Origin of the sequence: Acinetobacter sp. YH01022, from assembly GCF_013420235.1 — a bacterium.
Classification (GTDB): Bacteria; Pseudomonadota; Gammaproteobacteria; order Pseudomonadales; family Moraxellaceae; genus Acinetobacter.
This window is the reverse complement of sequence record NZ_VOYP01000013.1, coordinates 1-57671: the sequence shown is the minus strand read 5'-3', so window position 1 is coordinate 57671 and position 57671 is coordinate 1. Positions and strand designations below refer to the sequence as shown.

Sequence of the window (57671 nt, the reverse complement as noted above, 5' to 3'; positions counted from 1 at the left end):
ACTGGTGCTGCTATCGGTGGTGGTCTAGGCGGTGTTGGTGGTTATGCCGTAGGTAAAAATGTCGGTGGTTCTACTGGTGGCTATATCGGCTCTGCAATAGGTGCAGCAGGTGGTTCGGTACTGGGTAAAAAAGTTTCAGAAGACCGTCGTGCGGATCAACGCAAATACAAGAAACATTCTAAAAGATATTATCGTAGCCATCGTTAATAGATGATGCTAGGACAGAACTAAAAAGCACCTGAAGGTGCTTTTTAGATTTTTTATCATAATGATCCGTTATTAATTATGGATAAATCTGAAAGATAAAAATACAAATGATAAACAACTCACCCATTATCATTTCTACATCTTTTATTACATTTAACTCAAGAAATAACAAAAGCTTCCAAAAGGAGTTTGCCATGAAATTTAATTCCATCATTCTTGCTGCTGTAGTGACTTCATCTGCTTTAACCATGACTACAGCCAATGCAGGCAATACAACAAATACAGCCTTAACTTCTGCTCTGGGCGGTGTTGTAGGTGCCGCCGTGGGTAAACAGATGGGTGGTACCACAGGCGCAATGATTGGTTCAGCGATTGGTGCTGGAGCCGGTGCCGGTGTTTCTTCCAACAAACGTGACCGTACTGGTGCCGTGATCGGTAGTGCTCTGGGCGGTGCTGGTGGCTATACCGTAGGTAAAAATATGGGTGGTACTAATGGCGGTTATATCGGTGCCGGATTAGGTGCTGCAGGTGGTTCGGTACTGGGTAAAAAAGTTTCAGAAGACCGTCGCTACGATGACCGTGATGAACGTCGCTATGATCGTGATGAGCGTCGTTATGATGACCGCTATGATCGCCGTTATAACAGTTATCGTTACAGTGACCGCCACGACAATGGTCGTCATTTAGGTTGGTACAAAAACGGTAAACGTTAATTCATCGCAATATCAAATTACATTAAAGCACCTTCGGGTGCTTTTTTATGCTTGCTACAAGCCAAATCACAGGCATCGCCAATATATCGAAAAAAAACGATATACAAGTTCCAGTAGGCAGCGTATGCTTTTCTTAGCCCTGATATTAGAGAAAACCAATGCGTTCTTTAAGAGATACCCAATTTTCAATTCTGGACCTAGTTCCTGTTCGTGAAAATAAAAGCATTCAATCTTCATTACATCATGCACTTGCTTTGGCTCAACATGCCGAAAAATTAGGTTATAAACGCTTATGGCTCGCTGAGCATCACAATATGTCCGGCATCGCCAGTTCAGCAACTGCTGTTCTCTTAGGCTATTTATTGGCAAATACTCGAACTTTAAAAGTCGGCTCAGGCGGCATCATGCTACCGAACCATGCCCCTTTAATAGTTGCAGAGCAATTTGGTACTTTGGCAACACTCTATCCAAACCGTATTGAACTTGGTCTTGGTCGTGCACCGGGTACGGATCAAAATACAATGCGTGCACTGCGTCGTGGCCGTCAGGAAACTGAAGATCAATTCCCACAAGATGTACTGGAAATTCTGCAATACTTTAAAGATCCACTACCACAGCAACGTATTGTGGCAACTCCAGGTCAAAGTACCCATGTTCCCGTCTGGTTACTCGGTTCAAGTTTGTTTAGCGCACAACTAGCCGCAAAGTTGGGTCTACCCTATTCATTTGCCTCCCATTTTGCACCGCGAATGCTCGATCAGGCGATCAAGCTATATAGAGAGAACTTTGAACCCTCTGAATACCTGGATCAGCCTTATGTTTCAATGGGTGTTCCAACGGTAATCGCTCAGACAGATGAAGAAGCGCAATATTTAGCAACATCACCCTATCAGCGTATTATTTCAATGTTCCGCAACCAACGCGGCAAGTTGAAACCACCAATCAAAAATATTGATGAAATCTGGTCACCTGCAGAAAAAATGTCGGTTGACAGTTTCTATGCCATGGCACAAATTGGCTCACCTGAAACGGTTAAAGCTGGTTTAGAAAAGCTGTTAGAGAAATATAATGTCGATGAATTTATCTTTACCTGTGATATCTATGACACAAATAAACGTCTTGAAAACTTTGAATTATTGATGAATATCAAAAACGCTTAATTCTTTTAAAATCGTAAATAGCACCTGGTTGAGGTGCTATTTTTTTTATCACAACTGCTCATTCAGTTGATCATCTGATCTATTTTTAGCAATAAGACTGGACAACATTTACGAACTTGTGTGTTCGAGGCATCGCTCTATAAAGAATAATCCATTTTAAGGATACAACCCGACAAGAAATCAAATTAAATTATAAATATCAAATATTTAAATAAATTATTTCAACAAATAAGCACACTAGATGATTAACAAAAATGCTCATCTCACTTTAAGTACTTAAGCAAATTACATTGTCCGGATTTTTCATATACTTGTCATTAAACCATGATTTTAGAGGTGTACATAATGGCTTCAACAGACCTAAAAAAATGGTTTCATATTCCTGCCGATGCCATGATGGCGATGACTGACAAGATTCCAGAAAAATCTTTACCCAAAGTTCCATCTTGGATATACCTATGAAGTACAAAACAAAATGCAACAAAAGTAAAAATAAAAAAGGATATAAAAATGGTCAACAAGAAAAAGAATCCGTTGGATGGGTTCTTTCAAAATGCACCCGATTTTTTCCAGAAATTCCAGGGGAAAATCGTCGCTTCTGAAGATATTAACAACTTCGATTTCACTAATTTAAATGTGGCTATTGTTGGGGGCAACCAGATGACAGTTATGCATCTGGAACACATCTGCAATACCGCAAAATTTGTACAAGTATTTCAAATTACACCACTTTTTATCTTACCTCAAACTGAAAAAGGCATTCACAAACTACTTTCGCATCCTTTGATTATCAAGAATCGTCGTTTATTTAATACCCGCATCAAATCATTACTGGCTATTCGCTATCTGGATTCCCAAGTTCAAGATACCTGGTTAAAACGCCAGCTAATGCCCAATTCGGCATCTGGAAACAAGGTTTTTCTCAAATCGGATCATTATTACACTGCACTGCAACAGGATAACTGTAAGCTGATTACCTGGCCTGTGGTAAAAATTACTGAAAATGCAGTACAAAGCATGGAAGGTGTTGAACATTTAGTAGATGTCATTATTACTACCTATTGATGTTTCAACATAAAAAGAGACATATCAGCCACTCTTATGCATTTTATTTTACTATGCCAATATATTGATAATAATGTTTAGCCTTTTGATAACGCAAATAATTAGAAGTTAATTCACCTGATGGCTTAATGACTAAAATATCGATGTTTTTAAGATTTTTGGAAACACGAATATAGTGCCGATTCATATCAAAAGGCTGGATATTTTCTGGATAATAATGACAATCATAACTGACATCAATATGGTTCAGTACTTTCGTTCCGATTTTAAATACCTCGACAGCTTGATATTTCGAATTTCTAATTTGCGCTGCCTGAATAGCATAGGTCCCTACACAACTGCTGCCAATATAGGTACTTGAAATAAAATAAGTGGGTGCTTTATTCAGCTCAGTTTGCTGAATGGATCGTATAAATCCTCCATCATTCACCGCCTGAGTAACAACTTTATTGCCCTGTTTAAATTGCACATAAGATTCGAATTCCCGCATCGTACCGCCAGCTGAAATATCAAATGTATAAAATTTCAGCTTTTGATCAGGGCTATAATGTATAGAAATCATGTTTTTGCTGGCTAGATTTTTAAAATTATAGTGGAAACTTTGTGGATGACTCTGAATAAAATCGACTACTTTTACAGCCACCTCCTGATTAACACCCTCACTCTCATAAATGTCTGCTAAACGCCTTTGATCATATTGTTTGATCATTTGGGTTTCAAAATCAGCCACAGATTGTGCAAAAACATGCGCATTTATCAGACTAAACCAAGCAAAACCAAGAGTTATTTTATTTATTTTTAATACTTTATTCATATAATTACGCTCTATATTTTCGATTATAGAAATGGAGTTAAATCTGAATTTAACTCCATTTTTAAATTAGCCAATACGACGTTTTAAACCTGTCATCTGTAAAACACGGGTTGAAATTTCCTCAATCGACATTTCAGAAACATTCAGATATTTAATGCCTTCTGAAATATAAATGCCTTCTACGGCACGCAGTTCCATTTGGCATTGATTAAAACTTGCATAACGGCTATTGGCTTTACGTTCGCTACGAATCGCTACAAGTCGTTCAGCATCAATCATTAAGCCAAATAGCTTATGCTTGTGTGCCTTTAACACCGCAGGTAAACGGTTGTCATCCAGGTCTTCTTCAGTCAGCGGATAGTTCGCCACACGAATTCCAAACTGTAATGAAAGATAAATTGAAGTCGGTGTTTTACCGGAACGGGAAACCCCAATCAGGATCAGATCAGCCTTGTCATAATGACGTGTGCGTGCGCCATCATCGTTATCTAGGGCAAAATGCACTGCATCAATACGTGCTTTATATGACTCAGAATCGGTTACAGCATGGGTTTGTCCGACTAAAGTTGTAGGTGCAGTACCTAAAACCTCAGACAATTTACCAATAAGACCTTCAAAAACATCAAGATTTACTGCGTTTGCGGTATTGATAATATCACGCACATACGGGTCTACCAAGGTATCAAACACCAAAGGTTGTTGCCCATCTTGATCGGCACGCTGGTTGATTTCAGCTACCACATTCATCGCAGCTTCTTCTGAAGAAATATAAGGAATAATATGAATGTCAAAATCTACATGAGGAAACTGTGCTAACAGTGAGTGTCCCAGGGTTTCAGCAGTAATTGCAGTCCCATCGGAGATAAAAAACACACTGCGCTTAATCTGTTTACCTTCTGACATTAAAATTCTCCTTAAATATTTGTCTAAGTGCTGTAAAATCTTTATAGTAAACCGATCTTACATGAGTGTCGCCGAGTAAATCAAAAAGCTGGGCGATTTGTTATAATTTCATGCCAAGATAGTGATTAATACTGCATAAGTGGAGTAACAACTTTGGAAGCGCGCGTAATTGGTCTAGAAAAATTAGGGAAACACGACGTTGAACTCGTTGGTGGGAAAAACTCATCACTGGGTGAAATGATCAGCCATTTGTCTAATGCTGGTGTATCAGTACCGGGTGGTTTTGCAACCACAGCTGCTGCGTATCGTGAATTTCTCGAGCAAAGTGGCCTAAACGCTAAAATCAACGCCGAGCTTGCAGCGCTTAATGTTGATGACGTAAAAGCTCTAGCAGAAACTGGCGCAAAAATCCGTCAATGGATTGTCGAAACTCCGCTTACAGCAGAACTTGAAAAGGAAATTCGCGAATCTTTTGCTGCTCTTTCAAACGGCAACCCTGACATCGCGGTTGCCGTTCGTTCATCTGCAACAGCAGAAGACTTGCCAGATGCATCATTTGCAGGACAACAAGAAACCTTCCTGAACATCCGTGGCATCGACAACGTTCTTGTAGCCATTAAGGAAGTATTTGCTTCACTTTATAACGATCGCGCAATTTCTTACCGTGTACACCAAAACTTTGCTCACGACATCGTAGCGTTGTCGGCTGGCGTGCAACGTATGGTCCGCTCTGAAACTGGTGCTGCTGGTGTAATGTTCACACTGGATACAGAATCTGGTTTCCGTGATGCAGTATTTATTACCGCTTCTTATGGCTTGGGTGAAATGGTCGTTCAAGGTGCAGTTAACCCTGACGAATTCTATATTTCTAAACCACTTCTTAAAAATGGCAAGCATTCTATCCTGCGTCGCAACCTGGGCTCTAAACACCAAAAAATGATTTATGGTGAAGAAGGTGCAGCAGGTAAATCAGTCGTTGTCGTCGACGTTGAAAAACAAGAGCGTCAACAATTTGCCTTAAATGATCATGAGCTGCAAGAACTTGCAAAACAAGCCTTGATCATTGAAGAACATTACGGTGCCCCAATGGACATCGAATGGGCCAAAGATGGTGATGACGGTCAGCTTTATATCGTTCAGGCACGTCCAGAAACCGTAAAAAGCCGTGAAAATGTCGGCACAATGGAACGCTACCTGCTTAAACAAAAAGGTACTGTGGTTTGTGAAGGCCGTTCAATTGGTCAACGTATCGGTTCTGGTAAAGTCCGCATCGTCACTTCGATTAAAGAGATGGATAAAGTACAAGACGGTGACGTACTCGTATCTGACATGACTGACCCGGATTGGGAACCAGTGATGAAACGTGCTGCTGCTATTGTCACCAACCGTGGTGGCCGTACTTGTCACGCTGCCATCATTGCACGTGAACTTGGTGTTCCAGCGATTGTAGGTTGTGGTAATGCAACTGAAGTTCTGACCGATGGTCAAGAAGTAACTGTTTCTTGTGCCGAAGGTGATACAGGCTTTATCTATGAAGGTGCTTTAGATTTCGAAGTTCAGCGTAACTCTATCGAATCTATGCCTGCGCTTCCATTTAAAGTCATGATGAACGTGGGTAACCCTGACCGTGCATTTGACTTTGCTCAAATTCCAAACGCAGGTATTGGTCTGGCACGTCTTGAATTCATCATTAACCGGATGATTGGTGTGCATCCTAAAGCATTGCTCAACATTGACAGCCTTCCACGCGAAACTCGCGCTGCTGTAATGGCACGTACTGCAGGTTACGCTTCTCCTATCGAATTCTATGTAGAAAAATTGGTTGAAGGTATTTCTACCCTTGCTGCTGCATTCGCTGACAAACCAGTGATCGTGCGTATGTCTGACTTTAAGTCAAACGAATATGCAAACTTGATCGGTGGTAAGCTATACGAACCAGAAGAAGAAAACCCAATGCTTGGTTTCCGTGGTGCAAGCCGCTACGTTTCTGACAACTTCCGTGACTGTTTCGAACTTGAATGCCGTGCGTTGAAAAAAGTTCGTGACGAAATGGGCTTAACCAATGTACAGATCATGATTCCATTCGTACGTACCGTTGCTGAAGCAAAACGTGTGATTGAATTGTTGGCATTGAACGGTCTTAAACGTGGTGAAAATGGTCTTAAAGTGATCATGATGTGCGAATTGCCAACGAATGCATTGTTGGCTGAACAATTCCTTGAACACTTCGATGGTTTCTCTATTGGTTCTAACGACTTGACTCAGTTAACTCTTGGTCTAGACCGTGACTCTGGTATTGTTTCTCACTTGTTTGATGAACGCGACCCAGCGGTTAAAGCCCTTCTTTCTATGGCTATCCATGCATGTCGTAAAGCAGGAAAATATGTAGGTATTTGTGGTCAAGGTCCTTCTGATCACCCTGACCTGGCTAAATGGTTGATGGAACAAGGTATTGAGTCTGTTTCTTTAAACCCGGACTCAGTTTTAGACACTTGGTTCTTCCTTGCAGAAGAAAAAGCTCAACAAGCCTAATAAAACATGTTAAAAAAGACCCACATTTGGGTCTTTTTTTTCATCTATAATTTAAGGGTTTGCTATACAAACCTAATTTACGTTTTGAGATTTAATATTTATGCAAATTTACTTGGCTCGTAATAATCAACAAGCTGGTCCATACACCTTAGAGCAGTTGAACCAAATGCTCGCTAGCCAACAAGTGCTGCTAACAGATTTGGCATGGCATCAAGGTATGACCGAATGGAAGGCTTTAGGTGAATTAACCCAAGGTAAACTTGTATATACACCTGAAGGCTATATCGCACCTGCAGCTTTTCCAGAACCCAGCCCTGTACAGAATTCAGCTATTCGTAAAGTTCAGGTGGAAAAAAAAGCAACTGCTCGACAGGAGTTGGCTGCAATTCCAACCCGTATTTTGGCAAAAATCATTGACTTGCTACTCTGGCTACCGGCAGCTGCAATTCCGTCATTTTTCCTAAAACCAGAGCAATTTAACCAGTTATCCGAGATTCAGCAAAAAATGCAATCGGCCGAGACTTCCACTCAAGCCATGCAATTGCAACAGGAATTATTTACCCTTATACCTTCTGAAGCCTGGCAGACCATGTTTATTTACCTCATTATTATGCTAGGTATACAGGCATTTATGTTGGCAAAATCCGGACAAAGCATCGGTAAAAAACTGACCAAAATTAAAATTGTAGATGCCGACAATGGTGAAAAAGTCAGCCTGATGCGTGCTTTCACTTTACGTAGCTTTATTTTTATCTTTTTAAATTTGCTATTTATGCCATTTATTACAATTATTGATCATGTTTTTGCACTGGGTGAAAAGCGCCAGACCTTACATGATAAGTTAGCCAAAACCAAAGTGGTTAAACAATAAGCATATAATTAGACAGGGATTGTTTTTATATCCCTGTTTTTCCGCAGAATATTGATATTAAAATAAAATTCATATAATAAAAGCTTAATTCCGAGTAAAAAAATCAGTTTTTATAACAGATATTTAAAGCCACTTTACATATAGCTTAGTTTGTCGATATCAGGCATAATGCCCTACAACGTAGCGGTGCCTCATGATTGGGAAGGCTTTACTGTGCTTGGATTTTCTAAGTGAAAAATAAACATTTCCAATCATGCGACACTTTAATCGCTATCCCATATTAAATTAGGGAATGGGACTCTTCACCGAGGTTGTAAAATGAGACAAACAATTTTAGCTGTATTGTCTTTATCTGCGATGGCTGCACTCTTGACTGGGTGTGGTGGTGATTTAGTACTTCTGAACTCCAAAGGTCCAGTTGCTGAAGGTCAATCAAACCTCATGTTGACTGCGATTTACTTAATGCTATTGGTGGTTATTCCATCAGCGATTATGGCATTATGGTTCGGATGGAAATATCGCGCGTCGAATAAAGATGCAGACTATAAACCTACATGGGCACACTCTACTGCAATTGAAATTGTAGTCTGGGGTGTTCCTGTTATTATTATTGGTATTTTAGCTTGGTTAACTTGGTGGGGTTCCCACAAGTATGACCCATACCGTCCGCTAGAATCAGATAAAGCACCTTTAAATGTTCAGGTTATTGCTGAACAGTTTAAATGGATTTTTATCTATCCAGAACAAAACATTGCGACTGTTAACGAAATTCGTTTCCCAGAAAAAACTCCGGTTAGCCTGCGTTTAACTTCTAACTTCACAATGAACTCGTTCTTCATCCCTGCATTGTCTGGTCAGATTTATGCTATGGCGGGTATGCAAACTCACCTGAACTTCTTGGCAAATGAAACCAGTCCTGCTGAAGGCTTCCGCGGTTTCTCTTCTAACTATTCAGGTTATGGTTTCTCGCAAATGCGTTTCCGTGCACACTCTGTGACTGATGCTCAGTTTGCTGAATGGGTTGCTGCAGTTAAAGCGGGTAATGGTAATACCATTAATCCTCAAGCTGTTCAAAAAACAGTTTTAGATCAAGCTGAATTTGCAACCTTACGTGACGGTAACCGCTCTAAGCACCAAATCGAAGCAATCGTTGCGAAAGCGCAAACTCCTGAAGAGAAGGCTGCTGCTGAAGCGTTGAAGCCTTATCCGACTAAGCCACATCCAGTGACTTATTATTCTTCAGTAGAACCTAAACTGTTCGAATCTGTGATTAACAAATACATGAGTAATTACCACGGTGCTGATCACTCGGCAACTGCTGGTCATGAAGCTGCTGCTTCTGAAGCTCATGCAAATGTTGAACATGCGACTGCTTCTGTAGAGGAATAAGACATGAGCTTCTTAGGTAAGTTAGGTCCGGATGCAATCCCTCACGATCCAATCGTGCTGGTGACAGTTGCCATGATGGTCCTAGGCGGTCTTGCACTGTTTGCAGGTATCACCTATTTCAAAAAATGGGGCTATTTGTGGAACGAATGGTTCACATCTGTAGACCATAAAAAAATTGGTATCATGTATATCATTGTGTCGATTGTCATGCTTCTGCGTGGTTTTGCCGATGCGATCATGATGCGTCTTCAACAGTTCCTTGCAAAAGGTGGTGGTGAAGGTTACTTGCACCCAGAACATTACGATCAGATCTTTACTGCGCATGGCGTAATCATGATCTTCTTCGTAGCGATGGGTCTTGTGGTTGGTTTGATGAACATTTCTGTACCACTTCAAATCGGTGCACGTGATGTTGCCTTCCCGCTATTAAACTCTTTAAGCTTCTGGCTATTCGCTGGCGCTGCTGGTCTGGTAATGGCTTCTCTTGCTTTAGGTGAATTCGCTGCAACAGGTTGGATGGCTTATCCTCCTCTATCAGGTATCGAATATTCTCCTGGCGTAGGTGTAGACTACTACATTTGGGCACTGCAGATTTCAGGCTTGGGTACACTTTTAACTGGTGTTAACTTCTTCGTTACCATCATTAAAATGCGCGCGCCTGGCATGACCCTTATGGATATGCCTATTTTTACCTGGACATCTTTAGTTACTGTTGTACTTATCATTGCGACATTCCCAGTATTAACTGCGACTATTGCAATGTTGTCACTTGACCGTTACTTTGACTTCCACTTCTTTACAAATGACTTGGGTGGTAGCCCAATGTTATATGTAAACTTGATCTGGACTTGGGGTCACCCGGAAGTATATATCTTGGTATTACCAGCTTTTGGTATTTACTCGGAAGTTACTGCCGTATTCTGCCGCAAAGCTTTGTTCGGTTACAAATCAATGGTGTACGCTACTGTAGCAATTGGTGTTTTATCACTTGTTGTTTGGGTTCACCACTTCTTTACCATGGGTGCAGGTGCCAACGTTAACGCGTTCTTCGGTATCATGACCATGATTATTGCGATCCCGACTGGTGTGAAAATCTTCTCTTGGTTATTCACCATGTACAAGGGCCGCATTACCTATACAACACCAATGCTTTGGACACTTGGCTTCCTTGTGACTTTCGGTATCGGTGGTTTAACAGGCGTATTGATGGCAGTTCCACCAGCGGACTTCCTAGTACACAACTCTTTATTCCTTATCGCTCACTTCCATAACGTAATTATTGGTGGTGTAGTGTTTGCGATGTTCGCAGGTATCATCTTCTACTGGCCAAAAATGTTTGGCTGGCAGTTAAATGAAGCTTGGGGTAAAGCAGCATTCTGGTTCTGGTTCATCGGTTTCTATTTTGCGTTCATGCCACTTTATATCCTTGGTTTCATGGGTATGACTCGTCGTTTGAATACATTTGACAACCCTGAATGGGATCCATATGTAAATATTGCTTTAGTTGGTGCAGTTCTTATTGCACTGGGTATTGCATGTTTCGTTATGCAAATCGTGGTGGGTTTCTTGCAACGCGAGAAAAACATGGACGTTACTGGCGATATTTGGGATGGCCGTACGCTTGAATGGTCTACTTCTTCTCCAGCGCCGTTCTATAACTTTGCCTATCTTCCAAAGATCAACGGTATTGATACTTTCTGGACTGACAAAGAAAACGGTATTGCATACACTAAACCAACCAAGTATGAAGACATTCATATGCCAACCAACCGTGCGGCTGGTTTTGTTATCGCGATGTTCATTACTGTTATGGGCTTTGCTTTAATCTGGCACATCTGGTGGTTAGTAGCGATTACATTCGTTTCTGCGATCATTAGCTTCATCGTGTCTTCTTTCACCAAGAAAGTGGATTACTATGTTCCAGCTGCTGAAGTTGAACGCATCGAAAACGAACGTTATGCACAACTTGAAAAACACTTGAAGAAGGACTAAGACTATGGCTGAAGTACTTCATCACGATAACCACGGACACGATGAACATCATCATCACGATGATACTGACATCACGGTCTTTGGTTTCTGGTCTTACTTGATGAGTGACTTGATCCTATTCGGTACACTCTTCATCGCGTTTGCTGTATTAAGCAGTCACGTTCCAGTTGGTACTCCAAGTGCACGAGATCTTTTTGGTGAATCTCTCAGTTTCGTATTAACTGAAACATTCGCCCTCTTGATTTCGTCTGTAACGTTCGGCTTTGCTGTTCTTGCTGCCTACAAAAAAGACGTATCTAAAGTTCTTACTTGGCTTGCAATTACTTGGGTATTTGGTGCTTCGTTCATCGGCATGGAATTATATGAGTTCAATCATTTAGTTCATGCAGGTCATGGCCCTAGCACAAGTGCATTCTTATCTTCGTTCTTTACGCTGGTAGGTACACACGGTATTCACGTAACTTCTGGTTTGGTATGGATGATCGTGTTAATGGTTCAAATCAAGAAATATGGTTTGACTCTTCCAAACACTCGTCGTCTTGCATGCTTAAGCTTGTTCTGGCACTTCCTTGACATCGTTTGGATCTGTGTATTCAGCGTAGTTTACTTGATGGGAGTTCTCTAATGAGTCACGATCACAATTCAGCTGGTGCAGCACACGGTAACGTTAAACAATATACAGTTGGCTTTATCCTATCTATCATCCTGACCATCATTCCTTTCGGAATGGTGATGGCTGGTGGTTTTGGCCGTGGTATCTTGATTACCGTGATTGCAATTACTGCAGTTGCTCAGATTCTTGTACAGTTAATTTATTTCCTGCACATGAACTCTTCTTCAGAGCAACGCTGGAACGTTATTGCATTCGTTTATACGATTCTGACCATTGCCATCCTTTTGGTTGGTTCTGTATGGATCATGAACTACCTTCACTACAACATGATGATCTAAACTGGTTGTCATGCTGAAAAAGTATTTATTCCTGACTAAGCCAGGAATTCTCTTTGGTAACTTCGTTACCACTTTGGGTGGCTACTTTGTAGCTGCCCAAGGTTCTGTAGATTTCCTTCTTCTTCTCATTACCCTTCTCGGTACAACTCTGGTTGTAGCATCAGGTTGTGTAGTCAATAACATCATTGACCAAGACATCGACCAAAAGATGCAACGTACGCAAAATCGTGCGATGGTTAAAAAATCAGTTTCCGTTCCTGTTGCTTTGGTTTATTCCCTGGTACTTGGATTCGCTGGTTTTAGCATTTTGTGGTTTTGGGTCAATGAGTACGCTTTTTTATTTGCTGTTATTGGTTTTGTTGTATATGTTGGTTTTTACAGCTTATGGACAAAACGGACAACCATTCACCAAACCATTGTCGGTAGTATTTCCGGTGCGGCTCCACCTGTAATTGGTTATACCGCTGTTGCAAATCAGTTTGACATGGGTGCTTTACTTATTTTTATTGGGTATGCACTTTGGCAAATGCCTCACTCTTGGGCAATTGCAGTTTACCGCTTTGAAGATTACAAAAATGCAGGGATTCCAATTTTACCTGTAGCACGTTCAATTCATCGTACCAAGATTGAGTCACTCATCTACGTTGTATTGTTCTGTATCACCATGAATGGATTATTTGTTTATGGTTATACAAATTGGATTTATGTGGTCGTACTGAACCTTTTGTGTCTGTACTGGGTGTATTTGAGTATTCAGGGCTTTAAAGCTGAAAATGATCAGTTATGGGCAAAGCAATATTTCATGTTCTCTGTCAAATTAATCACTGTCATCAGCCTGTTGTTTAGTTTCACTTCAACAGCCCCACAATTACCCATCATATTTTTTTAAAAGATAGAGTCCTGCTCTATCTTTTAATTAGATATGTCATACACTTTGCACCCTTCTCGTTATACTTTGTTTACTTTCCTTATTTTCAATAACAAACTTTTAGTAAGTAATTTCCTTTTCATCCTTATAATAAGCAAAATTTAGCTCAGCACTATTTTCAGTATTTTTGCTTTTTGCTCTCCTCAAACCTTGTATTTAGCCAGCAAAGGCTCTAAAATTCACGCTTCGCAATTTATGCGACACAACTTTAGTTGTGACTCCTTGCCTCTGCTTGTATTTGCAGAGGCTGTATAAACCGTAAGGAGCTGACAATGCGTCACTACGAAATCGTACTTTTGGTACATCCAGACCAAAGCGATCAAGTTGTGGGTATGGTAGAACGTTACCTAACTCACATCAAAGAAGCTGAAGGTCAAATTCACCGTTTAGAAGATTGGGGCCGTCGTCAATTGGCTTACCCAATTAACAAAATTCACAAAGCTCACTACATTTTAATGAACGTTGAATGTGGTCAAGCTACGCTTAATGAATTAGAAGAATTGTTCCGTTATAACGATGCAATCCTTCGTAATGTTATTATTCGTCGTGAACACGCTATCACTGAAGAGTCTTTACTTGCTAAGAGTGCTGAAGAAAAACGTGCGCGTAAAGCTCAACGTGAAGAAGCACAACAAGCTCAAGACTCTGCTGAAGCATAAGGAGAACATTACATGGCACGTTTTTACCGTCGTCGCAAGTTCTGCCGCTTTACAGCTGAGAACGTTACGTACATCGACTACAAAGATATCGATACTTTGAAACAGTACATCACTGAAAACGGCAAGATTGTTCCTAGCCGTATTACAGGTACTAAAGCTCGTTACCAACGTCAATTGGCGCTTGCTATCAAACAAGCTCGCTACTTAGCGTTGATCCCTTACACTGACAATCATAAGTGAGGTTGAGCTGTGGATATTATCTTATTACAACGCATTAAAAACCTTGGTAAACTAGGCGATAAAGTATCAGTTAAAGCTGGTTACGGCCGTAACTTCCTTATCCCTCAGGGTAAAGCAGTTGCAGCGACTGAAGCGAACACTGCTGCTTTTGAAGCTCGTCGTGCTGAACTTGAGAAAGCTGAAGCTGACGTTTTAGCTGCTGCTCAAGCACGTGCTGACCAATTGAACGAAGTTAACATCGTAATCACTGCTAAAGCTGGTGACGAAGGTAAACTATTCGGTTCTATCGGTACTCGTGACATCGCTGACGCTTTAACTAATGCAGGTCTTGAAGTTGACCGTGCAGAAGTTCGTTTACCAAACGGTGCGCTTCGTCACACTGGTGAATTCAACATCGCAATCCAATTGCATCATGATGTTATTGCTGAAGTTCTCGTTACTATCGTATCTGAGTAATTTCTTGCAAGAAAAAGAGCATGCTTTTGCATGCTCTTTTTTTATCTCTAAAAATAGTCAAAATAGTTGAATTAACCCTTATATAGACCTTGTTCACTTCATTTATTTTGACTGTTTTTAGATACTTAAATAAATGAAATTTTCGATTCGCATTTTTTTTAAGAGCGCGTATCATCTGTTTATACGAAGATAATACCTTTTTTATTCTTCGGCATTTTTTTCAAATTACTCATTTATTGCATTTAAAATTAGGGTTTTATATGTCACAGGCGAATGCCAGCGCTATGCTTAACTCAGTTAAAGTAGATAATAAAGCAAATGAGTCAGGCCAACTTAAAGAGTTTCGTACACCTCCGCATAACTTGGCAATTGAACAAGCTGTTCTTGCCGCGCTGATGACGGTCGCAGAATCTTTTGAGCAAGTCGGTGATGTATTAAGTGAAAACGATTTCTACGCCACACGTCATAAATATATTTTCCGTGCCATTGAAAAATTAGCCCAGGAAAACTCGCCTTATGATGCCGTATTGGTCAACGACTGGCTGATTAAACAGAATCTACTTGAAGCTGTGGGTGGCGAAGAATATTTAATGCAATTGATGGCAGATTCACCTTCTAGCTTTTATAACCTGGAAACTTATGCCAATAAAATTAAAGAATTTTCAACATTACGCAGCATGATTAAAGTCAGCTCTGAAATTCTACAGAATGCTTACGACACCAAAGGTCGTAGTGTGAGTGAAATTCTGGATCTAGCTGAAACTAACATCTTCTCCATTGCTGAACAGCATAACAACAATGCCAAAGCCCAAGGCCCAAAACCGATCAATGCGGTAGTCGCCGATGTTTTTGATAAGTTGAATGAACTTTCCCAAATGGAAGGCAACATTACCGGTTTAACATCAGGTTTCGTGGAACTGGATAATAAAACTTCAGGTATGCAGGCTGGTGATTTGATTATTGTGGCTGCACGTCCATCTATGGGTAAAACCACTTTCGCCATGAACCTGGTGGAAAGTGTGCTGTTTAACTGTGACTTGCCTGCCTTGGTTTTCTCTATGGAGATGCCCGCAGATTCGATTGCCATGCGTCTGATTTCTGCTTACGGTAAAGTCCACCAGGGTCATCTGCGTGCCGGTAAACTGGATGGCGATGAATGGTCTAAAGTCACCGGTACCATTTTACAGCTACAGGAAAAACATCTGTACATCGATGATTCTTCTGCCCTGCCTCCGACGGAATTACGTGCCCGTGCCCGTCGTATTGCCAAACAGCATGGCGGAAAAATTGGCTGCATCATGGTCGATTACCTTCAGCTCATGAAAGTACCCGGTATGGGTGACAACCGTGTCGGCGAGATTTCAGAAATTTCCCGCAGCTTAAAAGCCTTGGCTAAAGAGATGAACTGTCCTGTCATTGCACTTTCTCAGCTGAACCGCTCACTGGAAAACCGTCCAAATAAACGTCCGGTGATGTCCGACTTACGTGAATCTGGTGCGATCGAGCAGGATGCCGACTTGATCATGTTCATTTACCGTGACGAAGTGTATAACAAGGAATCCAAAGAAGCCGGTACTGCCGAGATTATTATCGGCAAGCAGCGTAACGGACCGATCGGTACGGTTCGTCTTGCTTTTGAAGGTCAATACACGCGCTTTAGCAATCTCTCACCTGAGTTCTACGCTCAATATGATGATGAAGAATAAGATATAAAAACGAGGTGCTGACCTCGTTTTTTTAAATTTATTTTTCTTGTACCATTGCTTTAATTCATCACTGCTACGTATTACATAAATTTTTTCTGTTTAATATTTGGTGAAAAATACACTTTAACTTAGTGTTTATTTTCAGTCATAGGACTACAATATCCCTCTCCATTTTGCTTAAGTTCCTCATTTTCAAGACTGAGGAATAGCATATCTATAATATTCTTATGTAGAGCTTATAAGCGATTTGATATAACAAATTGCTGTAATTTTTTATTGTAATCCCAAGGAGTGACGAGGGTGCGCCAAGCAACAGTTTATATTGATAGAGAAGCCCTTCAATATAATTTAAACCGTGTCAAACAACTTGCACCGACTGCTCAAATTGTCAGTATGGTCAAAGCCAATGCTTATGGACATGGAGTCAAAGACTGTTTAGCAGCCTTGGGTGAAACGGATGCTTTTGGTGTCGCCTGCCTGGAAGAGGCTTTAGAAATTCGTGAACTTGGCTATAAGCAACCGATTACCCTCATTGAAGGCATTTTTTCTGAAGATGAAATGCAGGTGGTGATAGAGAACAATATTGAATGTGTAGTGCATCATCAACAACAGTTAGACTTGTTACGCGCCCATAAAGCAGCTTATATTGGTAAAAAATTAAAAGTTTGGGTCAAGCTGAATAGCGGTATGAACCGTCTTGGTTTTAAAGTACCCGAAATTATTGAAGTAATTAATTCACTTAAAGCTGAGGGTTTTACTTGTGTACTGGCCATGCACTTTGCCAATGCCGATGCCAACCATCCTTTAAATGAACAACAAAAAAATCAGTTCCTGCAAGTGAAACAAGCTTGTGCGCCCGTGATGGGCTCTTGCTGTAATTCCGCTGCCATTTATAAATGGCCTGAACTGCATTTTGATTTTGTCCGCCCAGGAATCATGCTTTATGGTGCATCACCATTTGCAGATCAATCCGTCCATGATTTAGGACTTAAACCGGTCATGACTTTTACGGCTGAAATTATTGCCCTAAACCACATTCAGGCAGGTGAACATGTCGGTTATGGCTCCACCTTTACCGCTGACAAAGACATGGACCTCGCTATCGTTTCAATTGGTTATGGAGATGGCTACCCTCGTGCCTTCCCTAAACAGAACTATGTATCTATTAACGGTCAAGCGATCCGTGTGATTGGCCGCGTTGCCATGGACATGATTGCCATTGATGTGACCGGTATGGATGCTCCGCTTGGAACTGAAGTTGAACTCTGGGGTAAAAACCGTCTGGTTGATGATGTTGCCGAAGCCAATGGCACCATTGGTTATGAGCTACTCTGTCGTTTAAGTGCACGTCCTATAAGAAAATAATATTTTAAATCCCAATAAAAACCCAAGCTTGTACTTGGGTTTTTTACAATCTCATAACTGCTTATTACTCTAGATAATCATCAGTCGGGATTGGCAATTCCTGTAAGCCACGGCGCAAAGTATCTGACCACTGTTTACTGAGTTTCCAGAAATAGGGATCTTCTTCATAAATTCGTTTGCCATTCGGAATATGCAAAGAATCTTTTCTATACACGACCGTATCAAGTGGCATCCCTACAGAAACATTGGAACGCAAGGTAGAATCAAAAGAGATTAAACAACAGCGTACGGCTTCATCTAAAGGCATTTCATAAATTAAAGCCCGGTCGAGTATGGGCTTGCCATATTTACTTTCACCAATCTGAAAATACGGAGTATCTTCTGTGGCACAAATAAAATTGCCTTGCGGGTAAATATTATACAGTTGCATTTCTGACCCTTGAATCTGCCCACCCAACAAAATGCTGCAATAATAATTACTTTGTTCATGCGTGTGAGCATCTTCAACCACATCAGCAATCACTTTTTTCAAGGTGTGCCCCACCAGTTCCGCCATCTCAAACATAGTGTTGACACTATATAAGTTCGGTTCCTGTTTAAGTTCCAGATGGTTGTTTAAGTGACCAATCACTGCTTGAGTTGTGGCTAAATTCCCTGATGTCTGGATGGTTAAAAACCGTTCTCCTTCCACACCAAAGATATAGAGCTTGCGAAATACCGAGATGTGATCAACTCCGGCATTGGTACGGGTATCACTTACAAAAACCAGGCCGTCTTTTAACCGTAGCGCACAACAATAAGTCATTAGAAACTCCTTATGACTTTAAAATTTTCAGCAAGCGAGCACTTGAACAATAGAGCTCATGGATTCAATACCTCCACGCTCTCGTATACCTCGCACTGGCGCAACATCCCAGTAATCCCGGCCTATGGCGACATATATATGTGCATTAGGCGTAAATAACTGGTTGCTGGTATCAAAACAATACCACGTATTTTCAAAAAAAACCTCTGCCCAAGCGTGACTAGCAAGATGAGAGGTATAGGGTACAAATAAATAACCTGATACATAACGTGCCGGCAAGCCTAAATATTTACACATGGCAATAAAGACATGGCTGTGATCCTGACATACCCCCTGTCGGCATTGAAAAGCCTCGATTGCAGAGGTATGAACCGAAGTTTGCTCAGGTGTATAAGGAATATAATTCAAGATAGCTTCAGACAGCACAATCAGGTTAGCCCGATTAATGCGGGGAACATAGCAATCTGCAAAACTTTTCATCTCTGCATTGCACAGCGTACTTGTGGTAGGCTGCAAAAATAATTGTGGATTGATGTCAGTAGCAACTCCAGATTGCGTATCAGGGTTAATCTCGACAATGCCCTGTGCCATGATGGTCATTTGGCTGTAGGGCTGTCGCTGCGAACTGGTAATCCAGATATTTTTAAAAGCATCACTTTTAATTTCTTTTAACCCCGGCACACTCACATCCCAACAATGTACCTGCTGGTGAGCATTGCTGCCTGGCGTCATTTTAATATACTGAATACTGTTGCAGACCTGATCACTATATTGATAATGCGTTTGGTGATTAATCATCAACTTCATACATCCACCTCAAACAGCTGTTGAATATGATCACTAAAGTGATAGAAATTCATACTATCCGGGTTTAATTTAAGCTGCTGCCAGGCAGCATCTAGCTTATCCCAGCCAATCTGAGTCAGCAGATCAACAATTTTATCAATATTATCTAAAGTTGTGTTTTGGTCCTGTTTTAGACGAATTTGTCTGTCCAATTGCTCAATATTCTGCCCCAAACTAAAAAACAGAAACACATCTGCCGATTCAGCCTCTATCACATCATGGCAATCTGCTGCCACGTCACATATATAGCTCGCATTCGCATGAGCATTTTTAATTAGCTGATTCAGCTCTGCATAGGTCTTGGCTGAAAGTATGCCACGCAAGTCCTGTATGTTGTCTTTGGCATATTGAAATTGTTGATGAAAAGACGACGGCTGTTCAGCATCCAGCAATAATGCATTGAGTGAACTCGCATCAAAAGCCGGCAAGCAAAAAGCATGGGCATATTGCAATGCCTCCTGATCTTCCACAAACGGAAACTGGCTACAGGTATATTGAATCCGGGTTAAATAACGACCTAACCAAAAAATGTGCTGAGCATTACTATTTAATAAAATCATGATTTCCTTCCCATGGTTAAAGGTCTATGAATGCAGATTATCGACAACCCAGGTGTCTTTAATGCCACCACCTTGTGAAGAATTCACCACCAGCGACCCTGCCTGCATGGCTACCCGTGTCAAGCCACCCGGTACAATCTCGGTTCGATATGGTGAGCTAAGGACGAATGGTCGCAAATCTATATGACGCTCTGCCACGCCAAAATCGGTTAAAGTCGGGCAAACTGATAAATCCAGTGTCGGCTGAGCAATATACAAATGCGGTGCCGCACTAATTTTGTCTCTAAAAGATTCAATCTGGCTGTTTGAGGCATGTGGGCCAATCAACATGCCATAACCACCTGAACCCTGTGCTTCTTTCACCACCAGTTGTTCCAGATTGGCTAAGACGTATTCCAGATCTTCACTTTCCCGACACAGATAAGTCGGTACATTTTTTAAGATGGCCTGCTCGCCCAGATAAAAATGGATCATTTTATCCACGTATGGATAGATCGATTTATCATCAGCCACTCCGGTACCCGGCGCGTTGGCAATCACCACATTGTGATTTAAATATGCTGACATTAAGCCAGGCACACCCAAGGTGCTATCCGGCAAAAAACATAAAGGATCGAGATATGCATCATCGACTCGCCGATAAATTACATCAACACGCTGTCTGCCACGAATCGTTTTGACATAAACCTTATCGTTCTCTACAAAAAGGTCACGTGATGTCACTAAAGGCACATCCATTTCCCTTGCCAGGAAGGAATGTTCATAATATGCGCTGTTATAACGACCCGGAGTCAAGACCACAATAAAAGGCTTATCTACATAGGCATTTTCAACAAGGATCTCTTTGAGTAACTGAGGATATTGTTCAATACCCAAAATGTTATTTTGCTGGAACAGCTGTGGCATTATTTTTTGGCTAATTTTCCGGCTTTCCAGCATATAAGACACACCGGATGGCGTTCTTAAATTATCTTCCAGTACATAAAATTCACCATGACGGTCACGGATAATATCGATCCCACTGATTTGACTGTAAATTTTTCCTTTCAGGTCATGTGCATACATATGTGGCTGATAAGCTTCATGAGCCAACACCTGCAACTCAGGCACAATATTGGCTTTTAAAATGTCCTGTTGATGATAAATATCGTGTAAAAATAAATTCAGCGCGCGTACCCTTTGCGCACAACCTAGGGACACCTTGTTCCATTGTTTTTTCTCAATGACACGCGGAATCAGATCATAGGGAATGGTTCGTTCAATTCCTTCAGATTCGCCATAGACGGTAAAAGTAATACCGTCATATAAAAAATGCTCCTTGGCGGTTTGGTTAAGCGACTTTAACTCTTCCAAGGTATGCTGTGATAACCAATGTTCTATCTTTTGGCAGGTTTCTCCGGACATGTTTCGATCATCAACCAGCTCATTAAAGAAATGTGATTTGAACTGTTGAAATAATGCATTTACCTTATTTTGTGGCTTTACTTGATTTACCGTAGTCACGCTACTATTAGTCTCGATATCACTGTGAGCAAAATTTTCTAATAAAGAAATTGAATTTGTATCTTGATTCTCTTTAAGCATACAAACCTCGTCATTGTTTTCTATTGTGATTAGACTCTAGCAACAAACATGCCAATCATTCTTTAAGTTATTGAGCTATGATGATTTTATGCATTCAACGGCATTTTTTGCATAAATCTGGAGCAAAATATGCAGAGTTACAGACACCCATGCTTGCGAAAATAATTCAGTTTTTTTATTGTGTTCATCATTTAATGGATATATAAACACTCTACTGGTTCTTTAATTTTAGTTATGTCTTCACAAGAAAAAGAAACGTCAAATAGCCTGTATCGTCAGTGGCAAATTTTATCTCGTCTTTCTACCGGGAAATGGATGGGCACCCGTGAATTACAGGAAATTTTACAGCGTGAAGGCATTGATATCAGCCTGCGTACCATTCAACGTGATTTAAATCAAATCTCGCTACGTTTTCCGATTGAAAGCAGTAAAACCGTGCCTCAAGGCTGGCGCTGGCGTTCAGATGCGCCTATTCAAAGTTTGCCGCATATGACCAGCTCGCAAGCAGTCACCTTTATGATGGTCGAAGAACATTTAAAACACCTGTTGCCGCCTAGCCTGATTGAAGAGATGAATCCATGGTTTGATCTGGCACGTCGCAGCTTGTCGACCCAAAACAATGTACGCCAATGGATTAACCGTGTGCGTATTGTCCCGGCGACTCAACCGCTGATTCCCCCTGTCGTCGACAAACTGGCACAACAGTCCATTTATGAAGGCTTGCTGCAAGATAAACAGCTGGAATGTGTTTACCAGGGACGCAGCCATTCTGGCGAAGAAAAAACCTATATTTTAAATCCCTTAGCGTTGGTACAAAAAGGTGCGATTATTTATTTGATTTGTACCCGCCATGATAAAACCGATATTCAGACCTTTGCCCTGCATCGTTTTAAATCGGCTGTGGTGCTAAATTCGCGCGCGATGCATCCAGTTAACTTTGATATTGATGCCTATATTGAATCCGGTGCCTTAGGCTTTAGGGTCGACTACAATAAACCGACCCAAAATGTGACATTAAAACTAACTATGACAGAAGAAGATGCACATTACTTTGATGAAAGCCAGCTCAGCACGGACCAGGTGATTGAAAAATTAGAGAATGGTTTGGCCCAAGTCACTGCAACCGTGCCTTTCACTTCACAACTGGCATGGTGGTTAAGGAGTTTTGGCAACAAGATTCAGCACATCGAGCCGATTGAAGTTTCCAATGCAGTTCGTCAAATCGGGGATGAATAAAAGCACTGAAATAAACAATAAAAAAAGTCCCAATCTTTGGGACTATAGAATATTTCTGCTTGGATCTATTTTTAGTATTGTCTGGTAAGCTTCTAGAACATCAAGCTTTATTTTCTCACCCCGACACAAAGCTTGATGGTGACGGATTTTACACATGGAGAAAAACATATTGTGCTCTACTAGCACGCCAGTTCTCCACTATTATAGCGAATGGATTTCATCGTCATATAAATTACCTCTGTGGCTTAGATAAAACCAATGTAATTCAAACTCTCCGCTTTGTGAAAGCATAAGATCAGCAGTGTTAATCTGATTATTGATTAAGCATTTATTCTGAATTTCTATTTCCATGTGTTTATATACTCTTATGTAGTGTTCAGTCCAACTTTCATTCAATTCAAGAATACCTATACTCAACCTTAACAGCTGAGATTTACTCTTAGCTCCTTTTAGTGGTTTTACAAATCAGAACTTGTACAGTGTACATAAAATAGGCAAATTCATATTATGAACCATTTGATGGAAACATGAAAATGCCAGTTCCAGCCCAAGCCGTCAGACATAGACTTTTAAATACTTTTTTCTCACGATACTCGGTCTGGTTTAGCTGTATTTTTATTACCTTAACAATTAGCTGGTTTAGAATTATCTATGAACCTCAATCTATTCATTATTTTCTTTCCGATCCCTTTCTGAATTCTTTATGGCTGATTTCAGGAATCCTGACCCTTGTTGGTGTATATGATATCTTGCAAAATCAGCATTCAATCCTGAAAAATTATCCCATCATTGGACATTTTCGCTTTATTTTTGAAGAGTTTCGTCCTGAAATCCGGCAATATTTTATTGAAGACGATCAGGATGCCCTGCCTTTTTCACGGATGCAACGCAGTCTGGTTTATCAACGTGCCAAGAATAAAAATGCCGATAAACCGTTTGGCTCCCTGATTGATGTCTATCAGCAAGATTACCGTTTTATTACCCATTCCATTACACCATGCAAACCTGCCGATCCTGAAAGCTTCCGTATTCAAATCGGCAATCATCAATGTCGACAGCCCTATAGCGCCTCCATTATGAATATCTCCGCCCTGAGTTTTGGCAGCCTGAGCGCCAATGCGATTCGGGCGTTGAATCTGGGGGCGAAAATGGGCAATTTTTACCATGATACGGGTGAAGGCAGTATCAGCCCTTATCATCTGGAAAATGGTGGGGATATCGTGTGGGAACTGGGTAGTGCCTACTTTGGCTGCCGTACTCTGGAGGGTCAGTTCGATCCGGAAAAATTTACCAAGCAAGCACGATTACCGCAAATCAAGATGATAGAAATCAAGCTGTCTCAAGGGGCAAACCCGGGTCATGGAGGAATTTTACCCAAAAGCAAAATTTCAGAAGAAATTGCCCAGATACGCGGAGTGAGCCGGGAACATGATTGCGTATCCCCAGCACAACATTCTACATTTAGCACTCCGATTGAAATGATGCATTTTATACAGCAACTGCGTGAACTGTCTGGCGGTAAACCGGTGGGCTTTAAACTCTGTATTGGCCAGCCCTGGCAATTCATGAGTATTGTCAAAGCCATGCTTGAAACTCAAATTGTGCCGGACTTTATTGTGGTAGATGGCTCTGAAGGTGGTAGTGGTGCCGCCCCGATTGAACTGATTGACCACGTGGGTACGCCTTTACGTGAAGGTTTACTGTTTGTCCATAACACCTTGGTCGGTGCAGGTTTAAGAAATCGAATCAAGATAGGAGCAAGCGGCAAAATTATCAGTGCATTTGACATTGCTAGTACCATGGCAATTGGGGCAGACTGGGTCAATTCAGCACGTGGCTTTATGTTTGCCGTAGGCTGTATTCAGGCACAAAGTTGTCATACCAACCAATGCCCGGTTGGTGTTACCACCCAAGACCAGGAACGGCAAAAAGCCCTGCATGTTCCCAGCAAGGCAGTTCGTGTTTTGAATTTTCAAAAAAATACCCTGCGTGCCTTATCCGAAATGATTGCAGTCGCAGGCTTAAAACATCCAGCGGATATCAAGCCGCATCATTTAGCCCAGCGCATTAATGACCGGGAAATTAAGAACTATGCCCAGTTACACTTCTGGTTAAAAGAAGGTGAATTACTCAACTGCAAAGCTGAGGATACTGAAAACTTCTATTATCGCATCTGGAATTTAGCCCATGCGGATCGATTTTAATCACGGCACAAATTCAGAGAGACTTATTTAAAAAATAAAGAGGCCCATCTGGCCTCTTTGACGTATTGATGCAATCGAAAATCAATAATAACCAGATGAACTTTGAGCATGTAAAAAAGCTGGAATCAAACCGGTTAAGGCAGCACGAATATCGGCACGTTCATTGATCAACTGATGTGACCCTTCTTCCAGCATCAATAAGGTCTGTAAACGGAACTTGCGACGAATAAACTCAATATTATAGCGCCAGTCCACCGTCTGGTCCTGTGCTCCCTGTGCCAGCCAAACGGGAATTCGGCAAGCAGGACGCGCTTCCATTTCCTGCATCCATTTTGACATAGCCAGAATCCAGTCCATTCCCATCATACGGGGCTGTAACGGATCTTTTAAACGGACAAAACGTAGAAATTCAGGATTGTGATTATTACGTCTAAAATGCCGTGGTACCTGACGCTTAATCCGTCGGATAATACCCAGACCAACAGAATTATGCCACCACGCCGACTTGGCTGGTCGAAGCAGCGGTGAAAGCAATAATACACGGTCTACATAGGGATTTTCACGACGCTGGGCAAATTCCAGCAAATGATGCATCCAGATAGCACCACCGGTACTCTGACCGATGCCTAACCAGGGTTTCGGTAATTGCTCGGCATTTTTAATGTAGTGATAAACAGCATGTAATACCTGCTGGTAATGATCAAAATTCTTGATATTTGCCGGCGAACCGTCACTGAGGCCATGACCGGGCAAATCATAGGTAATGACACTAAAACCCTGTTCCAGCAATTCACGAATAATCGGCTGGTAAATCCCGCTATGTTCCAGATAGCCGTGCAGTAAAAATACCGTGCCTCGTATTTTCGGTAAGGCATTTTTTTCCAGATTCGGTTGAAATACCTGTACATGCAGTTTAAACAAAGGCATTTGTACATAACCTTGCCAATGCTCACAGTCCAGCAAATGCAAACCATATAACTTGCGATAGGCCTGAATTTCGACTGAAGGGTGATAAGGCTGGTTCAGATTCAATGCTTCAAGTAATTGAGGTGTGGTTTCACGACTTGGAACGGGTAAATCCAGCCGTTTTAAAATGGCAGGATTTAAAAATGGAATATCAGGCATTAAGGTACCTCTCGGCAATCACTGGAACCAAACCAGATATCACGAATAGTGGCTAACATTTCATAATTGGCACGGCGACTATGATCATAATTCTGTTCACTTGGACGCCACCGGGTCAATTGAGTCGGCATGGGTGCTTCTACGGGTACAGTTTCAATACCATTTAAGGCAAATAAACGACGGGTCCGCGGCATATGATAACGGTCGGTAATCAAAATCACCCGTGGCGCTCCACCTTTTTTTTGCAATAGCAATGAGCTAAAACGCGAATTTTCACAGGTATTCATGCTGCGGTCTTCCAGCAGTTTCGCATCGACATTATATGCTTTTAACCAGCGCTGCATATACGGTGCTTCAACACCACTCAGCACAATCGGTAAACGGTACTGTTGTTCTATTTCTAAGGTTTTTTCCAGGCGCAGACGGGTATATTTGTTTACCACAATATCCTTGCTATTTTTATCTAGCGTCAGCCCACCTCCCAAGACCACAATCGCATAAGGTTTAGAGCTTTGAGGCTGTGCTTGTTCATTTTGCTCATGAATCAGGGCAATATCCTGATAAATGCTTTCGTCTACCGGTTCTTCAGCGACCTTTTCCGGTTCTATTTCATGCGTGCGCAGAAAATCCAGATATTTTTCCATTAAGGCTTTATTTTCAGTACTGTTCAAATCCAGCAAGTCTTTAACGGTTTGAGTTGGATCTTCTGCTTCAGAGGCAGCTTCGACCGGATTTGCCAGCAGCGGAATTTGCGGTTTGTCCTGTTGTTCTTTTTCCTGGAGTTGTGCATCTTCAATCGTTTGTTGCAAGGCTTTATAACGCGCTTGAATCAATACCAGATCCTGTGAATTATGGCTTTGTATCGCCTCTTCCATCAATTTCAGATAGGCTTGACGGGCAATCCAGACTTTAGAACCAGGTTCCAGATCTTCATGTTCACTTAAAGCTGCCATTTGCTGGCTTTTTGCCGCGACCTGATTCACTTCTACAGGCACAAAACTGTTTAATGCACTCACCACCCAACCAGAATAAAAGGGTGAATAAAGCAAAACCATGAAACAGCCGAACAGTACAAATAGCACTGAAGCAATTTGTACCAGTCGAACCATCCAATGTGATTTCGCCATTGTCTTTTATTCCATATGTGAACGAATTAAGCCTGTTTCATCAAACAAGACTGGTTCTGGTTCTAACAAAATATCAAATTTTTGCTGCACATCGTGTTGTACAGCATGATAGGTGGTCTGAACATCTGCCAGATTGGCCTGATCATAATTGACCAGTACCAAAGCTTGCTTATGGAACATACCCACCACACCCAGTCTTTTACCCTTCCAGCCGGATTGATCGATCAACCAACCTGCTGCAATTTTAACCCCACCTTTGGCCTGAGGGTAATGGGGCAAATTCGGAAATGTCTGTACTAAATGGTCAAAAAGCTGTTCTGAAATAATCGGATTTTTGAAGAAACTTCCCACATTAGGATATTCTTTTGGATCTGGCAATTTGCTTTGACGAATCTGAATAACTTGTTTTTGCAGGTTTTCAGCAGTCTGTTCCTCTCCCACAGCTTGTTTAAGATCCCCATAATTCAACATTAAATGGGCTTGCTTAAGCAACTTAAAAGTCACATGAGTAATCACAAAACGGTTCGGGTCGTCTTTAAAAATACTGTGCCGATAGGAAAAATCACAATCTTGAGCCAGAATGGTGCTGAATTGTTCCAGCTGACGGTCATAAACTTGAACCGACTCGATGAACTCGCCCGCTTCTACTCCATAGGCACCAATATTCTGTACCGGAGATGCACCGACCAAACCTGGAATAAGTGCCAGATTCTGCAGGCCATATAAATGATTTTCTGTAGTCCAGAGTACGAAATCATGCCAGACCTGACCTGCACCCACGCGAATGGTTTTGCTGTAATCATCTTCAGTCACATATTCAATGCCTTGAATATCCATATGAATCACAAGCGCATGGATTTTTTCCGGCAAAAGCATGTTGCTGCCACCGGAGAGAATCAAAACATTTAACTGCTGTTGCTTAGCATAATTTAAAGCATCCACCAATTCAGCTGTGGACTGAACTTTGCAGTAATGCGATGTGGTTGCATCAAGACTTAAGGTATTAAAAGGCTTAAGTTGAATTTGAGTTTGAATATTCATGTGCTTAAACCTTTATTTCACATCGATCTGTTGTTTGAACTGCTGTTTAAAAATGCTGCCCCAAGCCAAGCTGCTCGATTCACACTGATCGAGTACACGCTCAAACCCATTTGCTCCGCCATAATAAGGATCTGGCAACGCCTGTTTGGGATAAGTTTGATCGTATTCACTCATCAATGCAATTTTTGCCCGAATCTGGCGGGCCGCATATGCGGTTTGAGTCTGTTTTAAAAGCATTTGAATATTGAATAAATTTTCATGATCCATCGCCAGAATAAGATCAAATTCAAGAAAATCTTGCGCTTTTAACTGGCGCGCCCGTAACGATGATAAATCATAGCCCCGTTTTAAGGCATGTTTCTGGCTACGCTCATCTGGTGCTTTTCCGGGATGGTAATTACTGGTTCCTGCAGAGTCGATCATAATATTCAGTTGCTGTTTATCACAAAAATGTCTAAGAACAACTTCTGCCGTGGGGGAGCGACAAATATTTCCTAAACATACACATAACACCTTATAGGGCGTTTTGGATGACATAACAACCTCAATTACTGCTTTATTTTCAGGTGTCTTATGTTAAGTTATTTACAGGATGAATCCTATAGAACACTAAAACAATAATCTTGATTTTGATATCAAAAAGGAAGCAATAGATGAGCCATTTTCAATTTCAAACCGTCTCGAATATTATTTCAGGACTGGGCTCGATCTATGAGTTAAAGCCATTATTGCAACAACACGCTTGTAAAAAACTGTTGCTGGTCACCGATGCCGGCATCATTCAGCAGCAACTGCATATGCTGATTATTGAAATTTTAGAAACCATTCGACTGCCCTATGCAATTTATTCAAACGTTCAGTCCGATCCTCCTGAACATATTGTATTGGACGCCGTACAATTCGCCAAGAATGAAAAAGCAGACATCATCTTGGGTTTTGGTGGTGGCAGTTCGCTCGATGTCGCGAAAATCATTGCAATACTGGCCCATCCCGAACAGCAGCAAAGCTTGCAAGACTTATACGGGGTTAATAATGCCAAATCACCTCGACTACCTTTGCTTTTAGTCCCGACCACTGCCGGTACAGGTTCCGAAGTCACTCCCATCTCGATTGTCACTACAGCTGAAACCACCAAAACAGGCATCGTTGCTCCAGTTTTATTTGCCGATGTCGCCATTTTAGATGCGACTTTTACCCAAAACTTACCTGCACATATTACCGCGGCAACCGGTATTGATGCGATGGTGCATGCGATTGAAGCCTATACCTCAAAAATCAAAAAGAATCCCTATGCCGACATGTTAGCTAAACAGGCTTTAAGATTACTCAATAAAAATCTAAGTTTAGTCTTAGCAGATGGGCAGAATTTAGAAGCACGTCAAAATATGCTAGTTGGATCAATGCTCGCCGGACAGGCATTTGCCAATGCTCCTGTGGCAGCAATCCATGCACTGGCTTATCCCTTAGGCGGACATTTTCATATTTCACATGGCCATAGCAATGCTCTGGTTTTGACCGAAGTATTAAAATTCAATGCACCAAATGCCAAACAGTACTATGCCGAACTGATGTGCTGGTTGGACCCGAAAAGTACTGGCAGTACAGATGGTTTGTGTGATTTATTTATTGATCATATGCAAAATCACTTAGACCAAAGTGGCCTGATTTTAAAGCTGAAAGATTTAAATGTTCCTGAAAATATGCTGGATCAATTGGCAAGTGATGCGATGCTGCAAACCCGGCTGTTGCAAAATAACCCGCGTGACCTGATTCAACAGGATGCACGGGAAATTTACCAAGCTATTTATGCATAAATTTCTATTTATATTTGTGATAAAAACAGATTTAAGTGATATCAAAATAACCAAATAATGATTTATTACAGGTCATCCCATTTTATTGAGATGATCTATTTTTTCACTTGTATTTTTATGGACTTCACAGTAAAAACAAATGAAATCATCAAAACAACTATGCCAATGAAACAAATACCCAAACATCGTGCCGATTTTTCATACTTTTTACCTATTCAAACCCGCTGGTCGGATAATGATATTTATGGACACGTCAACAATGTGACTTATTACAGTTATTTTGATACAGCTGCCAATGCCTTACTGATTGAAAAGGCCGACTTTGATATTCGCTATTCGCCAGTCATTGGCTTGGTGGTCGATTCGGCATGTAGCTTTTTTCAGGAACTGTCTTATCCTGAAATCATTGAGGTCGGCGTAGCTATTTCGAAACTGGGAAATTCATCCGTACAATATGATTTAGCGATTTTTAAACAGGGTCATGAAGTGGCTTCTGCACAGGGTCATTTCGTACATGTATTTGTAGACCGACAGACACGAAAAAGCACCCCGATTCCAATTAAAATACGGGATGCTTTATATCTATATAATGTGAATGAATAAGCTTATTTGAGCTGGATATTCTGTATTTCACCCTCAAAGTTTTGCAGAAGCTCTTTGACCGCTGGTTCTGCATGCAGTAGCTCTGCCGCACGTGCATAGGCTTTTTCTTTACGCTCACTTTGCATGCTATACGGCGTTGTGGTTTCTACATCTGCATAATGAACCTGAAAATGAGTACTCGACCATTCTGTTTTTAATGCCTGCTCCAAGGCATGCTGCAACTGGGTCAACAGAGCTTCATATTGTTTTGGAATATGGAAGATTGAATCACCATTAATTTGCCCCGTCATCACGCCATGTTGAGCCAATTCTTGGACTGCCGGTGAAAGATCACTGTTACGGAACCAATACTCCCATTTATCCACCGTCCACTCGCCTTCAAGAACTTGAGGCTTTAGTCTTAAAATATCTTGTGGCATCAGTTTCGAGGAAACATCTGACAGATTGCCTTGTACATCTTGATGTGCAGGAACAGCCGGTTCAGCTGCCAAATCAAATAATGAATCTTGTGCTGTTTCTTCTATAGGTTGCTGAACTTGCACCTGAACTTCCGCTGGAGCTTTGACAGGCGTTGATTGATTGGCTGCTAAAGGTACTAAGGGTACTAGTTCATCAAACAGAAAGTCATCACTGCTTGCTTCATCAGTTGTATTGCTGAGCGCTTCCGGCTCATCGTCAAAGCCAAATAATGCATCGTCACTGGATGGATCGAAGATAATTTTTTCTGACTGTGCTTGATCCGGATTTAATGGTGAATCTGGTAATTTAGATAGCACTTCAGCTTCTACTGTTTCGAGTTCCAGGAAATCATCCGAACTTGGTTCATCTACAGAAACAGATTGAGCTGTAACTTCATTAAATGGGTCATCATCATACTGAGCATCATCAAAATCATCATATACAGCTGCTGATTCAACAGGTGTGTCCTGTTCTACCATTATATTTTGAGATGCTTGCTGCTGAACCTCGTGTTGAATCGACTGTTGTACTACAGGCTGAACGCCCGGTGTAACAACTTGTTGTGCTTGCGATACTGGAACTTCATTGGGCTGTAATGGACGGAACGCCAATAAGCGCAATACGCACATTTCAAAGCCCTGCTCTTGCGTCACCGCCAGTTGCAGGTCAGCACGGCCTTTACAGGCCACCTGATAATACAATTGTAAATCTTGTGCTGAAATGCATTGAGATAACTGCATAATCTTTTGATTGATTTCAGCACTGTATTTCAAGCTCAGCTCAGGCAAATACTGCAATAATGCCAGCTCATGCAAGGTTGAAATCAATTGATCCAGAACCAGTGACACATCCAGCGCCTGTTGTCTAAATTGCATCAGCAATTCACTGACACGGGCTTTCTGGTTCTGATGAATGGCCAAGATCAAATCATAAATGATGGTACGGTCAATCAGACCCAGCATGTCTTTGACATCTTGATGCTGGATTGCGCCCTGACCATAGGCAATGGCCTGATCGGTTAAAGATAAGGCATCACGTAATGAACCCTGGGCAGATTCAGCAATTTGCCAGATGGCATCCTGTTCGGCTTTTATTTCTTCTTTGTTTAAGATACTGGTGAGATGTTCGGTAATTTCATCGACTGCTAGTGGACGCAAAGTAAATTGCAAGCAACGGGAAATAACGGTAATCGGTAATTTTTGTGGATCAGTCGTGGCAAAAAGGAATTTTACATGTTCTGGCGGTTCTTCAAGTGTTTTGAGCAGCGCATTAAAGGAATGCGTTGAGAGCATATGCACTTCATCGATCAAGTAAACCTTAAAACGACCTTGTGTAGGAGCATAGGGAACGTTATCCAACAATTCACGTGTATCTTCTACTTTTGTACGTGATGCCGCATCAATTTCGATTAAATCGATAAAACGGCCTTCATTCACCGCCTTACAGGTTGCACAGACCTCGCAAGGCGTTGAGGTCACGCCAGTTTCACAGTTCAGACATTTCGCCAAAATACGGGCAATGGTGGTTTTACCTACCCCGCGCGTCCCGGTAAACAAATACGCATGATGCAACCGACCACGTTCCAAGGCACTCGTCAGTGCGCGCGACACATGGTTTTGCCCCACCAATTCATTAAAATTACGTGGACGGTATTTTCGTGCAAGTACTTGATACATGTATGCTCCTTTTTACAGGTCTAAGCATACTGTTTTTTTATAAAATAGTGAAATAAATGGCGGAGGTATGAACAATAAAAATCTTCTATTCCACCGAAACAAAGACGAAATTTTTATTTATACATTCAATAAAATTAGCTTAGTTTTCACAAAAGAAAATCACTTTGCATCTGGTAGCTTTTACCGCTTTGATCTTCACGAATTTCAAGAACTTTTTCATCTAAATTTACATAGAGTAAATTACGCGTTGCCACATTGATCAGCTCAATTCTTTGCTTTGATTCATCTGTAAAACGCAGCTTACCTTTCAAGGTTTCGACTTCACTATGACCACTTAAACTTTCACGGGTTAAGGTATAGGTTTGATCTTCATATAATGCCAAAGTCACAGCCATACCTGAACAATCTTCACAACGGGATAAACAGCTCATGCACGGTGTTGTACCCTCATATTCTCCTGCCCACGCTGCCAGTTGCTTTTGTGATTCTATAGATGCCTTACCTTGCGTATTCGATTGGTTGGCATCCTGACATCCCAATAATGCAGTACTTGCCAGCAAAGGAATTAACACGACATTTTTCATGAAATATCAACAGCAGCTAGAATCTCAGGCAAAGTAGCATATTTTCCCGTTATTTTCCTCAGCAACATGTTGCACATTAAAACCAACCCTTACGACCTGCCAAGATACGATCCGCGCAGCGTAGTGTTTCCTGGGTCAAGCCCCACAGCCGGTAATCGCCTGTGATGGAAGCCGTGGAAAAATTATGGGGATAGGAAAAACTTAAACCACGCTCCGGGTCACACCATGCACCAGAACCATTAAAGCCCATATGCCCAAACCCTGAGGATGATTTTCCCAAAGTCAGGATACGGTGATAACCCAATCGCCAATGCATCGGTAGTGGCATAATCCGGTCACGTCGGGTGTACTGAATTTGGCTTAACTGCTTAAAGATTTCAGTGCCTATCAACTGCTGCCCTTGCCACTCCCCGCCATTCGCAAGCATGGCATAAATTCGAGCTAGGCTATTGGCACTAAATACACCTGTTGCCGCAGGAATTATAACTTGTAAACCTTGATCACTAAAAAAGCTGAAATTTTTCATTCCTTTTGGAATCATCGCATCCTGAAAGTCTTGAGGTTTTTGGCCGGATAACTCCAATAATTTATCGAATGGAGATGCTTTGCGTGCCTGTGTAGGTTTTACTTTAGGTTTGGGATTTTGAAGCTTATCTTTTGAAACTTTTTGTTGAGGAATAATCCGGGCAACTTCAGCCAGTTTTTCCTTAGGTACACCAAAATAGGCAGCATCTAATTGTAATGGTGCAACCAGATATTGTTGCATCAGTTCCGCCAGTGTTTTACCTGTGGCTTTTTCCAAAATGCCACCGACTTGCCAGCCAAAGGTTAAGGGCTGATATGCTGCATCTGTCGCCACTGCAAAACGTGGTTTGGCCTGGGCTATAACAGCAAGCATATGCTGCCAATCCGCCATTTCCGAGGCATCAGCAACAAGATTGCGAATATCATATAAACCGCTTTGATGACTCAGCATATGCCTTAAGGTAATTTGATCTTTACCCTGTTGGGCAAATTCAGGCCAGTAAGTTGCTACTGGAATATCATACTCAACAAAACCTTCACTGACTAAAATATGCGCTAAGGTAGATAAAACCCCTTTCCCGGTGGAATAGCAGAGCGACAAGGTATTTGCTTGCCAGCTTTCAGTTTCAGACTTTTTCCCGGTCCAGATATCAACAACTTTTTGACCCTGAAAATAAATCACCAGAGCAGCGCCACCTAACTCTGTCCGTACATCCTGCATCCGGCTGAACTGTCTGGCAAGGTCGATAAAGCGTTCATCGACGTGACCTTGATAATTTGCCGTATTGGCAAAAAGGTAATCTTTTAGTTGCTGCATCCTTCCATCCCTAGAAATCTGTTTTCCATGAGCTTAAAACAAAAAAGCCTAAATCGACAGTGACTTAGGCTTTGGTCTTAAAGTGCTTTGACACTTCCCGTGACATGCGGTTTTTTGTTTTTACCGTTTCGGATGACAAACTCGGTATCTTGTCCTTCCTGAGCAGTCAAGAACTCCACTTTTGAAGGGAGATACATCGGGAGCTTAAACCAGACATCAGCTTCGTAGGCATCTGGCAAAGTTAAGCTGGCCAGTGCTTTCGCTTTGCTCCACATACCATGGGCAATCGCCTGTTTAAAACCGAATGCTTTTGCCGTGATGGCATGGATATGAATCAGGTTAAAGTCACCAGACGTTAAAGCATAACGGCGACCGGTATTTTCAGATACATTCCATTCGGCATTGAGTTCATAGGCTGGCGTTTTATTGTCTACCAGTTTAGGAGTAGCTTTAACACTGGTTTTTTGACGGGCTAAATAGGTAGTTACCCCTTCCATCACCACGTCATTGCCGACTTTCGCCGTGGTCATAAAGTCAAACTGCACGCCCTTATCATGAGGTTGTATATCACCAAACTTGCAGGACAATGTTAATGCTTCATTAGTACCCACTTTGCGGTTTTGTTTAATCTGGTTGCGAATATGTACCAGACCTAAAATTGCAAATGGGAAAGTCTCAGTCGTCATCATATGCATTTGCAGGCTTTGCGATAGCACCGCTAAATAAATGGCTGGAATATAACCATTATTCTTGAAGCCGCACACTTCGTTATAAGCTTTAAGATGCTTTTGATCGACCTTGAATGAATCCACCACATATTCAACTTGCGGCAGCACTTGTTCACCTTTAGGCTTTTTAAAAATCAAGCCTTGAATCACTTTCGGATAGGCTAAATAAGGTTTTGGAAGTTGACTAAAATGGCGAGTATTCATACTGAACCTTTGGAAGTTTTTCTAATTTATTTAATGGAGTTCTCTCTCCCTCTGGGAGAGAGCTAGAGAGAGGGTTAATAATATATCCCCTTATCTCCCTCTCCTAAATCCTCTCCCCAAGGGAGAGGACTTTAATGTGTTAAGCCCCTAACAAGCTTTGACCACACACACGAACCACGTTACCATTTAAACCTGTAGACGCTGAAGATGCAAATAATGCAATTGTTTCAGCAACATCAACCGGTAGACCGCCTTGACTCATTGAGTTCATACGGCGACCTGCTTCACGAATCGCAAATGGAATTGCCGCTGTCATTTGCGTTTCAATGAAGCCCGGTGCTACGGCATTAATGGTTACGCCATTTTTCAAAATAGGTGCCGTAAATTTCACCACACCAATCACGCCCGCTTTAGAAGCAGCATAGTTGGTTTGCCCTAAATTACCCGCAATACCTGAAATTGACGATACGCAAACAATACGACCGTTGCTGTTCAACCCTGCATTTTCAATAAGGTAATCATTGACACGCTCAATTGCAGACAAGTTAATGTTGATCACCAAATCCCAAAGCTCTGGTTTCATATTGGCCAAAGTTTTGTCACGGGTAATTCCTGCATTATGTACGATGATATCAAGACCGCCCTTCGCCGCTGCTGCAGCCTTAATTTTTTCACCGGCATCCGCAGCCGTGATGTCAATTGCTAAAGTTGAACCGCCAATGGCACCCGCAACACGGTCCAGATCCGCCTGCTGTTGGGGAACGTCCAGGCAAATGACATGTGCGCCATCACGTGAAAGTACATGGGCAATTGCTTCACCAATCCCGCGGCTTGCACCAGTGACTACAGCAGTTTTTCCAGCAAGAGGTTTGGCCCAGTCTACATCGACAACTTCAGCTTTAGAAACCCGAATAACTTGACCAGAAACATAAGCAGAACGCGGAGATAATGCAAAACGCACTGTAGATTCAAGGTTTGCTTCAGCACCTTGATCAACATAAATCAGATTTGCCGCTATACCTTTCTTAAACTCTTTACCGACTGATTTTACAAAACCTTCAAGTGCACGTTGGGCAATGGCCTGTTTTAGCGTTTTTGCAGTCTCAGGGCTAATCCCTACAACGATGACACGGCCTGAAGCCTGGATTTGACGCGCAATCGGGTTAAAGAAGTTATAAAGTTCTTTTAGCTGTTCAGAGTTTTGGATACCAGACGCATCAAAAATGACTGCTTTAAATTTAGACTCTTTATCGCCCGGGTGAAAAGCGCCCAGATTTAAACCTGTTTTTGCAGCTGCTTGCTGTAATTCGGAGTTGTTACCTGCGTAGCTATTGGCATGAATATTGGCCAGAACCTGTGCGATTGCACCAGATAATGTACTTGATGATGCAGCACCAAATAACACCGCCCCTTTCACTACAGGTGTCGCAGACTCAAAACGCTCTAAAAAAGTTGGCGATGGCAAGCCTAAATTTTTGATGACAAATTTACCAATAGGAGATTTTGCAAAGGTTTGGTATTGATCAGTCATGTTTATTATCTCTCATACAAATTAATTTTTGATGGTTTTGAAAATATCTTTTTAACTTCAATATGATGTCAGGCACTTATATTTCAATACATCCATCAGTTTCCATAGAATCATACTTGAGTTAAATTATAGATGTCTTGACCTGAATGCTTTGCCTAATGTCATTTTAGTCAATTCAGCTGTTTTTAGATTATGTTAATGTACACGCCAAGAATACTGTAAAATGCTTGGAAAAGCCTGATGAGCAAAACAACTCAAGAAAATCCGGCAGTCGATAATTCTGCTACGGAAACTGTGTCAAAACCATCAAAAAGTACTGCGCGCACAACTAAAACTTCTGGCCCGGCGGCCACGTCAGCAGATGCTGCGCCTAAAACACCCCGTACCCGTTCCACATCGGCACGTAGTAAAACTATAGCTTCAACGACAATAACACCCGAATCTACACCTCAAACGTCTGTTCAACAGGATAACACCATGAGCCAAAACACAGTTCGCCGCGTTGCAATTATCGGTGGTAACCGTATTCCTTTCGCCCGTTCAAACGGTGCTTACTTTACTGCTTCTAACAGCGACATGTTTACTGCAGCATTAAATGGTCTGATTGAGCGTTTTAATTTACAAGGTCAACGTTTAGGCGAAGTCGTTGCCGGCGCAGTTTTAAAACACAGCCGTGACTTTAACATGACCCGTGAGTGCGTGTTAAATACTGAACTTGCTCCAGAAACACCTGCTTACGATATTCAGCAAGCCTGTGGTACAGGCTTGCAAGCAGCATTCCAGATTGCCAACAAAATTGCACTGGGTCAAATTGAAGTCGGTATTGCGGGTGGTGTAGATACGACTTCTGATGCGCCAATTTCTTTCGGTGATGGCTTACGTAAGGCATTGCTTGAACTGAACATTGCGAAAACCGCGAAAGACCGTTTAAAAGCATTAACCAAAATTAATGTTAAAGACTTGATGGATGCCCCTAAAAACGGTGAGCCACGTACCGGTCTTTCTATGGGTGACCATCAGGCGATTACTGCACTTGAATGGGGTATTTCTCGTGAAGCACAGGACGAACTTGCAGCGTCATCTCACCAAAAAATGGCGGCTGCATACGAAGAAGGCTTCTTCGATGACCTGATCACACCATTCATCGGTTTAGAACGTGACAATAACTTACGTGCAGATTCTTCTGTAGAAAAACTTGCAAAACTTAAACCGGCTTTTGGTAAAGGTGATGCACGTACCATGACTGCGGGCAACTCAACTCCACTCACTGATGGTGCATCTTGTGTATTGTTAGCTTCTGAGGAATGGGCTAAAGCCAATGGTCACGAAATTTTAGCTTACTTAACATTCCAGGAAACTGCAGCAGTTGACTTTGTTGAGAAAAAAGAAGGCTTGTTGATGGCACCTGCTTATGCCGTTCCACGTATGCTCGAACGTGCCGGTCTTACCCTGCAAGATTTCGACTACTATGAAATTCATGAAGCATTTGCATCACAGGTTCTTTCTACCCTTAAGGCATGGGAAGACCCAAAATTCTGTAAAGAACGTTTAGGCTTGGATGCTCCACTGGGTTCAATTGACCGTTCCAAGCTTAACGTTAAAGGTTCATCTTTAGCAGCGGGTCACCCATTTGCAGCCACTGGCGGTCGTCTTATCGCAACCGCAGCAAAACTGATTCACCAAAAAGGTTCAGGCCGTGTTTTAGTCTCGATTTGTGCTGCGGGTGGTCAAGGTGTAACAGCAATTATTGAAAAATAATCTGAATCTTTGGTTCAGGAAAGCTCCTCGAGTGAGGGGCTTTTTTATTATCATCTTATTATTTGGCTATTTATATGCTCACTAATATCTTGAATATGCGAAAATACAAATAAGATGAGTGTCTATCAAAAACCATACATCAGCCATGCTTTTTAGATCACAGATTTAAATTAGGCTGTAGATTTCACATGATGACTAATGTTCAATTTAGCTTCAATATAGTCATAACACCACTGGAAAATAAAAGTATAGACCAGAATACACAAAGTCATACTGAGATCAGTCAAAATTGCCTGCCAAATTGACATCTCCAAAGCATAAGCCACCATTGGAATGGTCGCCAGCATCAAACCACCTTCAAAACCAATAGCATGTAAAACACGTACACCGACTGTTCTTTTCAGTTGACGTTTGGCTTCAAAGTTTTCAAAAAAATGATTGAAAGTCATATTCCAAATCACGGAAGTCACGGCCATTGCAACACCTAAGCTACCGGTCACCTCCATAGGCATTTCAAAAATAAAGCTTAATGCAATTGCAATGATCACCAGTAGGATCGTTTCATAGCTTAGCGCATGGATTATCCTTCTTTTTGACATCAACATTTTAAAACTCTTTCATTTGGATGCAGACATTTTATTTTGATAATATTGATTAATCGAATTAGATTCTTTCAAAAGTTTTGATAGATGAATATTAATCAAGAACAACTGATCATATTTAAAACCGTGATTGAAAGCGGCTCATTCTCTGCGGCTGCCAGACAGCTCGGCAAAGTACCTTCGGCAGTTAGTATGTCGATTGCCAATCTGGAAGTTGATCTTAATTTATCCCTCTTCACCCGTGCTGGCCGTGAGCCTGTACCGACCCCACAAGCGCTAACCTTATATGAAAAAACCGAACAGCTCTTAATTGAAATCAATCAATGGAAACAGCAAGCTTTTGCCCTGAGTCAAGGTCTGGAATCTGCTTTAAATATTGTGGTGGTCTCTGAACTGTTGCACACAAAATGGATTGACTATATTTCATTGCTGGAAAAACAGTTTCCAGAACTGCAAATCAATATTTTTTCAGCTCCGCAGGAAGATGCCTTAAAGATGCTGCTCAACCAGACTGCGCAGTTAGCACTCATGTTTGAACGCGAACAGCTGGAAACGCGCGAACAGTTTGTCGAACTCAAGCGTGAGGCTTTGGTGCCGGTTACGGCTATTGATTCCCCCTTGGCCACATTTGAACAGGTGAGCTATGAGCAAATTTTGCAAAGCCGGCAAATTGTAGTGGCAAGTCGCGATCGCAGCATCAAGCCGGAATTGTTATTTTCAAAAAAATACTGGCGTACAGATAACCATTTATCTGCCTGTGCCATGATCCAGCAGGGTCTGGGATGGGGAGTTTTACCTTTAGAAATGCTAAACCAGAATCCGCATATTCAACAACAACTTAAGATTCTTAACTTTTTGGATTTCACTCCAAAATTTGAATATTTTGTTGATCTGGTCTGGAGTCGTGAAAGCCAGCTGGGTGCTGCTGCTCATTTTTTGATTAATCACATCCGAAATTCAAGAAAAAACATAAAATAGACAGGTCTTATACGCGCTTTTTACTTTGGATAACAGGAGATTGTGATATAACAAATAAACGGGAAATAACTTTAAGAACCAGACGACAATGACTCAATCAGCCTTAAATCAATTAAAAAACCTTACTACCATTGTTGCCGACAGTAGCGATTTTTCCGCAATCGAAAAATTTCGCCCTCTTGATGCAACAACAAATCCTTCACTGATTACAGCTGCAGCGAATCAGCCTGAAAATAAAGAACTGATTGAAGCTGCCTTTGAACAGGCGAAATCTGAAGGGTATAGTGGCGATCTTCTGGTTGAACGTACCATCGATATCCTGACAGTCAAGTTTGGTGTGGAAATTCTAAAACTGATTCAAGGACGTGTTTCTACCGAAGTCGATGCAGCACTTTCTTACGATACTGAAGCCACCATTGCCAAAGCCAAAGAACTTCTGGAATTATATAAAACCTATGGGATCGATCAGAACCGTATCCTGATTAAAATCGCTTCCACCTGGGAAGGCATTCAGGCAGCCAAAGCATTAGAAGCTGAAGGCATTCATTGTAACTTGACCCTGTTATTCGGCTTGCATCAGGCTCAAGCCTGTGCGGACGCCAATGTCACCCTGATTTCACCTTTTGTCGGCCGTATTCTGGACTGGTATAAAAAAGCGGAAAATGTCGATCATTATCCAATTGATAAAGACCCGGGTGTACTTTCAGTCAAACAGATTTATCATTTCTACAAGCAGCATTGCATCAAAACAGAAGTAATGGGCGCAAGTTTCCGCAGTATAGATCAGGTACTTGGATTGGCTGGCTGTGATCTGCTTACCGTTTCTCCTAACCTTCTGGCAGAACTGAAACAGGACCAGCGTGAAGTGGTGGCCCAGCTTAGCAACGATCATACTCAGGCCCATTGCCAGCATCAGGTTGAGCCTTTAACCCAAGAAAGCTTTAAAGCTCAGATTGAAAAAGATTTAATGTCTTCTCAACTGTTACAAAGCGGCATTGACGGATTTATTAAAGCGCGTGAACAGTTAAATACCTTACTGCGCCAATCTTTCGGCTTGGATGCTGAAATTAAAGCTTAATTTATTCCTATCTTTCCCTAAAAAAAGCCGATTTTGTTATAGTGAACAGGTCGGCTTTTTTGATGATTTGAGAGTATATTTTGTTCGGCATAACCGATCTTAGCACCTATATTATTGGCACTACCCTAATCGTATTACTACCCGGTCCAAATTCACTGTATGTGATGTCCATCGCTTCACGTTTCGGTATTAAAGCCGGCTATAAAAGTGCTTTTGGTGTCTATACCGGTGACCTGATTTTAATTCTACTGACAGCATTGGGTGCAGCCTCATTACTGCATGCTTTCCCTTGGGTATTTACCTTACTAAAGATTATCGGTGCAATTTACTTAAGTTATTTGGGCATAAAATTGCTGATTGCTGCCTATCACACCTGGAATGTCCTGCACTCCACAACACAAATAGCAACAGTAGAAAAAAATATTGAACAGCTGCAACCCTTTAAAACAGCATTAACCATCAGTATTTTAAACCCCAAAGCCATTTTATTTTATTTGTCCTTTTTTGTGCAGTTTGTCGATCCGGCCTATCCTTATCCGGCCATTACCTTTACTGCACTTGCAGTCATCTTGCAGATCATTAGCATGAGTTATTTAACCATCCTGATTTTTTCCGGTGCAAAACTGGCATCTTATTTTACTTCGCGTTATAAAGTAACGGCCTCATGTGTAGCAGCTGTGGGACTGTTATTTTGTGGTTTCGGGATTAAACTCGCGACCTCAACCCTGTAGTTCTACGGTCTAAAGAAGCAAATTAAACCTGTAAAAAGCCTATAAATTGAGGCAATAATTTCTTTCCGCTTATTAACCACAGGCGTATGATTATTACACTTTTCAAATTTTAACAAATCCAGCACGCAAAGGATGTATGCACAAATTTCTCCAAGACTTTTCCGTTCCTGCGGTATTTGCAGGTTTCATTACCTTTCTGATTGGTATCAGTGTTTCGGCAGTTTTGGTCATTCAAGCTGCACAAATATTAGGGGCTACGCCAGAGCAAATTAGCTCCTGGTTTTGGGCATTAGGTTTAGGGATTGGACTGTCTGGTTTAATTTTGTCCTGGAAATTTAAATATCCAGTTGCCACGTCATGGTCAACTGCTGGACTGGCCCTGATTTTAGCCACTGGCAATGGTTATAGCTTGCACGAAGCCATCGGTGCATTTCTGGTCTGTGGTTTACTCAGTGCCATTTTAGGTTTTTCGGGTATTTTTCAGAAAATTTTATCTTATATTCCACAAAGCTTAACTAGTGCCATGTTGGCAGGTGTGTTACTCAAATTCGGCATTGCCCTGTTTGCCAGCATGCAAAATGACTGGGGCTTTATCATTTCATTGTTAGCAGCGTATGTTCTGTCTAAACGTCTGTCTCCACGTTACAGCATCGTCATTACCGTGATTGCCGGACTTGTGCTCTGTCCAATGTTTATGCAGTTTCATCCTCCAGTTTTACAATGGAGTTTGGCGCAACCGGTATGGATTAGTCCTGAATTTAGCTGGTCCGCCCTTTTGGGTTTGGCCTTGCCATTATTCGTCATTAACATGGCATCACAATATTTACCCGGTATTGCCATGATCAAAAGCTATGGCTATCAGCCCCATGTCAATCAGCTGATTGGCTGGACCGGAGTTACCCAGACCCTGCTGGCTCCATTTGGCTGTTACACGGTCAATATTGCAGCCATTAGTGCAGCCGTCAGTCTGGATGATCAGGTTCATCCTGACCCAGAGAAACGCTATATTGCCGGCATAAGCTGTGGATTTTTCTATATCTTGATGGGGGTTTTCGCGGCGACACTGACCAGTTTGCTGATGTCTTTCCCAGCCATTTTTATTGTTGCTCTGGCCGGCATTGCCTTACTGGGCACCATTAGCCACAACATAGCTATCGCCTTTCAGGATGTCCGCGAACGAGAAGCCGCATTATTGACCTTTTTATTCAGCGCTTCCGGCATTCAGTTTTTTGGGATTGGTTCAGCCTTCTGGGGTTTAATTTTTGGTATTGTCGTATCCATTATATTCAAGTTTAAAGTAGTGCAATCCTGCAAATAATTTTTGCGGTTTATTAATCAGGCTATGGATATTCCTGCACAGGGTAAGCCAGAATCAGGTTTATAATTGTGTGCTTGACATGCAGGATGATAATTTCTTAATCTTCCTGCTAACCCCGCCCGATGAATTTAGAACACACAATCACCAGCAAACTCGATCCCTGTTTGCCAGAATCTTCCATTTTGAGCAAAAAGTGAGTTCTGTTTCTTCTAAAATAATAGCTAAACCCAGTAAGGGATAAGCTAACAAAACAGAATTCTAATCATCTTTTGCTCAATTTACATTAAAGTACTATTTTAAATAATTTAAGGGCTGTCCCATTTTTAGATATGACCTGTCTAAAACGAAGCTACAAAGCTGAATCACTATATTTTTGAATAAACTGGATGGTTTGCTTAAATGTCTGCTGACTGGCCCTTTTACTCATCATAAACTGATATTCATGGACCAAAAACTCTTTAGACTCAGGATAAAAAACTTCGGTTACCGGTATCTTCTGATTAAGCAAAGCACTTACAAAAGGGACAGACTGAGTCCTGGTCAAAAAGTCTTTATTGCCGCCACTAATGAAAACAGGCGGATAATTCGCAGTTAAATATTGAATGGGAGAAATGCTTTTTAAGAAATCTGTATCATCTTTTTTATTGCCGGTATAGGCCTGAACCAGATTAAACACTCCCCATTCAATCAGTTTTAATTCATCTGGAGCCGTTTTGATAAAGGCATTCATATCATAAATACCACAATGCAGGATCAACCCTTTAATTTGCTCACGCTGGATTAACGGTGAAATCGCAGACTTTCGGGCAAAATCAGGATTACTGAGTAAAGCTGCATAATGACTGACTAAATTTGCACCTGCCGAGTCACCCGCCAGATACAGGTGCTGGGCATTAATATGGTAAGTCTCGGCATGCTCGCTAATGAATTTTAGGGCCTGATTAATTTGCAGCAGCTGCTCAGGATAAATCGTTTGCGGAGCAAATTGGTATTCGACTGAAACCACGTTATAGCCTTGATCAGCAAGACGTTTAAAGTAGCCTCGAGCATGTTGTTTAGAACCGGAAATCCAGCCACCGCCATGAATCCAGACCACCGTTGGCCGGTTTCCCAACTCTGCAATATCACGGGGTTGGTAAAGATCCAGATGCAGCACCGGATTTTGCAGATATGCAATATTGGTTTGAGCTAAAACTTCAGGAGCATGCCGATCAATAAACTTTTTTTGAACATTGGTCGAGGCATTAAATACACTGGCAATGACCTTGCTATTGCTTTGTATATTCTGGCAAGCACTACTGGATAGTGCAGCAATGAGGCATACACTTAGACTAAAAGATTTCGAATACACAATTTGCCCTATCAACTTTTCCACAAAATTGAGAAAAATCATCATATTTTGCAGCATTTTAATGACTGTTTAAACATTTAGAAATACAGGCCCAAATGTTGATTTTTAAACTCGGTTTTTGAATGTCACAGTGAATACAGTTATATTTATAATTTGTATATAATTTAATGAATTTTAAAACATTTTTTACAGAGTAAATTGATCAATTCAATACAATGTGCTATGTATAAACAATAGCTACATAATAAATGCTAAGGAATCATGCTTATGTCTTATCAAAATATTTTAGTCCCAGTTGATGGCTCAGAAATTTCTTTCTCTGCAGTTAAAAATGCAGCTCAAATTGCTAAAGCATTTTCCAGTCAGTTAACATTGATCAGCTTGGTTACTGAAGACCCATTTTCTCAAGCAGATTTTTATTATCCATCTCCAATCATGAAAGAATATTTTGTGCAGGCTTATGCCAATGCCGAAAAAGCCTTAGAAAAAGCCAAAGCAATTGCCGCTGAAAATGGTGTCATTGCAACACCTCAAATCATTAAGGGCAATATTTCAGAAGAAGGTATTCTGGAAACTGCGGAAAAATTGAAAACTGACCTGATTGTGATGGGTTCTCACGGTCGTAAAGGTTTTCAAAAATTCCTTCTGGGCAGCTTTGCTCAGGATGTTCTAAAAACCACCAAGCTTCCTGTTTTAGTGGTCAAAGAATAAGTTTTTTAATGAGCCTCTCCATAGATGAAAGGCTCATTTTATCAATTTCGGCAATTGGTAAAATGATCATCATAACTGATTATAAATCTCCATCACACTTATCCATTCAGCAATATTCATAAGGTAATTTCATGACTTATAAACATATTTTGGTTCCAGTAGATGAATCTCCTATTTCTTATGCCGCTGTTGAACAGGCTCTGGCTTTGGCCAAACCTTTAAATTGCCAGGTCACCATTACCAGTGTGATTGCGGTTGATCCTTTTGTTGGAGTTGATTTTTATAAAGTCGCACCGGCAATTACCGATTACTTTATCGAAGCTGAAAAAAATGCACAGTTGAACCTGGCAGAAATCAAGCAATCTTTCATTCGTGATGGCATTGCAGTCGATACCAAAATCGTTCGGGGTGTATCACCTGCTGAAGGTATTATGCAGGTTGCCGATGAAGTGGGTGCCGATCTGATTATTATGGGCTCACATGGTCGTACCGGATTTAAGAAATTAGTGTTGGGAAGTGTGGCCCAAGAAGTCTTGACTCAGTCTCCTATTCCAGTACTGATTATGAAAGTCTAAGCAATAAAAAGTCCCTGCAACACAGGGACTTTTTATTACATAAGTATGTCTATCATTTGCTTCTGCCGCCAGCCATGCACTTGATCTCAAGCTGGTAAACTGAATGGGGCGTATTTGCCAAAGAAACTGTTTTTAATCAGCATTGAAGTAACCTCAACACAGTTTATGTTTTGGAAATATGCTGATGTAAATTTTGCAGGTAAATTTCTGCTTCAAGTTTGCTGGCAAAGTTTTTTTGATAGCTTCCCATCGCCTGAATATTATTCGGTGTATATTCAATCAACACAGCAAAATTTCCGTCAGTCGCATTTTTTGAAACCCGAATTGCAATGATATGCTGAGAATTTAGGTAGAAACCATCTTCAATTTTAACTAACAAAACCAATCTCCAGTCTATTTAGTAAAATGACAGGCTAATGCAATCACAGTCTGTAAATGATAAAAGCTCACCTTAAGATGAGCTTTGACATGGCTATTTTAAGCCATAACAGTGATTTATTCGACACTTTTAAAGTAATTATGCAATATGAATTATGTCTTACTATTCCAGTATTCAACTAAGTTAATCTAAACATAAGCAGCATTTTCAGCCCGTACAATACTTGAAATATCAACAAAAAAGCCTTTTCTCAGTTTGCACCAAGAAAAGGCTTTTCATGATTAATGGATGCTCAGTTAGATACTCAACATACTATTCAAAGTTTCCGATACGTTTTTAGATTTCACTTGTGGCTTTAAGGCTTCCAGTGCATTTTTCACTTCTGTACGTTGTGGCTCTGCCAAGGTGTACCAGCGAGAAAGCACTTGTAATAAGCGTGAACCGACAATCGGGTTTTTCTCGTCCAGATATTTAGCCAGATCAATAAAGTGTTGCACACCAAAACTCCAGGTATTGACTGGATTTGCATTTAAACCGCCACTTACCGAACGAATACGGTTGGGGTTCCCCAAATCATAGTCTGGATGTGAAGTTAAGTATTTGATGGTTTCTGCATTTGCTTTTGGATGCGCTGCCTGAACCAGAAACCATTGATCTAACGACAAGGCTTCATCTTCAAAGCGGCTATAGAAGTCTGCTAAAGCTTCTTTGGCTTGTGGCGCATCATTCCAAACCAAGACTTTAAGTGCACCCAAACGTTCAGACATATTGCCTGTATGATACTGTTCATACGCTAAATCAAAGGCAGAGGCATCACCCTGACGTGCAATCATAGCAAGCATGATGTTTCTGAGGGCACGTACACCCATCGCCTGAGAGAATTCGCCCTGATTATCCGGATCTAAGTCCAGATAAGTCTGTTTACAGAATGCGCCCAATTCACGTGCTAACGTGTCCATTAAAGCATTACGCTGTTCCTGAATTTTAGCAGGTTGATAATCGGTATCGATACGGCTACCCAAATAGCCTTCGGTCGGTACATCAAACAGACGTGAGGCCAAAAGTGGATCTTTTTTAATGACTTCAGGCAAAGTATGTTTCATAGCTTGAATATAAATATCAGCATCATGCTCTTCCAGAAAAATACGTTCCAGCAGGGTTTGAGTGGCCTGCCACTGGTTAAAACCATTGGTTTCATATTGCATCAAGAAGGCCAGTTCTTCATCTGAATAGTTGAATTCAAGATTGACCGGTGCAGAAAAATTACGCAGCAATGACACCACAGGTTTTGCCGTTACGCCACTAAATTCAATGCTTGCCTCATTTTGATCAAATAAATACATGCCATCTTTTACGCCATTTTCAAACAGTGCTTCAGATTGCAAGGTATATTGCTCACCTGTTTCGGCATTAAACAATGCCAAAGCCACAGGAATCGGAACCGCTTTGAGGTTAGGATATTTTGCATTCGTTTTTAAACTTTGTTTAAAGCTTAAGCGATAGGTTTGAGTTGCAGCATCATACTCGCCTGTGGCTTGCAGTTTTGGCGTACCCGGTTGGTTATACCAGATCAGGAATGCCGATAAATCCACGCCTGAACCAGCAGTAAGCGCAGCCACCCAGTTCTCAACGGTTACTGCCTGACCGTCATGACGGTGGAAGTATTCGTCAGTCCCTTGGCGGAATTTTTCCTTACCCAGTAAGGTCGACATCATACGGTTAATTTCCGCACCTTTTTCGTACACCGTCGCCGTATAGAAGTTATTAATTTCGACAAAATGATCTGGACGTGGCGGATGCGATAATGGACCAGAATCTTCAGGGAACTGGTGGGCTTTAAGTACAGCTACATCATCAATACGTTGTACCGCTGCGGACTGTAAATCTTCTGAGAAAGACTGATCACGGAATACCGTCAAGCCTTCTTTCAGGCACAACTGGAACCAGTCACGGCAGGTAATCCGGTTTCCGGTCCAATTATGGAAGTATTCATGGGCAATGACCGACTGTACCCGCATGATGGCAGCATCAGTGGTGTATTCTTCATCGGCAAGCACACAAGACGTATTGAAAATATTCAGACCTTTATTTTCCATGGCACCCATGTTAAAGGCACTGGTTGCCACAATCATGTAATTGTCTAGGTCATAGGGACGACCATAATGTTCCTCATCCCATTGCATCGAATGTTTCAATGCTTCCATGGCAATGTGACATTTTGGAATATCTTTTTCTTCGGCATAAATTTCCAGCGATACATTACGGCCTTCAGAGGTCACATAAGAATCTTTCAGTACCGCCAAATCACCAATCACACAGGCAAACAGATAGCTTGGTTTTTTGGTCGGATCTTGCCAGATAGTATAATGACGACCTTCACCAGCCTCACCAGCTTCCATCAGGTTACCATTGGCTAACAGTACCGGAAATTTTTTATCGGCTTCGACACGGGTAGTAAATACAGACAGGACATCCGGACGGTCTGGATAGAAGGTAATTTTACGGAAACCTTCAGGCTCGTTTTGCGTTACGAATAAATCACCACTGGCCTGATACAAACCTTCAAGCTGGGTATTGCTTTCCGGATGAATGACCACTTCAGTTTCCAGAATGACCTGATCTGGTGCATTGGCAATCACCAATTGTTCTGAATCAAGCGTGTAATCTGCCTCAGTCAGCAACTTGCCGTTTAAAGTAATGGATTTTAATTCCAGATCACGGCCCAGCAGCACCAAATCGCCGGCAGTCTGGCGTTTCATCACCAGGTTTGCATTGACTTGGGTATGATCTGAATAGACTCGAATATCTAAGTTGATTGAATCCACCAAAAAAGAAGGTTTTTGATAGTCTTTTAAATAAACAGTCTGGTCTGCTTCAACCACCGGGTTTGCCGCGATATTCATATAATGTCCTAATCCTGTCGTTCTTAAGCCAAGACGTTGTTGTTGTGAAATGCTTCGATCATACGACAACTTTCGCAATCTGTCTGTGCCATTGATTTAAGTCTTATATGGGCATATTGCTGCCTGTTTTCAATTCAGATTACGCACATTGGTACAATTAATGTCCTCATTGACCACTAAAGATGCATGAGTGCAGTACATGAACCATGTCAATCTTGATATGAACCTCACTTTCCGACATATAACCATCTACGGCGGAAATGATGCTTTCCATATATGTTTGTATAAATTCAATTTTTTCAGATTGACTAAAATGACTTAACCCAAATTGACACTAACTTTCAAGATGACTACATTTTGAGCACGATTTTTGCTTGTATTCATCTGTGTAAAGCGCACTATAAAATTAAAACAAAACGAGAAGAGGTGTATTATGTATTTAAAAGACCATATTGTTCGCGTTGAAAATATCAAAACCATGCAAACGCTTGATGCTGCCGGAATTGATCACAAAGTGATTGCCATGTTTCTAAGCTGTGAAGGTATTCCAATGAAATCAGCGGATATTTGCGCAATTTTAAATAATTACGATGCTCTAGGAAGCAAAAAAGTTCCATCTAAAAAAGTTCAGGCCTTGATTAATGCAAAGCAGCTAGGCGAGGAGGATGAGTCTCTGCCTTGTCCTGCCTCTTATTAACCGAAAACTTACCTTCTGATTCAATCCCATCCTTCTGATGCCCTCTATCCTTTATTGTGGAGATGAAAGATCAGGTCTTCACCTCCACATATTTCAATGTATTGTAAAACTTAGGCTATTTTTTCAGTATCCTACTTTCTGGCCAGCTTGTGCTTAGCGAATTATTTTCCATTCAGTACTATTCCATCACGTCCTGGCAAAAGACAGGTGTATAATCTCTGCAATGATTAACCCGACTTGTGATCGACCCATTCCATGCTTCTTCAAATTCTGCAAAAACAGCTCGATGAAAGTACATCATGTCCTTTATGTCAGGCATCCATGTTCTGGATAGAGGCTGAACAGTACGATCAAGCAATGAATTTTCATGAATGCAGCCACTGTCATCATCGCCTGTTTCAAGATGGACGTGGCAACTGCCACTGTGAAACATGTCTGTCCAAGCGTAAAAAAATGCTGGCTGAAACACGGCTGCAAGAACAGCGTAAGCTGAAGTCCAAAGACAAAGATGCTGTTGAATACCGGCTGGATCAAATCAGTTTTTTAAATAAATTGTTTTTACTCAGTATTCTGGATAATCAGGTTCAGGAACATACTACGCATCATGAATATATAGACTGGGAAAACATTAAATATCATTCCCTTACACCAAATTATCTGTTCCAGAATTATTTGATCAAGCAACTGGTAAAAGAACAGATCCTGATTGCCAAGGATTTTGCATCCGAAGCCCATCATTATTACGTCAATGTCCGTTTGGACGGTTATTCGGAACCGAGTCTGTTCAGTATTACCCAGCAACTGAGAAACTGGTTCTATGAAAATTTAACCTTGGGTGTGCCTTTTAAAAATGCCGATGAAGTCAAAAATACGCTTTATCTGGTGCTGTATCAGGAAATTATTCAGTTCGCCCAGTTTTATTGTCGGACTTGGGGCATTCAAATTGCAGGGAACAACAGCTTTCAGACCTTCTGCTATCGCCTGATGGATTCTCTGGCAGTAGGTCAAATCTACTATTTAGTACAAACTGCTTTAGAATATTTGCATCAGCAAAAAGTACTACAAGCACGCAATGAAAACTTCATTAACACCAATTTGTTAAAGAAAACCTTACAACAATATCGTGAACGTTCCGTAACTGAAAAATGGGAAACCTCCACCCTGCCTCGTCCACACAACATTCCTTTTAGCAAGATGAGCGAAATCCTGTTGTTCCGCTTTCTGGGCTATGATGAAAGTATTTTTTTCCAGCCCATCTGGAAGTTATGGAAAAAAATTGAACCGCGATTAAGTTTTTATTCACAAAAACGCTGTATGTATTGTGGTTCTAATGAACTTACTGTCGATTATGATGCTGAAAATTATGTGACACTCTGCTGTCGAACCTGTAAGCATCAAGACCACTATTTTACCCAATAGAATTTCACCCACTAGATGGTGATTGATATGTCCAGTTTCTCCGACTCTACCCTGTACAATTCAAGGAATAATCCCATGAATCAAACGTCAACATTGGTCGAGCAGATTGTTGAAGCATGGACACAACTGCAAAGCCGGCAGCCTTTGGTGCAATGTATTACTAACAGTGTTGCAGCAAATTATGCAGCCAATGTATTGCTGGCAGCAGGTGCCTCTCCGGCTATGATTGACAATCCATTTGAAGCGGAAAGTTTTACTACGATTGCCGCTGCACTCAGTATTAATCTGGGTACACCCACCCATGAACAGATGCAGGCCATGCAAATTTCTGCACAAACAGCACAGCATACCCATACCCCATGGGTGCTCGACCCAGTAGGTTATGGACCTATTCTAAAATGGCGTTCGGATATGGTAGATAAATTACTGCAATATCATCCCACGGTCATTCGAGGTAATGCTTCAGAAATCAGTACGCTTGCAGGCAACCAGGTAGAATCCAAAGGCGTGGATAGCACTTTGGATAGTGCCGATGTCTATCATCAGGCTAAAGTACTGTTAGCCCATGCTGACTGTATTGCCATTTCTGGTGAATCCGATTTTATTTTGACTAAAGAGCTAGATGTCGTAATTCAGGTCAATGGCGGTTCTTATTTACAGCCCAAAGTCACTGCGACAGGTTGTGCACTGGGTGCATTAATCGCAGCTTATTGCGCTGTTACATCACCAACTATTGCGACGATTGCAGCCCATACCCATTTTGCCATTGCAGGAAAACTGGCCTTCGATCAAGCTCAAACGGTCGGACGTTTTAATGTGGCCTTTATGGATCAAATTCAAAGTTTAAATCCGGATTTAATCCAGCAATATGCGGATCTTAAAATTCTTAGCCTTTAAGTTTAGTCTACATTCCGGTTACTAAGGTTGACCTGGTTCAGATTGTAATGACCGGGTCTGGGCTTATATTCATGCCAGTATCGGTATAAAAAAGTGAATGACGACGGAAATTTAATAGATTTTTCGACCTGTAAATAAATTAAATACCGTTTCCAAAATCGTTGGCAAATCCAATTTGCAGATACAGAGCAAGCCCATGCCATCAAAATAGTCCGGCACATGCTGCATAAAAAAATTGCTATGCGGTGTTGCCTTATTTCTAAGACGTTGAATGTGCTCAGGTGTAGTGCGAGGCATCACATAGGGATAGACAAAAATATCTTCGCGACGTTTATGCACTTCAGATTTACGCTGCTGAATCATCTGTAGAACTTTTAAATATTGTTGGGGAATTTCTTTGCATCTACGTGGAAAGAAATTCTGTGAGCGAGACGCAAAATAAGTATAAATTTTAGGCTGTATGATGGTCGGTACAAACCATAATGGAATGGAAGGATGTCGAATTCGCTGATTGATTGCCACTCGGATTGCGGTTTTAAGTGTTCTGTTACCTTTACGATAAGCGGGTAAAATACTCGCCCGGTAACTCACCACAAAGATAGGCTGTCCCTCTAGAGAAAGCTTAAGCACAGGAATAATATTTTGTCCGACCAGTGTGTCCTTATGGTAATAATGAACGACCAGAACTGAAACAGCATCCTGATCATAGACAAAATTATAAATTTCTTCTTCGCAAGAATCCGGAAAAATGTGCTGATCAAACTCACAGACCAGTTTAAAAAAACGATGCTTTTCTTCAGATGCAAGTTTTGCAAAATCGAAAATCGTTTCTGTAATACGCATCAAATTGATCCAATTTTTTGATATATTAATTATTCCTGATTCCAATCTACTTAAATATCACTAGAAATAGGGATTTAAACTCAATTCATCCATTTTTTATCTTGTTGCAGTATTTCAGGAAATTTTTTGTATAAAAATACGGCAAAGCACAATAAAAAAGCCCAACAGATCGAGTCTATTAGGCTTTTTCAATAGGGAAAAAGAGGGATTAAAAGATATAAATCTCGAGTTTAAATCCTGAATCACCTTCTTTACCAAACTCTACCCAAGCATATTCTCTAAGGATAGGTAATGAGTACGGACTTAATCCGGTTATCTTCCAGTTCAGTCACTTCAAAGTGAATACCGTGATATTCCAGTTGCGCCCCAAGACTGACTTTGCCATGAGTTTTCTCTAAAATCAGACCGGCAAGACTGATATAACCAGCCTCGTCTTCAACTAAATCCAGCATGCCCAGCTCCAGTTCAAGCTGATACACATCAAGCATACCAGAGGCTTTCCAAGTATGATCATCAATTTTTACCAAGTCGAGCTGCTCATCAGCATCCGGGAATTCACCTGCAATCGCCTCAAATACATCCAGAGGAGAAATCAAACCTTGCACATTTCCAAACTCGTCACTCACCAATACCAATGAACCTTTCGAGCTACGCAAGGTATTAATGGCATCAATCACTTTCATTTTTTCAAAAATATAAATCGGACGATGGCGTTTGATTAAAGCCCTGAGCTGTTCTGGCTCTTCAATGACATCAAGGAGTTCTTTGGCACGAACCACACTCAATACTTTATCCAGGCTACCACGACAAACTGGAAACAAGCTATGCGGTACAGCAAGTACCTGTTCACGAATCTGTTCAGCACTGTCATCCAAATTCACCCAGGAAATCTGGCTGCGCGGAGTCATGATCGAAGCAACTGACCTTTCTGCCAGGGTTAATACCCCACCAATCATATAACGCTCTTCATCAGCAAATGCTTCTTGCGCTTCAAAGTGCTGAGCACTGTTAGTGACCGTTTCCATTTTGCCGCCCATCATTTTCAAGATGGAATCTGCAGTACGGTGACGTAATGGAATTTTAGATTCATGTTTGGCTACATTACGTTGACCAAACTGGTTAAATGCTTCAATTGCAATGGCAACACCAATACCTGAATAAATATAACCTTTCGGAATATGGAAACCAAAACCTTCTGCAATTAGGCTAATACCAATCAGCAACAAGAAACTTAAGCACAGAATCACGACAGTCGGATGTCGGTTTACAAAAGCAGTTAACGATTTAGAAGCCAGTAACATCACAGCCATGGCAACAATCATGGCCACCATCATCACATAGATGTTGTCGACCATGCCAATTGCGGTAATCACCGAATCTAGAGAGAATACCGCGTCTAGCACTACAATTTGTGCAACAACTGCGGTAAAACTTGCATAAACAATATTGGTGGTAACTTTAACTTCAGGCTTGCCCTCAATTTTTTCATGCAGTTCAGTCACAGCTTTATAGACCAGGAATAAACCACCGAATAAAAGAATAAGATCTCGCCCTGAGAATGTCCAATCAAAGACGGTAATAAGCGGTTTGGTCAAAGTGACTAACCAAGAGATAGCAAACAATAAGCCCAAGCGCATGAATAAAGCTAGGGAAAGACCTACTACACGTGCTTTATCACGTTGTTCTGGAGGAAGTTTTTCGGCCAAAATGGCAATAAATACTAGGTTATCAATACCTAAAACAATTTCTAAAACAATAAGGGTAAGCAAACCAACCCAAATTCCCGGATCTAATAAAAACTCCATTAGTTTATATCTCCGTTTGCAAGAATTTGGTTAAAAAAAATTTAAACCGGCACGGCGACGGATCCATATAAGTGACCTTTTCAACAATAGATAAATTTATTATGCACAATCTATTAAATTTGTAATCAAATTTTTGTATTTTGAGCAGTTTCATCTTAGCCTGCCATGCAATTTAGCTTACTTTTGACGCTTTTATTTCGACCTTATCCGATTTTTAGATTAAGAAAATTAAGATTGATCCTTCAATGAATAAATTATTCAAAAAATATTATTAAACAATTATTTATTTAAAGACTTATTTAGAGGATTTACTTGTATACACGACACGGGATTGACTTATTGTATGTACAATCCCAATGTCGAAAATATTTTATTAACAAGACCAGTTTCCCAACCTTTTTCATTCGAATCAAGGATGATCAAGATTATTGAATTGAATAAATGATAGCTAAACTTAAGATAGGCAAGCTTCTAATTCTATTATTAAAATTTACAGGATGATGTGCAATACCTCATAAATAAGATCATGTTCAGGCATACTGCCCAAAAGTTTGAAATGCTTAAGCCTGCCACAGCCTGCCACTTTACAATACAACATCCCCAGAACAACGTTATCTTCAGAACATATCAAAATCCTGAAATCCTCGTACACGTATTGAATTTCGTTCAAAATATTGTCGGATTTCATCAAGACCAAGACAGCTATGCCCTCTCTTTTCTAACCCTTATGCTCAATTTTAATTCTTTTTGTAAGGAAATTTATAAATATAAGTTTCCTTATTGCAATATAAAAAACTTGAGATATATTAATAACAATAAAAATAATGTGCGTTGTTAGGCAAAATTGGATTTAAATAAGACGCTTTTCAACAAATTAAATACAACAATCTTAGGGAGGCTTTTCTCCATGACTAAAAAGTACAGTAAATTTTTACCTTCTATTGCAGAAGATTTCTCTCTGGAAAATTTTCCTTATTATTGGGTCACTCAAGTGCATGCCCAATATATACAAAATGTAGATCACGCTTTGAAAAAATACGGACTGGACAATTCACGTCGCCGTATTTTACTGTCACTAAAATCCAAACCTCATGCCAGCGTCTCAGACCTCTCCGAAATGGTCATTTCCAAAATGTCGACCACCACCAAAATCGTCTATCGCTTAAAAGATGAAGGACTGGTTGAAACCTATTCATGTGAAGATGATGCCCGGATTACCCGAGTTGTCCTAACCGAGAAAGGACAACAAATGACACATAAGATTAATGACCTGACCAATGTGGTTTTGGAACAATCTTTTGAAGGTCTGACTCCCCTACAAATTGAAAAAATGATGGAAAGTTTAAAATATATTTTTAAAAATTTAGCCCATTAAGTCGGGTTAAATTCGAAAGTAAACAAATGATTTTTAAGTTTTACTTTACAATATTTTAAAAGATATCGTTTTCACTTTAAATTTATTAAAAATAAGTTACAATAATAAAATACAATTACAACAATTATTATTGGGAAGAGTATAGATGACAAAAAAATACAGTAAGTTTTTACCATCTACAGATAATTTTGAGCTGGAAAATTTTCCATATTACTGGGTTAGTCAAGTGCATGCTCAATACGTACAAAATGTTGATCATGCACTGAAAAAATATGGTCTGGACAATTCACGTCGCCGTATCTTGCTCGCTTTAAAATCCAAACCTCGTGCCAGCGTGTCAGATCTATCCGAAATGGTGGTGTCTAAAATGTCAACCACCACCAAAATTGTCTATCGTTTAAAAGATGAAGGACTGGTTGAAACCTATTCATGTGAAGATGACGCCCGGATTACCCGAGTTATCCTAACCGAGAAAGGACAACAAATGGCTCAGAAAATTAATGACCTGACCAATGTGGTTTTGGAACAATCATTCGATGGTTTAACCCCTTTACAAATTGAAAAAATGATGGAAAGCCTGCAACATATTTTTAAAAATTTATCACGATAATGTAATAGAGCTGTAAATTTAAAATTTCGGTTTAATACTGAATTTTTCTTTTGGACTTTACAGATAATATACAATTCATGCATTTTTTACATTTCGCAGATTCAAATCCCAAGTGCGACACATTTGTAGTTAGTTGAAAAAGTTAGGTGTATTCGTAGAATCATTGGACTTTTTCAACTCGCAATTGGAAAGCACACAATGAAGAAATACACCCAACTTTC

General features: G+C 41.0%; 53 protein-coding genes (1 of these 53 running past the window's edge). 32 read left to right on the top strand and 21 right to left on the bottom strand.

All coding sequences use genetic code 11. The features are described 5' to 3' along the window. From FTT87_RS06660 to FTT87_RS06640, 4 genes are all read left to right on the top strand, one after another. Window positions 1–207: the 3' portion of a glycine zipper domain-containing protein gene (locus FTT87_RS06660; RefSeq protein WP_180044290.1), read on the top strand. Its footprint begins 225 nt before the window's first position; only the last 207 of its 432 coding nucleotides appear in the window; its start codon lies off the left edge, out of view; its stop codon occupies window positions 205–207. Window positions 208–401: 194 nt separating this feature from the next. Further along, entirely contained in the window at window positions 402–920 is a 519-nt protein-coding gene (locus tag FTT87_RS06655) for a glycine zipper domain-containing protein (protein WP_180042990.1), read from the top strand. 158 nt (window positions 921–1078) lie between these two features. Continuing rightward, window positions 1079–2080, top strand: coding sequence for an LLM class flavin-dependent oxidoreductase (locus FTT87_RS06650; protein ID WP_180042989.1), 1002 nt, complete (start codon window positions 1079–1081; stop codon window positions 2078–2080). Between the two features lie 510 nt (window positions 2081–2590). Beyond that, complete coding sequence (locus FTT87_RS06640; protein ID WP_180174574.1) at window positions 2591–3145, top strand: flavoprotein; 555 nt, start codon at window positions 2591–2593, stop codon at window positions 3143–3145. Window positions 3146–3188: 43 nt separating this feature from the next. On the opposite strand, the gene FTT87_RS06635 is transcribed toward FTT87_RS06640, so the two are convergent. Together FTT87_RS06635 and FTT87_RS06630 are read right to left on the bottom strand one after the other, a co-directional pair. After that, entirely contained in the window at window positions 3189–3959 is a 771-nt protein-coding gene (locus tag FTT87_RS06635; RefSeq protein ID WP_180174573.1) for a hypothetical protein, read from the bottom strand. A 66-nt stretch (window positions 3960–4025) separates the two neighbouring features. Beyond that, window positions 4026–4862, bottom strand: coding sequence for a pyruvate, water dikinase regulatory protein (locus FTT87_RS06630; RefSeq protein WP_086197275.1), 837 nt, complete (start codon window positions 4860–4862; stop codon window positions 4026–4028). A 153-nt stretch (window positions 4863–5015) separates the two neighbouring features. On the opposite strand from FTT87_RS06630, the gene ppsA reads away from it, so the two are divergent. From ppsA to alr, 12 genes are all read left to right on the top strand, one after another. Then, the gene (ppsA, locus tag FTT87_RS06625; protein WP_180174572.1) at window positions 5016–7394 is read left to right on the top strand and encodes a phosphoenolpyruvate synthase; all 2379 of its coding nucleotides are present in this window, start codon (window positions 5016–5018) and stop codon (window positions 7392–7394) included. 100 nt (window positions 7395–7494) lie between these two features. Further along, the gene (locus FTT87_RS06620; RefSeq protein ID WP_180174571.1) at window positions 7495–8265 is read left to right on the top strand and encodes an RDD family protein; all 771 of its coding nucleotides are present in this window, start codon (window positions 7495–7497) and stop codon (window positions 8263–8265) included. A 318-nt stretch (window positions 8266–8583) separates the two neighbouring features. Next, on the top strand, window positions 8584–9654 hold the full coding sequence (cyoA, locus tag FTT87_RS06615; RefSeq protein WP_180082206.1) for a ubiquinol oxidase subunit II: 1071 nt from the start codon (window positions 8584–8586) through the stop codon (window positions 9652–9654). Window positions 9655–9657: 3 nt separating this feature from the next. Next, a complete protein-coding gene (cyoB, locus tag FTT87_RS06610) occupies window positions 9658–11646 on the top strand; it encodes a cytochrome o ubiquinol oxidase subunit I (protein ID WP_180082207.1) in 1989 nt (662 codons plus the stop codon). A gap of 4 nt (window positions 11647–11650) precedes the next feature. Then, window positions 11651–12271, top strand: coding sequence for a cytochrome o ubiquinol oxidase subunit III (gene cyoC / locus FTT87_RS06605; protein ID WP_086197270.1), 621 nt, complete (start codon window positions 11651–11653; stop codon window positions 12269–12271). Beyond that, window positions 12271–12597, top strand: coding sequence for a cytochrome o ubiquinol oxidase subunit IV (locus FTT87_RS06600; RefSeq protein ID WP_086197269.1), 327 nt, complete (start codon window positions 12271–12273; stop codon window positions 12595–12597). The genes cyoC and FTT87_RS06600 overlap by 1 nt, the downstream gene beginning before the upstream one ends. A gap of 10 nt (window positions 12598–12607) precedes the next feature. Then, entirely contained in the window at window positions 12608–13486 is an 879-nt protein-coding gene (cyoE, locus tag FTT87_RS06595) for a heme o synthase (protein WP_180082208.1), read from the top strand. Between the two features lie 311 nt (window positions 13487–13797). Then, window positions 13798–14184, top strand: coding sequence for a 30S ribosomal protein S6 (gene rpsF / locus FTT87_RS06590; RefSeq protein ID WP_086197267.1), 387 nt, complete (start codon window positions 13798–13800; stop codon window positions 14182–14184). Between the two features lie 12 nt (window positions 14185–14196). Next, window positions 14197–14424: a 30S ribosomal protein S18 gene (gene rpsR / locus FTT87_RS06585; protein ID WP_004719336.1), complete on the top strand. Its 228-nt coding sequence runs from the start codon at window positions 14197–14199 to the stop codon at window positions 14422–14424. A 9-nt stretch (window positions 14425–14433) separates the two neighbouring features. Next, window positions 14434–14880, top strand: a complete 447-nt coding sequence (gene rplI, locus FTT87_RS06580; RefSeq protein ID WP_086197266.1) for a 50S ribosomal protein L9 — start codon at window positions 14434–14436, stop codon at window positions 14878–14880. 260 nt (window positions 14881–15140) lie between these two features. Further along, a complete protein-coding gene (gene dnaB / locus FTT87_RS06575) occupies window positions 15141–16586 on the top strand; it encodes a replicative DNA helicase (protein ID WP_086197265.1) in 1446 nt (481 codons plus the stop codon). 300 nt (window positions 16587–16886) lie between these two features. After that, the gene (gene alr, locus FTT87_RS06570; protein WP_180174570.1) at window positions 16887–17951 is read left to right on the top strand and encodes an alanine racemase; all 1065 of its coding nucleotides are present in this window, start codon (window positions 16887–16889) and stop codon (window positions 17949–17951) included. 64 nt (window positions 17952–18015) lie between these two features. On the opposite strand, the gene FTT87_RS06565 is transcribed toward alr, so the two are convergent. Genes FTT87_RS06565 through FTT87_RS06550 form a run of 4 tightly spaced genes read right to left on the bottom strand, consistent with a single transcriptional unit; the run spans window position 18016 to window position 21746 of the window. After that, the gene (locus tag FTT87_RS06565) at window positions 18016–18756 is read right to left on the bottom strand and encodes a proteasome-type protease (protein WP_086197263.1); all 741 of its coding nucleotides are present in this window, start codon (window positions 18754–18756) and stop codon (window positions 18016–18018) included. 27 nt (window positions 18757–18783) lie between these two features. After that, window positions 18784–19563, bottom strand: a complete 780-nt coding sequence (locus FTT87_RS06560; RefSeq protein WP_180174569.1) for a transglutaminase family protein — start codon at window positions 19561–19563, stop codon at window positions 18784–18786. Beyond that, window positions 19560–20162: an alpha-E domain-containing protein gene (locus tag FTT87_RS06555; RefSeq protein WP_180174568.1), complete on the bottom strand. Its 603-nt coding sequence runs from the start codon at window positions 20160–20162 to the stop codon at window positions 19560–19562. Before FTT87_RS06555 ends, FTT87_RS06560 begins: the two co-directional genes overlap by 4 nt. A 24-nt stretch (window positions 20163–20186) precedes the next feature. Then, complete coding sequence (locus FTT87_RS06550; protein ID WP_180174567.1) at window positions 20187–21746, bottom strand: circularly permuted type 2 ATP-grasp protein; 1560 nt, start codon at window positions 21744–21746, stop codon at window positions 20187–20189. A gap of 234 nt (window positions 21747–21980) precedes the next feature. Between FTT87_RS06550 and FTT87_RS06545 the strand changes: the two genes are divergently transcribed. Then, window positions 21981–22982, top strand: a complete 1002-nt coding sequence (locus FTT87_RS06545) for a YafY family protein (protein ID WP_180042977.1) — start codon at window positions 21981–21983, stop codon at window positions 22980–22982. 533 nt (window positions 22983–23515) lie between these two features. Then, a complete protein-coding gene (locus tag FTT87_RS06540) occupies window positions 23516–25186 on the top strand; it encodes an FMN-binding glutamate synthase family protein (RefSeq protein ID WP_180174566.1) in 1671 nt (556 codons plus the stop codon). An 81-nt stretch (window positions 25187–25267) separates the two neighbouring features. Here the strand turns inward: FTT87_RS06540 and FTT87_RS06535 are convergent, their stop codons facing one another. From FTT87_RS06535 to FTT87_RS06520, 4 genes are read right to left on the bottom strand one after another with little or no spacing between them, the layout of a single operon-like run. Next, the gene (locus tag FTT87_RS06535) at window positions 25268–26311 is read right to left on the bottom strand and encodes an alpha/beta hydrolase (protein WP_180042975.1); all 1044 of its coding nucleotides are present in this window, start codon (window positions 26309–26311) and stop codon (window positions 25268–25270) included. After that, window positions 26311–27438, bottom strand: coding sequence for an ElyC/SanA/YdcF family protein (locus FTT87_RS06530; protein WP_086195432.1), 1128 nt, complete (start codon window positions 27436–27438; stop codon window positions 26311–26313). Before FTT87_RS06530 ends, FTT87_RS06535 begins: the two co-directional genes overlap by 1 nt. Window positions 27439–27444: 6 nt before the next feature. Continuing rightward, complete coding sequence (gene murB / locus FTT87_RS06525; RefSeq protein WP_180174565.1) at window positions 27445–28479, bottom strand: UDP-N-acetylmuramate dehydrogenase; 1035 nt, start codon at window positions 28477–28479, stop codon at window positions 27445–27447. 12 nt (window positions 28480–28491) lie between these two features. Continuing rightward, a complete protein-coding gene (locus tag FTT87_RS06520; protein ID WP_180042973.1) occupies window positions 28492–29016 on the bottom strand; it encodes a low molecular weight protein-tyrosine-phosphatase in 525 nt (174 codons plus the stop codon). Between the two features lie 116 nt (window positions 29017–29132). On the opposite strand from FTT87_RS06520, the gene FTT87_RS06515 reads away from it, so the two are divergent. Next, the gene (locus FTT87_RS06515) at window positions 29133–30293 is read left to right on the top strand and encodes an iron-containing alcohol dehydrogenase (RefSeq protein WP_180080265.1); all 1161 of its coding nucleotides are present in this window, start codon (window positions 29133–29135) and stop codon (window positions 30291–30293) included. 165 nt (window positions 30294–30458) lie between these two features. Continuing rightward, the gene (locus FTT87_RS06510) at window positions 30459–30896 is read left to right on the top strand and encodes a thioesterase family protein (protein ID WP_180042992.1); all 438 of its coding nucleotides are present in this window, start codon (window positions 30459–30461) and stop codon (window positions 30894–30896) included. Window positions 30897–30898: 2 nt separating this feature from the next. Here FTT87_RS06510 and dnaX read toward each other — a convergent pair whose 3' ends face one another. The 5 genes from dnaX to FTT87_RS06485 form a co-directional block, all read right to left on the bottom strand. Further along, on the bottom strand, window positions 30899–33031 hold the full coding sequence (dnaX, locus tag FTT87_RS06505; RefSeq protein WP_180174564.1) for a DNA polymerase III subunit gamma/tau: 2133 nt from the start codon (window positions 33029–33031) through the stop codon (window positions 30899–30901). Between the two features lie 146 nt (window positions 33032–33177). Continuing rightward, entirely contained in the window at window positions 33178–33615 is a 438-nt protein-coding gene (locus FTT87_RS06500) for a copper resistance protein NlpE N-terminal domain-containing protein (RefSeq protein ID WP_180174563.1), read from the bottom strand. Window positions 33616–33691: 76 nt separating this feature from the next. Further along, window positions 33692–34957, bottom strand: coding sequence for a serine hydrolase (locus tag FTT87_RS06495; RefSeq protein WP_180174562.1), 1266 nt, complete (start codon window positions 34955–34957; stop codon window positions 33692–33694). 77 nt (window positions 34958–35034) lie between these two features. Then, on the bottom strand, window positions 35035–35889 hold the full coding sequence (locus tag FTT87_RS06490) for a MaoC/PaaZ C-terminal domain-containing protein (protein WP_180174561.1): 855 nt from the start codon (window positions 35887–35889) through the stop codon (window positions 35035–35037). Between the two features lie 139 nt (window positions 35890–36028). Further along, the gene (locus FTT87_RS06485) at window positions 36029–37420 is read right to left on the bottom strand and encodes a 3-oxoacyl-ACP reductase (protein ID WP_180080276.1); all 1392 of its coding nucleotides are present in this window, start codon (window positions 37418–37420) and stop codon (window positions 36029–36031) included. 240 nt (window positions 37421–37660) lie between these two features. On the opposite strand from FTT87_RS06485, the gene FTT87_RS06480 reads away from it, so the two are divergent. Further along, complete coding sequence (locus tag FTT87_RS06480; protein WP_180080280.1) at window positions 37661–39178, top strand: acetyl-CoA C-acetyltransferase; 1518 nt, start codon at window positions 37661–37663, stop codon at window positions 39176–39178. Between the two features lie 170 nt (window positions 39179–39348). Here the strand turns inward: FTT87_RS06480 and aceI are convergent, their stop codons facing one another. Further along, window positions 39349–39783, bottom strand: coding sequence for a chlorhexidine efflux PACE transporter AceI (gene aceI / locus FTT87_RS06475; RefSeq protein WP_180080284.1), 435 nt, complete (start codon window positions 39781–39783; stop codon window positions 39349–39351). A gap of 84 nt (window positions 39784–39867) precedes the next feature. Here aceI and FTT87_RS06470 point away from each other — a divergent pair, with 84 nt between their 5' ends. The 4 genes from FTT87_RS06470 to FTT87_RS06455 all read left to right on the top strand — a co-directional run bounded on the left by FTT87_RS06470 (window position 39868) and on the right by FTT87_RS06455 (window position 43885). Beyond that, on the top strand, window positions 39868–40758 hold the full coding sequence (locus tag FTT87_RS06470) for a LysR family transcriptional regulator (protein WP_180080287.1): 891 nt from the start codon (window positions 39868–39870) through the stop codon (window positions 40756–40758). An 88-nt stretch (window positions 40759–40846) separates the two neighbouring features. Further along, window positions 40847–41836 (top strand): transaldolase, encoded by a 990-nt coding sequence (gene tal, locus FTT87_RS06465; RefSeq protein WP_180080290.1) that lies wholly within the window; start codon window positions 40847–40849, stop codon window positions 41834–41836. An 80-nt stretch (window positions 41837–41916) separates the two neighbouring features. After that, the gene (gene leuE / locus FTT87_RS06460; protein WP_180042962.1) at window positions 41917–42567 is read left to right on the top strand and encodes a leucine efflux protein LeuE; all 651 of its coding nucleotides are present in this window, start codon (window positions 41917–41919) and stop codon (window positions 42565–42567) included. 136 nt (window positions 42568–42703) lie between these two features. Continuing rightward, window positions 42704–43885 (top strand): benzoate/H(+) symporter BenE family transporter, encoded by a 1182-nt coding sequence (locus FTT87_RS06455; RefSeq protein ID WP_180042961.1) that lies wholly within the window; start codon window positions 42704–42706, stop codon window positions 43883–43885. A 349-nt stretch (window positions 43886–44234) separates the two neighbouring features. Here FTT87_RS06455 and FTT87_RS06450 read toward each other — a convergent pair whose 3' ends face one another. Then, complete coding sequence (locus FTT87_RS06450) at window positions 44235–45236, bottom strand: alpha/beta hydrolase (RefSeq protein WP_373423501.1); 1002 nt, start codon at window positions 45234–45236, stop codon at window positions 44235–44237. Between the two features lie 267 nt (window positions 45237–45503). Here FTT87_RS06450 and FTT87_RS06445 point away from each other — a divergent pair, with 267 nt between their 5' ends. Together FTT87_RS06445 and FTT87_RS06440 are read left to right on the top strand one after the other, a co-directional pair. Beyond that, on the top strand, window positions 45504–45947 hold the full coding sequence (locus FTT87_RS06445; RefSeq protein WP_166168925.1) for a universal stress protein: 444 nt from the start codon (window positions 45504–45506) through the stop codon (window positions 45945–45947). Window positions 45948–46078: 131 nt separating this feature from the next. After that, window positions 46079–46522, top strand: coding sequence for a universal stress protein (locus tag FTT87_RS06440; RefSeq protein WP_131274561.1), 444 nt, complete (start codon window positions 46079–46081; stop codon window positions 46520–46522). 163 nt (window positions 46523–46685) lie between these two features. On the opposite strand, the gene FTT87_RS06435 is transcribed toward FTT87_RS06440, so the two are convergent. Together FTT87_RS06435 and pepN are read right to left on the bottom strand one after the other, a co-directional pair. Next, window positions 46686–46901 (bottom strand): hypothetical protein, encoded by a 216-nt coding sequence (locus tag FTT87_RS06435; RefSeq protein ID WP_180042960.1) that lies wholly within the window; start codon window positions 46899–46901, stop codon window positions 46686–46688. A gap of 296 nt (window positions 46902–47197) precedes the next feature. Next, window positions 47198–49804 carry an aminopeptidase N gene (gene pepN / locus FTT87_RS06430; protein WP_180174560.1) on the bottom strand — a complete coding sequence of 869 codons (2607 nt, stop codon included), beginning with the start codon at window positions 49802–49804 and terminating at the stop codon, window positions 47198–47200. A gap of 433 nt (window positions 49805–50237) precedes the next feature. Between pepN and FTT87_RS06425 the strand changes: the two genes are divergently transcribed. The 3 genes from FTT87_RS06425 to thiM all read left to right on the top strand — a co-directional run bounded on the left by FTT87_RS06425 (window position 50238) and on the right by thiM (window position 52817). Beyond that, window positions 50238–50501, top strand: a complete 264-nt coding sequence (locus FTT87_RS06425) for a hypothetical protein (protein ID WP_180042958.1) — start codon at window positions 50238–50240, stop codon at window positions 50499–50501. 255 nt (window positions 50502–50756) lie between these two features. Beyond that, window positions 50757–51920, top strand: a complete 1164-nt coding sequence (locus FTT87_RS06420) for a hypothetical protein (RefSeq protein WP_086195452.1) — start codon at window positions 50757–50759, stop codon at window positions 51918–51920. Window positions 51921–51995: 75 nt separating this feature from the next. Beyond that, on the top strand, window positions 51996–52817 hold the full coding sequence (gene thiM / locus FTT87_RS06415) for a hydroxyethylthiazole kinase (RefSeq protein WP_086195453.1): 822 nt from the start codon (window positions 51996–51998) through the stop codon (window positions 52815–52817). 111 nt (window positions 52818–52928) lie between these two features. Here the strand turns inward: thiM and FTT87_RS06410 are convergent, their stop codons facing one another. After that, window positions 52929–53660 carry a hypothetical protein gene (locus FTT87_RS06410; protein WP_086195454.1) on the bottom strand — a complete coding sequence of 244 codons (732 nt, stop codon included), beginning with the start codon at window positions 53658–53660 and terminating at the stop codon, window positions 52929–52931. 278 nt (window positions 53661–53938) lie between these two features. Continuing rightward, window positions 53939–55465 (bottom strand): transporter associated domain-containing protein, encoded by a 1527-nt coding sequence (locus tag FTT87_RS06405; RefSeq protein ID WP_180042956.1) that lies wholly within the window; start codon window positions 55463–55465, stop codon window positions 53939–53941. A 907-nt stretch (window positions 55466–56372) separates the two neighbouring features. On the opposite strand from FTT87_RS06405, the gene FTT87_RS06400 reads away from it, so the two are divergent. Together FTT87_RS06400 and FTT87_RS06395 are read left to right on the top strand one after the other, a co-directional pair. Continuing rightward, window positions 56373–56840 (top strand): MarR family winged helix-turn-helix transcriptional regulator, encoded by a 468-nt coding sequence (locus FTT87_RS06400; protein WP_180042955.1) that lies wholly within the window; start codon window positions 56373–56375, stop codon window positions 56838–56840. A 145-nt stretch (window positions 56841–56985) separates the two neighbouring features. Then, on the top strand, window positions 56986–57450 hold the full coding sequence (locus tag FTT87_RS06395; RefSeq protein ID WP_166168911.1) for a MarR family winged helix-turn-helix transcriptional regulator: 465 nt from the start codon (window positions 56986–56988) through the stop codon (window positions 57448–57450). Window positions 57451–57671 lie beyond the last annotated feature (221 nt).

Excerpts from the sequence above, each read along its gene's own strand:
- FTT87_RS06655 (WP_180042990.1), top strand. The coding sequence starts at position 402 with ATGAAATTTAATTCCATCATTCTTGCTGCTGTAGTGACTTCATCTGCT.
- FTT87_RS06650 (WP_180042989.1), top strand. The coding sequence starts at position 1,079 with ATGCGTTCTTTAAGAGATACCCAATTTTCAATTCTGGACCTAGTTCCT.
- FTT87_RS06640 (WP_180174574.1), top strand. The coding sequence starts at position 2,591 with ATGGTCAACAAGAAAAAGAATCCGTTGGATGGGTTCTTTCAAAATGCA.
- FTT87_RS06635 (WP_180174573.1), bottom strand. The coding sequence starts at position 3,959 with ATGAATAAAGTATTAAAAATAAATAAAATAACTCTTGGTTTTGCTTGG.
- FTT87_RS06630 (WP_086197275.1), bottom strand. The coding sequence starts at position 4,862 with ATGTCAGAAGGTAAACAGATTAAGCGCAGTGTGTTTTTTATCTCCGAT.
- FTT87_RS06620 (WP_180174571.1), top strand. The coding sequence starts at position 7,495 with ATGCAAATTTACTTGGCTCGTAATAATCAACAAGCTGGTCCATACACC.
- cyoA (WP_180082206.1), top strand. The coding sequence starts at position 8,584 with ATGAGACAAACAATTTTAGCTGTATTGTCTTTATCTGCGATGGCTGCA.
- cyoB (WP_180082207.1), top strand. The coding sequence starts at position 9,658 with ATGAGCTTCTTAGGTAAGTTAGGTCCGGATGCAATCCCTCACGATCCA.
- cyoC (WP_086197270.1), top strand. The coding sequence starts at position 11,651 with ATGGCTGAAGTACTTCATCACGATAACCACGGACACGATGAACATCAT.
- FTT87_RS06600 (WP_086197269.1), top strand. The coding sequence starts at position 12,271 with ATGAGTCACGATCACAATTCAGCTGGTGCAGCACACGGTAACGTTAAA.
- cyoE (WP_180082208.1), top strand. The coding sequence starts at position 12,608 with ATGCTGAAAAAGTATTTATTCCTGACTAAGCCAGGAATTCTCTTTGGT.
- rpsF (WP_086197267.1), top strand. The coding sequence starts at position 13,798 with ATGCGTCACTACGAAATCGTACTTTTGGTACATCCAGACCAAAGCGAT.
- rpsR (WP_004719336.1), top strand. The coding sequence starts at position 14,197 with ATGGCACGTTTTTACCGTCGTCGCAAGTTCTGCCGCTTTACAGCTGAG.
- dnaB (WP_086197265.1), top strand. The coding sequence starts at position 15,141 with ATGTCACAGGCGAATGCCAGCGCTATGCTTAACTCAGTTAAAGTAGAT.
- FTT87_RS06565 (WP_086197263.1), bottom strand. The coding sequence starts at position 18,756 with ATGACTTATTGTTGTGCGCTACGGTTAAAAGACGGCCTGGTTTTTGTA.
- FTT87_RS06560 (WP_180174569.1), bottom strand. The coding sequence starts at position 19,563 with ATGAAGTTGATGATTAATCACCAAACGCATTATCAATATAGTGATCAG.
- FTT87_RS06555 (WP_180174568.1), bottom strand. The coding sequence starts at position 20,162 with ATGATTTTATTAAATAGTAATGCTCAGCACATTTTTTGGTTAGGTCGT.
- FTT87_RS06550 (WP_180174567.1), bottom strand. The coding sequence starts at position 21,746 with ATGCTTAAAGAGAATCAAGATACAAATTCAATTTCTTTATTAGAAAAT.
- FTT87_RS06545 (WP_180042977.1), top strand. The coding sequence starts at position 21,981 with ATGTCTTCACAAGAAAAAGAAACGTCAAATAGCCTGTATCGTCAGTGG.
- FTT87_RS06540 (WP_180174566.1), top strand. The coding sequence starts at position 23,516 with ATGCCAGTTCCAGCCCAAGCCGTCAGACATAGACTTTTAAATACTTTT.
- FTT87_RS06535 (WP_180042975.1), bottom strand. The coding sequence starts at position 26,311 with ATGCCTGATATTCCATTTTTAAATCCTGCCATTTTAAAACGGCTGGAT.
- FTT87_RS06530 (WP_086195432.1), bottom strand. The coding sequence starts at position 27,438 with ATGGCGAAATCACATTGGATGGTTCGACTGGTACAAATTGCTTCAGTG.
- murB (WP_180174565.1), bottom strand. The coding sequence starts at position 28,479 with ATGAATATTCAAACTCAAATTCAACTTAAGCCTTTTAATACCTTAAGT.
- FTT87_RS06520 (WP_180042973.1), bottom strand. The coding sequence starts at position 29,016 with ATGTCATCCAAAACGCCCTATAAGGTGTTATGTGTATGTTTAGGAAAT.
- FTT87_RS06515 (WP_180080265.1), top strand. The coding sequence starts at position 29,133 with ATGAGCCATTTTCAATTTCAAACCGTCTCGAATATTATTTCAGGACTG.
- FTT87_RS06510 (WP_180042992.1), top strand. The coding sequence starts at position 30,459 with ATGAAACAAATACCCAAACATCGTGCCGATTTTTCATACTTTTTACCT.
- dnaX (WP_180174564.1), bottom strand. The coding sequence starts at position 33,031 with ATGTATCAAGTACTTGCACGAAAATACCGTCCACGTAATTTTAATGAA.
- FTT87_RS06500 (WP_180174563.1), bottom strand. The coding sequence starts at position 33,615 with ATGAAAAATGTCGTGTTAATTCCTTTGCTGGCAAGTACTGCATTATTG.
- FTT87_RS06495 (WP_180174562.1), bottom strand. The coding sequence starts at position 34,957 with ATGCAGCAACTAAAAGATTACCTTTTTGCCAATACGGCAAATTATCAA.
- FTT87_RS06490 (WP_180174561.1), bottom strand. The coding sequence starts at position 35,889 with ATGAATACTCGCCATTTTAGTCAACTTCCAAAACCTTATTTAGCCTAT.
- FTT87_RS06485 (WP_180080276.1), bottom strand. The coding sequence starts at position 37,420 with ATGACTGATCAATACCAAACCTTTGCAAAATCTCCTATTGGTAAATTT.
- FTT87_RS06480 (WP_180080280.1), top strand. The coding sequence starts at position 37,661 with ATGAGCAAAACAACTCAAGAAAATCCGGCAGTCGATAATTCTGCTACG.
- aceI (WP_180080284.1), bottom strand. The coding sequence starts at position 39,783 with ATGTTGATGTCAAAAAGAAGGATAATCCATGCGCTAAGCTATGAAACG.
- FTT87_RS06470 (WP_180080287.1), top strand. The coding sequence starts at position 39,868 with ATGAATATTAATCAAGAACAACTGATCATATTTAAAACCGTGATTGAA.
- tal (WP_180080290.1), top strand. The coding sequence starts at position 40,847 with ATGACTCAATCAGCCTTAAATCAATTAAAAAACCTTACTACCATTGTT.
- FTT87_RS06455 (WP_180042961.1), top strand. The coding sequence starts at position 42,704 with ATGCACAAATTTCTCCAAGACTTTTCCGTTCCTGCGGTATTTGCAGGT.
- FTT87_RS06445 (WP_166168925.1), top strand. The coding sequence starts at position 45,504 with ATGTCTTATCAAAATATTTTAGTCCCAGTTGATGGCTCAGAAATTTCT.
- FTT87_RS06440 (WP_131274561.1), top strand. The coding sequence starts at position 46,079 with ATGACTTATAAACATATTTTGGTTCCAGTAGATGAATCTCCTATTTCT.
- pepN (WP_180174560.1), bottom strand. The coding sequence starts at position 49,804 with ATGAATATCGCGGCAAACCCGGTGGTTGAAGCAGACCAGACTGTTTAT.
- FTT87_RS06425 (WP_180042958.1), top strand. The coding sequence starts at position 50,238 with ATGTATTTAAAAGACCATATTGTTCGCGTTGAAAATATCAAAACCATG.
- FTT87_RS06420 (WP_086195452.1), top strand. The coding sequence starts at position 50,757 with ATGCTTCTTCAAATTCTGCAAAAACAGCTCGATGAAAGTACATCATGT.
- thiM (WP_086195453.1), top strand. The coding sequence starts at position 51,996 with ATGAATCAAACGTCAACATTGGTCGAGCAGATTGTTGAAGCATGGACA.
- FTT87_RS06410 (WP_086195454.1), bottom strand. The coding sequence starts at position 53,660 with ATGCGTATTACAGAAACGATTTTCGATTTTGCAAAACTTGCATCTGAA.
- FTT87_RS06405 (WP_180042956.1), bottom strand. The coding sequence starts at position 55,465 with ATGGAGTTTTTATTAGATCCGGGAATTTGGGTTGGTTTGCTTACCCTT.
- FTT87_RS06400 (WP_180042955.1), top strand. The coding sequence starts at position 56,373 with ATGACTAAAAAGTACAGTAAATTTTTACCTTCTATTGCAGAAGATTTC.
- FTT87_RS06395 (WP_166168911.1), top strand. The coding sequence starts at position 56,986 with ATGACAAAAAAATACAGTAAGTTTTTACCATCTACAGATAATTTTGAG.